The organism is Pectobacterium carotovorum (assembly GCA_016415585.1).
Classification (GTDB): Bacteria; Pseudomonadota; Gammaproteobacteria; order Enterobacterales; family Enterobacteriaceae; genus Pectobacterium; species Pectobacterium carotovorum_K.
In genome coordinates this window covers 1960825-2018495 of sequence record CP066552.1, presented here as the reverse complement: position 1 = coordinate 2018495, position 57671 = coordinate 1960825, and the positions used below count along the sequence as shown (strand labels likewise).

Sequence of the window (57671 nt, the reverse complement as noted above, 5' to 3'; positions counted from 1 at the left end):
TTCCACTTCCGCGCCAACTTTACGCAGTTCAATCGCCATTGCCGCCAGACGATCGGTTTCTTTCACGCGCCAGTTGTAGATATTACGCAGCGTAGTGGTGCCACCTTGAGCGAAAAGCGCCGCCGTCGCGATGGTCATCGCAGCATCAGGAATGTGATTCATATCCATGTCGATCGCGTGCAGTTCACCACGTTCGCATTCAATATAATCCTCACCCCAGCGCACGGTCGCACCCATTTTTTCCAACACATCAGCAAAGCGAATGTCGCCCTGTACGCTATTACGGCCTACGCCGGTCACACGCACCACACCGCCTTTAATCGCCGCCGCGGCCAGGAAGTAAGAAGCCGATGACGCATCACCTTCCACCAGATAATCACCCGGTGAATGATACTGCTGGCGACCCGCAACGAAGAATCGCTGATAATTTTCATGACGCACTTCAATACCAAAGGCTTTCATCATATGCAGCGTGATATCGATATACGGTTTGGAAACCAGATCGCCCTGAATGCTGATTTGCGTATCCTGCTTAGCCAGAGGCGCAGTCATCAACAGCGCGGTCAGGAACTGGCTTGATACGCTGCCATCTACGCTGATTTCACCGCCCTGAAAACCGCCGTGCAGACGAAGCGGTGGGTAATTTTCCTGCTCCAGATAGTCAATTTTCGCCCCGCCCTGACGCAGTGCATCGACCAAGTGCCCGATCGGGCGCTCTTTCATCCGCGGCTCGCCCGTCAGTACAATATCGCCATCTGTCAGACACAACGCGGCAGCCAGTGGACGCATCGCGGTACCTGCATTCCCTAGAAACAGTTCCAGCGGTTGCGATGCCGTAAACGCGCCACCCAGACCCGTAATCTCACACACCGTCCGGTCAGACGACAGATGATATTCCACGCCCAGCGCCGTTAGAGCGGTAAGCATATGGCGAACATCGTCACTGTCTAACAGGTTAGTCAACCGGGTCTTTCCTTCAGCCAAGGCCGCTAGCAAAAGCGCACGGTTAGAGACGCTTTTTGAGCCAGGAAGGTTAAGGGTACCGTTAATCAGTTTGATGGGTTGTAGAGTCAGGGATTCCTGCATGTAAAGCCTATTCTTTCAACGTGGACATAAAAACCCCGGAAAGTCCGGGGCTGATCAAAATGTATCGAGGGGCGGTCTTAATCAACCGTGGCGACGCGCGAAGTCAGCCATAAATTCCGTCAGCGCTTTCACGCCTTCCAGCGGCATCGCATTGTAGATAGAAGCACGCATGCCGCCCACTACGCGATGGCCTTTCAGCGCGTGCAGACCCGCAGCGACTGATTCCTCTAGGAAGACTTTATCCAGCGCAGAGTCCGCCAGCAGGAACGGCACATTCATGCGAGAACGGTTCGCGACCGCGACGTCATTACGATAGAAATCGTTACCGTCAATCGCGCTATACAGCAGGTCGGCTTTCTCTTGGTTACGTTTTTCCATTTCAGCCAGACCACCGTGCTCTTTCAGCCATTTGAAGACCATGCCGGACAGATACCAGGCAAACGTCGGCGGTGTGTTAAACATAGAGTCATTGTCCGCCAGAACCTGATAATCCAGAATCGATGGCAACTCACGGCGCGCTTTGCCCAGTAAATCTTCACGCACGATAACCAGCGTCAGACCAGCCGGGCCGATGTTTTTCTGCGCACCGGCATAGATCACGCCGTAACGGCTAACGTCAATACGGCGAGACAGGATGCAGGAAGAATAGTCGGCGACCACAATTTTATCGCCAAAATCCGGATCTTCTTCGATCGCAATACCGTCAATGGTTTCATTCGGACAGTAATGTACAAACGCGGCGTCATCAGACAATTTCCATTCACGCATCGGCTTAATGCCGCGCAGATCGCCTACACGCGTTTTCACGTCAATCACGTTAGGTGTGCAGTATTTTTCTGCTTCATTGATTGCGCTGTCTGCCCAATATCCGCCGTCGATGTAGTCGGCCGTTGAGCGTTCGCCCAAGAGATTTAACGGTACTGCCGCAAATTGCGCACGCGCACCACCGTGGCAAAAAAGCACTTTGTAGTTGGAGGGGATTTTCAGCAAATCACGCAGATCTTGTTCGGATTCAGCGGCAACCTGCATAAACTCTTTACTGCGGTGGCTGATTTCCATGACCGATGTACCCAAGCCATTCCAATTACACAATTCCTGTTCAGCACGACGCAGTACTTCAACCGGCAGCATTGCTGGACCGGCGCTAAAATTAAAAATCTGAGTCATTTCCCCTCACCACACCTGAAAAATAGCGGCTCTTTTTATCACCGTTGTTACAAATACCATTTTTATAAACCTGACGGTTATAAAAATACCGCTGTTACAAGATAGTAGTTATAACGGAAGGACCGCCATAACCACACTACTTTTACCCTGCTATCGGTTTTATCACTCGTCAATCGCGGCTGCAACGCTTATTGCGCTTTCATTATGCAAAACGGCACGTTACGCAGCCTGTTCTTTTTCACTGTTGCCGATCTGTTATGAATAAATAGAGTCTGAACAGAAAAATCCGTATCATGCCGCTTCCGCTAATCTCGATAAGAGTGAACACCATGACTCAAACGTTTATCCCAGGCAAAGACGCCGCCCTGGAAGATTCCATCGCCCGTTTTCAACAACAGCTCCAGGACCTGGGGTTTAACATCGAAGAAGCGTCATGGCTGAACCCGGTGCCAAACGTCTGGTCTGTCCATATTCGAGACCGCGATTGCCCGCTCTGCTTCACTAACGGTAAAGGTGCCAGTAAGAAAGCGGCACTGGCCTCTGCGTTAGGCGAGTATTTCGAGCGTCTGTCCACCAACTATTTCTTTGCTGACTTCTATCTCGGCAAAAGCATCGCTAACGGCGATTTCGTTCACTACCCGAATGAAAAATGGTTCCCGATTCCAGAAGATGATGCGCTACCGGAAGGTATTCTGGATGCCCGTCTGCATCAGTTTTACGATCCTGAGCAGGAACTGAGCGCCAGCGATCTGATCGATCTGCAATCCGGCAATGCCGACAGAGGCATTTGCGCGCTGCCATTTACTCGTCAGTCCGATCAGCAAACTGTCTATATTCCGATGAACATCATCGGTAACCTGTACGTTTCTAACGGGATGTCCGCCGGTAACACCGCCAACGAAGCCCGTGTTCAGGGGCTGTCTGAAGTGTTTGAGCGCAGCATCAAAAACCGCATCATTGCCGAATCCATCAGCCTGCCAGAAATTCCGCAAGAGGTGCTGAACCGCTACCCAGGCGTGGTCGAAGCGATTGCAACGCTGGAAAAAGAAGGTTTCCCGATTTTCTCTTACGATGCCTCACTGGGCGGGAAATATCCGGTTATCTGCGTAGTGCTGTTTAACCCCGCCAACGGCACCTGCTTTGCCTCCTTCGGCGCGCACCCTGACTTCGGCGTGGCGCTGGAGCGTACCGTTACCGAGCTGCTGCAAGGCCGTGGCCTGAAAGATCTGGACGTGTTCACCCCACCGACCTTCGATGATGAAGAAGTTGCCGAGCACGCTAACCTGGAAACCCACTTTATCGATTCCAGCGGTCTGATCTCTTGGGATATGTTCAAGAAGCAAGCGGATTATGAATTTGCCGATTGGAGCTTTAAAGGATCGACGGAAGAAGAATTCGCTACATTGATGGCGATCTTCAAGCAGGAAGATAAAGAAGTCTACATTGCTGACTATGAACATCTGGCTGTTTATGCCTGCCGCATCATCGTACCGGGAATGTCGGACATCTATCCTGCCGACGATCTGTTGTTAGCCAATAACAGCATGGGCGCTCATCTGCGTGACACGCTGCTGGCGCTGCCTGACAGCAAATGGGAAAAAGAAGACTATCTGACTCTGTTGCAACAGTTGGATGACGAAGGGCTGGATGACTTCACCCGCGTACGCGAGCTGCTTGGTATTGCCACTGGCAAAGATAATGGCTGGCTCACTCTGCGTGTTGGCGAATTGAAAGCCATGCTGGCTCTGGCCGGCGGCGATCTGGATCAGGCTCTGACCTGGACAGAGTGGACGCAGGATTTCAACGATTCCGTCTTTACGGCACAGCGCAGCAACTACTACCGTTGCCTGCAGACCCTGCTGTTACTGGCGCAAGAGCCTGAGCGCGATCCGGCAGAATATTACGATACCTTCACAAAAATGTACGGCAGTGAGACCGTCGATGCCGCTAGCGCTGCGGTTGCTGGCGAAGCGTGCTTCTATGGTCTGTTTGCCGTGGATGACACCTTTACCTCTTTACCTGCGCACCAGTCGCTGCTGGCAGCCTATGAAAAACTGCAACAGGCGAAGCGTCGTTATTGGCAAGCAAAATAATGCCAGAATGATGAAATCAGCACACGTCTTATATCGATGAGTGCGTTTGAGTGCAAATAGCCACAGACCAATAGCCCTTTATCCTAAAGGGCTATTTTATTATCCAGAGGGCAATATTTATTATTCGTAATGCATAATCAGAACATTGTTATTGAATGGTGAAATTTTAATTAAATTACATCGACAAGGTGGTACTGAAATTCTACAAAACATGATTTTTATTAACGCTAAATCGGTAGGTTTAACGTATACCATTCAACTCTTTTTATAAAATTTAAAATATTTTTTTATTATAAAATTCAATAAATTAACCACAAAACCACCGTATCTCACTCTACTTACCAACCTGTTAATTTCTTGCAATATGATCCACGTCAAATTTTACCGTATACTGCTTTGTTAGTATCTCAACGCTGATAATTTTTAAGAGAGAGTTAGTGTGAAAGCTGACAACCCCTTTACTCTATTACTCCCGGCCGCCATGGCAAAAGTTGCTGAAGACGCCGGAGTCTATAAAGCTACAAAACAACCGTATACGACGTTTTATTTAGCGATCACTGCGGGTGTGTTTATTTCGATCGCCTTCGTCTTTTATATTACGGCTACCACAGGGACCGCGACGATACCTTTCGGCATCGCGAAATTGATCGGTGGTATCTGTTTCTCCCTTGGCCTCATGTTGGTTGTCGTCTGCGGTGCAGACTTATTTACCTCAACCGTTCTTATCGTGATTGCCAAAGCCAGTGGACGTATTACCTGGAAGCAACTAGCCTGTAACTGGGCAAATGTCTATGTCGGCAACCTGATTGGCGCGCTTTTCTTCGTTGGCCTTATCTGGTTCTCGGGAGAGCACATGGTCGCAAACGGTGCGTGGGGCCTCAACGTCCTGCAAACAGCTGAACACAAACTTGAACACACGTTTGTTGAAGCGCTGTGTCTGGGGATTCTCGCCAACCTGCTGGTTTGTCTGGCCGTGTGGATGAGCTATTCCGGCCGTACGCTTACCGACAAAATGTTTGCCATGATTCTGCCTGTCGCCATGTTTGTTTCCAGCGGCTTTGAGCACAGTATCGCCAACATGTTCATGATTCCTATGGGCATCGTTATCAAAAATTTTGCGGCCCCGGAATTCTGGAATGCCATTGGCATGGTGCCGTCTCAGTTTGAACATTTAACCGTTAGCCACTTTATTACCGATAATCTGATTCCCGTCACCCTAGGGAACATCATCGGCGGCGGCGTAATGGTCGGTTTGACATATTGGGTAATTTATTTGCGCGGTGGAGACAAGCACCACTAAGGTGCAATCGGCCGCAACGTCGGGTTTTAAGAAATCCATATCAAAGGTAGGTGTAAAATGACCGAGCTGAATGAAAAATTGGCCAATGCATGGCAAGGCTTTAGCAAAGGTGAATGGCAGGATAACGTCAACGTTCGTGACTTTATCCAGAAAAACTACACGCCGTATGAAGGTGATGAGTCTTTCCTGGCTGGCGCAACCAAAGCGACCTCAGCGCTGTGGGACAGCGTCATGGAAGGCATCAAACAGGAAAACCGTACTCACGCGCCTGTTGATTTTGATACCAATGTTGCTGCAACTATCACGTCTCACGACGCGGGATACATCAACAAAGGTCTGGAAAAAATCGTTGGTCTGCAAACTGACGCTCCGCTGAAACGTGCGTTAATTCCGTTCGGCGGCATCAAAATGGTTGAAGGTTCATGCAAAGTTTACGGTCGTGAACTGGATCCTCAACTGAAAAAAATCTTTACCGAATACCGCAAAACGCACAACCAGGGCGTGTTCGATGTTTACACTCCAGACATCCTGCGTTGTCGTAAATCAGGCGTTCTGACTGGTCTGCCAGATGCTTACGGCCGTGGCCGTATCATCGGTGACTACCGTCGCGTTGCGCTGTACGGTATCGACTATCTGATGAAAGACAAGTTTGCTCAGTTCACTTCTCTGCAATCCAAACTGGAAAACGGCGAAGATCTGGAAGCAACAATCCGTCTGCGTGAAGAAATTGCCGATCAGCATCATGCACTGAGCCAAATTAAAGAAATGGCCGCTAAATATGGCTGTGACATTTCTGGCCCAGCAGCGACAGCTCAGGAAGCCGTGCAGTGGACTTACTTCGGTTACCTGGCTGCGGTGAAATCACAGAATGGTGCGGCAATGTCCTTCGGACGTGTCTCTACCTTCCTGGATATCTACCTTGAGCGCGATCTGGCAGCAGGCAAAATCACTGAGGAAGAAGCTCAGGAAATGATTGACCATCTGGTCATGAAACTGCGTATGGTGCGTTTCCTGCGTACTCCTGAGTATGATGAGCTGTTCTCTGGTGACCCAATCTGGGCAACAGAATCTCTGGCCGGTATGGGTCTGGATGGTCGTACTCTGGTGAGCAAAACCAGCTTCCGCTTCCTGAACACCCTGTACACCATGGGGCCGTCTCCAGAGCCAAACATGACCATTCTGTGGTCTGAAAAACTGCCACAAAGCTTTAAAAACTATGCGGCTAAAGTCTCCATCGATACCTCTTCTCTGCAATATGAGAATGACGATCTGATGCGCCCTGACTTTAACAACGATGACTACGCCATTGCTTGTTGCGTAAGTCCGATGATCGTTGGCAAACAAATGCAGTTCTTCGGTGCCCGTGCAAACCTGGCGAAAACCATGCTGTACGCGATTAACGGCGGCGTGGACGAAAAACTGAAAATGCAGGTTGGTCCGAAATCAGAACCGATCAAAGGCGACGTTCTGGACTTCGACGAAGTGATGGATCGTATGGATCACTTCATGGATTGGCTGGCGAAACAATACGTCACCTCTCTGAACATCATTCACTACATGCACGACAAATACAGCTACGAAGCGTCGCTGATGGCACTGCATGACCGTGATGTGTTCCGTACTATGGCGTGTGGTATCGCGGGTCTGTCTGTTGCTGCTGACTCCCTGTCTGCCATCAAATATGCCAAAGTTAAACCAATTCGTGATGAAGATGGCCTGGCTATCGACTTTGATATCGAAGGCGAATATCCACAATTCGGTAACAACGATTCTCGCGTAGATGAACTGGCTTGTGATCTGGTTGAACGTTTCATGAAGAAAATTCAGAAACTGAATACCTACCGTGGCGCAACACCAACTCAGTCTGTTCTGACCATCACCTCTAACGTGGTATATGGTAAGAAAACGGGTAACACGCCAGACGGTCGCCGCGCAGGTGCGCCATTTGGACCAGGTGCTAACCCAATGCATGGTCGTGACCAGAAAGGTGCCGTTGCTTCTCTGACTTCTGTTGCCAAACTGCCGTTTGCTTACGCGAAAGATGGTATTTCTTATACATTCTCCATCGTCCCTAACGCGTTAGGCAAAGACGACAACGTGCGTAAAGCTAACCTTGCCGGCCTGATGGATGGTTATTTCCACCACGAAGCCAGCATCGAAGGTGGTCAGCACCTGAACGTCAACGTCATGAACCGTGAAATGCTGCTTGATGCGATGGAAAACCCGGAGAAATATCCGCAGTTGACTATCCGCGTATCTGGCTACGCAGTGCGTTTCAATTCACTGACGAAAGAACAGCAACAAGACGTCATCACCCGTACTTTCACACAGTCAATGTAATTTCCATGACTGTCTGAAAAGGCGTAAAATAAAGGCTCCACGTCAGTGGGGCCTTTTTCTCACCCCCGCTTGTCGTTCAGATTGTTAGCCTGTTTTGCCAGCCCGCTATGTTGCCCTCATTATGTGGATGGCTCGCAAAACAGATTCGACGCAGCATCTGTCACACGGTGTTCTTCTGTCAGAAACTTTTGTCAGAGCAGCATCTGCCTTCTTATGACTGCGCTCATAAAGACCGCTATTGTTCGGTCAACTTTGGAGAAAACCTCGCAATGTCACTTATCGGTCGCATCCACTCCTTTGAATCCTGTGGCACCGTCGATGGCCCAGGCATCCGTTTCATCATCTTCTTTCAGGGCTGCCTGATGCGCTGCCTGTATTGTCATAACCGTGATACCTGGGATACGCACGGCGGCAAGGAAGTGACGGTTGAAGAACTCATGAAAGAAGTCGTGACCTACCGTCACTTTATGAATGCATCCGGCGGTGGCGTAACGGCATCCGGCGGTGAGGCTATTCTCCAGGCCGAATTTGTGCGCGACTGGTTCCGTGCCTGTAAGGCAGAAGGCATTAACACCTGTCTGGACACCAATGGCTTCGTGCGCCGCTACGATCCCGTCATTGACGAGCTATTGGACGTCAGCGATTTAGTGATGCTCGATCTGAAACAAATGAATGACGACGTACACCAGAATTTAGTGGGCGTATCCAATCACCGTACTCTGGATTTCGCTCGCTATTTGGCAAAGCGCAACCAGCGTACCTGGATACGTTATGTCGTCGTTCCCGGTTGGTCTGACGATGATGCGTCCGCACACAAACTGGGCGAATTCACCAAGGATATGACGAACATCGAGAAAATTGAGCTTCTCCCCTATCATGAACTTGGCAAACACAAGTGGATTGCGATGGGTGAAGAGTACAAATTAGACGGCGTTAAACCGCCAAAAGCCGATACGATGGATCGCGTTAAATCGATTCTTGAAAGCTACGGTCACAAGGTCATGTACTAGCCTCTGACGCTTTCTGGAAAAATAGCGCGCTCAGGGCGCGCTATTTTCATTTTGGCGGGTAGATATCACTACAGTGTTAATGCGCTGTGCTAAGCCAAGTTTCCTGCCGCCTTGATTTTCACCTGTACCGCATTCCCTGGCAGATAAGCCAACGGAATTTCCTGATAGTCGATGATTTCAACGCTGCCCGGCATGGCTCCCATCTCTTCTGCAAGAAAAATGGTGTGTTGTTGCAACTCACTTTTTATCTTCTCACGATCGTTATCCGGCATTTTAACTACGCGCTCGATCTGTGCGCCCACCTTCCCTAACGCCACACCAACCGCATTGGCCGCACCAAAATTCTGCGGGCGCATGACCTGACTGACACCAGATAAAACGTCAGGCAGTAAAATGCTGCCACCGCCCACAAGCACAGCAGGGATTGCTGTGCTTGACGATTTAATCCGATCGATAGCGCTTTCCACTTTCTCAATCATCTGACGATAAGCCTGCTGGCAAAATGCATTATCCAGCTTGGGTAGCGGACGAGGAAGATCCGTAATCCATCTCTCACGATGAAGTTGCAGCATGATATCGCTGAGCGTTAACGTCTCCCCGCCAAAGCTGACGCCCTGTTCAAGCAGGCGATAGCCGACACTGTCAGGTCCAAGGGTAAGCTTTCCATCCTGAGACTGCCGAACGCAGGTTCCGCCACCAATACCGATAGAAATAATGTCTGGCATTCTGAAATTCGTCCGCACATCGCCGACTTCAACGGCGATTGCTGACTCACGCGGGAAGCCATTCACCAACACGCCAATATCCGTTGTCGTGCCGCCAACATCGATAATCAACGCATTATCCAGCCCGGAAAGGTGACACGCTCCGCGAATCGAGTTCGTTGGCCCGCAAGCCATCGTCAAAATGGGATATTGCTTCACCATGCTCTCGGACATCAATGTGCCATCGTTTTGCCCGAAGAATGGCGTAGCCTTGATACCATGCCGGACTAGCGCTTGCGTAAAGCCATGAACAAAGCGGTTCGCGGTGCTTTGCAACGATGCATTCAGGATCGTCGCGTTTTCCCTTTCCAATAATCCCGTGCTGCCTATCCGGTGGGATAACGACACGGAAACCTCTGGCAATGCCGCACTCACCCACTGGGCAACCTGCAGTTCCTGTTCATTATTTACGGGGGAAAATACGCCACAGATAGCCACGCTATCGACATGGCCGCGCATCTTGTCACAAACTGCCAGCACTTCATCCCGCAGTACAGAATGAATCTCTCGGCCATCAAACTCATAGCCGCCGTGAATCTGGTAGAAATGCTCGCCTAATGTCCTTTGCCACTCGTCATCCCAGCCAAACAGCGGCGGGACGCTATCGCTACTTGGCAGGCTCAGGCGCAATAGTCCGACGCGATCCAGCCCTTTCCGCTCAACAATTGCATTGGTACATTGGGTTGTACCCAACATCGCATAGCGAATATGCTGCGGTGCGATACCAGACTGTGCCAATACTTCCGCAATCACCCGTTCGATGCCGCAGTAGATATCCAGACTGGTAGGAAATTTGGCCGTCGCGATGCAGCGTAGGTCAGCATCTAAAATTGCCGCATCCGTGTTGGTGCCGCCGACATCAATCCCGAGTCGGTAATCATTTTTATGTAACATCGGGAAAGCCTCAGCGATTTGCAAGCAGTTCTATCGGCACATACTGCACCGGATAACCGAAATACTCCGGCCCCGCAACGTCAATCCCTTTTGGCGTTCGCCACTTGTCATTGCACGGATAGGCAATCACATCGACTCGCTGCCCATAACGTAAATGCTCCGTGATGATCGGACGTCCGGTTTCACTATCTACTATGGAGATTAAATCAGGCACAACGGCCAGCAGATTATCCTGCGTAGGATCTTTCACCTGTGATGAGCGATAAGCGAGCAATAACTCATTCTGAAAAAGCACCGTAAACGACTCGCCTTTGTCGTTTCCCATGCCATCCAGCACCACTTTGCCCCGAGCAAAACCACCGGTTGTGCGCCGTTCTACATCAACAATCTTTCCTGATGCAACGATATGGCCATTCAGCACAGTAAGCAGAGACTGTACTGGATGACTGCCTGACCGATGAGATTCTCGCAGCGTTTTCCCGATATCCTGCGCCAGCGTCAGCGTTCCTTTGATGGCGCTACGCTTAAGTTGACTACCGAGTAAGGGGTAATCACACATCGCGCAGGCAGCCCCCATTTGTTCCGAAATCATCCTGGCTAAACGTTCAGACCACATACCGTCAATAGGATTTAAGGTAACGGTATTTCCCTTTTCATCGGCTAACGTATTTGGTGCAGAGGATAAACCATCGAGAAAAAAGGTCACCATCTGGGCTTCGGGAAAGGCTCTCCCCATCGCATCACAATCGATAACAGGTAAACCTTTTGCGGCCGCAACGACAAACGGCATTAGCGAATTGATACCACCGACTTCGATGGGAAAAGTCGCCGTAATAGGTCGCTCAAGCGCCTTTTCCATCGCGTCAAATGCTCGAACGAATTGACTCGCTGACATGATCTTTTCTACAACAACAGTCGTTGCACCGATCATGCTACAAGGAACAAATATATCGTCGTCTTTAATTTCATCTAAACCGAATATAGGTACCTCGGCTGCATTTTTTAATGCGTGTTTTGCCATTAAAGAACCTACATACGGATCGCCGCCGCCTCCTGTACCGAGAACAGCGGCCCCTAATGCTATATCATCAATTGTTTGTGCATTAATATAACGAGACATACCCTACCCAAGATCTCGTGTTATCTGCATAACACGTTCAATCTGCCAATTGAGGAAAAATTTTATGTATGCCGATATACATCGCCATACTGACAATTACGCCATCCAGGGCAGAAATCGAACTTATCGTAAATAAATCGAAAAAATCTGGGGAAGTCAACAGGCTCACAATGCTACCGAGTGACCAAGATATAGCCGCCGCCACATTCAAGAATGATGCCTCTGATACATTTTTCTGCAAACGTGAGGACTTAATAAAATAATACTCGACGAGATAAACACCTGCGATAGGAGAAATCAGTACACCGAGGAGTGACAGGAATTGAGTAAAATTATTAATCATACCGTTGTAGGCTAACAGCAAACCGGCAATAGCCATTAGCACAACCAATACTGGCCGAGATAGCGTTCGAATAACAACAGATAGTCCGAGAGATGCAGAAACAAGGTTGGTACTATTTGTTGTCCATTGGGCAAAAATAAGCACTACAATAGCTGACATGCCCAAACCAATACTGAAGAACACTTCAACTAGATCCTCTGTACCGACCAGATGAGTCAGAATGAGTGCAACTAATATCGTTGAACTATTGCCTAAAAAGAATCCTAAGCCAGCACCGAGAAGCGCATCTTTGCGTGTTTTGGCATAGCGGGCAATATCCGGTGACATCACGGCAGATACTATCCAGATAGAAACTACGTAAGAGATAGCGCTTCCCATGCTAATTGGCGCTTTAATTATCGGAATCGGTATTTCGGGATGATTACTCGCGGCTAAAACCAAACCTGTAATGATCAATATCAGCATTAATGGCACGCTGAATATACTCAGTTTGCCCAATGCCCTGACACCCCAAATAGCGGTAGAGATCATCAGCACCATACCGAAAACCAAAATAAGGAAATGTCCAGGTTCTAATTGATAATGTAGCAATGCTTTTTGCAGCATTACGCCAAAAAAATCGAGTTGAAAAGCAAACCAGCCAATCAATGATACAGCAGAGAAAATACCGATGATCTTTCCACCAAGACGTCCAAAAACGGAGATACTCAGTAGCGTTGTTGATAATCCGCATCCATAACCGACGTTAGCACATAATGCTGCCAACACACCTAAAAAGGCGGAACCGATAAGCGTGGCACTAACGGCCTGAGAAAAAGGTAACCCACCGCTTAAGAAAGCGCCAAGAAATAGACCTGAAATGTCAATTCCCATTGCCAGCCATATTAAAGCGATAACATACCAGCTTTTTCTGGCTTCAGCAGGAACAGGTTCGTATTCGTAATCATAGATTTGCCGTCCCTGTTGTTCTTTTTCAGGCACAGCATTCCCTTGAGACATAATTCCTCCATTAAATAATTATTGTATCGTTGTGATATTTTATAGAGGTTGTCTGGTGACGTATAGAACAATGGTGTCGTCAGCAAGCTAACAACACCATTATGCTTTATGAAAGACCCTGATGTGACGCATAAAACCACGTTTTTTGTGGCAACCACATCAGCGATGTGGCGTGGCAACAAGATAAATGGGTTTCATATCGATTAATACAGATATATTTTGATGTTAACATTCAGAGATGTAATGTATGCGAAGGAAATGCTATGCGCTTAGATAAACTGGAGATCCGTTGGTTAAAACTTTTCTGTAAAATTGTTGAGAAACAAGGGATTACCAACGCACAAGCTGCAACAGGCTTAAGTCAACCTGTCCTAAGTCACTACCTGTCTCGACTTGAAGATACGCTTGGGCTGGTTTTGTGTGAACGAGGACGTGGAGGGTTTGCTCTCACAACGGAAGGCGAAGTGGTCTATCAGGAAGCCAAATCGGTTATCGCCACGCTGGACGACTTTGCAAATCGATTAGCAAGGATCAAGCATCAGCTCATTGGTGAAGCCCGTATTGGCTGTTTGGATAACACTGTCACCCACCCTGCCAAAGTTATCTCCAAGGCAATTGGAAAATTGTACGGCCAGAGCCCTGACGTTGCGGTTGAACTAGAGATCGGTGATTACACACCGCTGATGGAACGCCTAAAGAATGGTCATATCGACATTATCCTGAGCGTCTTACCGGATGATGTTCCAACCGACATCTATTTCCAGCCCGTTTTCGTTGAAAAAAGTTATTTTTATTCCGCTTCAGAAAATGCAGCGAGGATAGAAAAAGAGTGGCGCGATGGAACACTTAACCCGAACAGGTTACTCATTGGTGGCCACGCACTGCACGAAATTAGTAAGCAACTAGGCCCAGTAGCAAAGAAAGGTTTACAAAATACAGCCTGGAATTTAGAAAGTAGCTTGCTGCTCTTATTAGCTGGCACACATATTGGCTTTCTTCCCGATCACTATGCAGCGAAATGGGTTGAAACTGGGCAACTTACAGCTATTTCACCGGAAAAACTCGGACTCACCAGCATATTTTATCTGGTGCGAAACGCAAAACAGCGCCTTAGCCCAGTAGCCGAAGCGCTGTGGAATAACATGGTAGAAGCTGGACAAAGTTCGTTGGCCAGCCTTGATGCCGCTGGCTCAAGCAGTAGCTAATGGCGTTGGATGATGATCGGCTTTTCTGAGCAGCAGCATCAGGTAGATCATAGCAACAACGGCGATCAATACAAACAGCAGTCGATCGGAGTAGTTCTGCATCAACACCGCAGCGACGCTTGGCCCGCAAAGACTGCCAAGCGTGTAGCTGAGGAGCAAGGCTTGATTCATCGCGACCAGTTCATCAGGGCGCACTTTTTCACATGCCCAAGACATGGCAACGGGATACAGCGTAAACCCTGCACATCCCAGCAGGAACAGCGATGGTGCCATGGCATAGTGGCTAATGCTTAACATAGCAATACAGCCAATAATCACCACAAAGACCAATACCCGCAGAACCAGCAATCGGCCATAACGATCGGCCATACGTCCAATGGGCCATTGCCCGATAATTCCGGAGCTGATCAGCAGCGCCATCCAGTATCCAACCTGCGCATCATTCATTCCCTGATGGGAGAGATACAGCGGCATCAGACCATACAGCGATCCTAAAATTGCGCCGGAAATAATACAGCCGTGAACGCCTAAACGGGCACTGCGGTACGTCAGCATTTTCCACATGTTGACATGCTTTTCTTGCTGCTCTGGCGGCGTAGGGAGACGAGTAAACAGCAGCGGTAATACCGCCAAAATAACTAACGCGACCATCCACGGCAGCACATTCAGTAATGCGCTCGGCAATATGCCAAGCAGAAGCTGCCCAACTACGCTACCGAGGTAATAGGCAATCATATAGGCAGCCAGTAACTGCCCTCTCTGCGTCGGCGTTCCGCTACATAACAAAGCGCTTTCAACCACGACCCAGATTAATGCACAGCCGATACCGGCAAGGAAGCGCCAGAACAGCCAGCTACCGATATCCCCAGAAATACCGAGGCCAACGATTGCGATACCAAACAATAAAGCCGCAAAATAATAGCTACGGTTAAATCCATAAAGTTTGATTAACTTACCGGCTAATAACGTTCCAACCAGATTACCGCCGAAGTAGGATGAACCAACAAGGCCAACCTGCCAGACAGGAAGAGATTGATAACTCAGCCACAGTGGTACCAAGGTATTTAATACCGCAATACAAACCGTCAGCAGCAAAAGTCCGCAGAGCAATAACAGCACTGGGCGGGAATAAGCAGACATAGCGAAGTGGATAACCAAACAACCGGAGAAGAGTGAGCGCATCATGCCACTGCGTATATAAAAGTCAATCTGGGCAAAAAGTGCTAAAAGTCCTTTCTCAAATTATGGATTGAAAGAATTAATCAACACAAATAGGAAGCCCGCTACGCTTAAAAACAGAAAACCACTACTCCGCTGATTTTAAATCAGTTTTAACTTAAAATTTCAGTAACGCGAGGTGTTTAAGGGAGAGAAATTATTTTTACGATGAAAAAATATTACCGAACCTATAGCGTAAAAAAAGCGCCCTTAGGCGCTTTATTCAGATAACCGCAATTAGCCAATAAATTCCAGCCCGCCCATATATGGACGAAGCACTTCTGGAACCTCAATACGGCCATCAGCCTGCTGGTAGTTTTCCAGAACGGCAACCAGTGTACGACCAACTGCCAGACCAGAACCGTTCAGCGTGTGAACCAGTCGAGTCTTCTTATCGGACTTGCTGCGGCAACGAGCCTGCATACGGCGCGCCTGGAAATCCCCACAGTTTGAGCAGGAAGAGATTTCACGGTACGTGTCCTGCGCCGGCAGCCAGACTTCCAGATCGTAAGTTTTGGTGGAACCAAAGCCCATATCACCCGTACACAGCAAGACCTTACGATAAGGTAATTTCAGCAGTTGCAGCACGGTTTCGGCATGGGTCGTCAATTCTTCCAGCGCCTGCATGGAATCTTCAGGACGGACGATTTGTACCAGTTCAACTTTGTCAAACTGGTGCATACGAATCAACCCACGCGTATCGCGACCATACGAGCCAGCTTCTGAACGGAAGCACGGCGTGTGTGCAGTCATTTTCAACGGTAAGGATTCTTCATCAAGAATCTCGTCACGCACCAGGTTGGTCAGCGGAACTTCAGCAGTCGGAATCAACGCATAGTTGCTACTTTCCGCTTCTTCACTCAGCGGTCTGGTATGGAAGAGATCTTCGCCAAATTTAGGCAACTGACCCGTACCGTATAACGTGGCGTGGTTTACCAGATAAGGGACATACGCTTCCTGATAGCCATGCTGCTGTGTGTGCAAATCCAGCATGAACTGGGCAAGCGCACGGTGCAAACGGGCAATCTGTCCTTTCATCACGACAAAACGCGCACCGGTTAATTTCACCGCAGCGGCAAAATCCAACCCGGCAGCCATCTCTCCGAGTTCAACATGATCGCGCACGGGGAAATCATATTTACGCGGTTCACCCCAGCGAGTCACTTCCTGATTCTGCGTGTCGTCCTTTCCAAGCGGCACAGAGTCGTCCGGCAGGTTCGGGATCGTTAACGCCAGATCGCGAATTTCATTCTGCAACTGATCCAGCTCGGCTTTCGCGGCATCCAGTTTTTCGCCTAATGTGTTAACTTCACGACGCAAAGGCTCGATATCTTCACCGCGTGCTTTCGCTGCACCAATCTCTTTCGATCGGGAGTTACGCTCTGCCTGCAGGTTTTCAGTTTCTACCTGCAATACTTTACGACGTTCTTCCTGCTTACGCAGGGTCTCAACATCCAGCTTAAAGCCTCTGCGAGCCAGTAACTTTTCGGCGACTGCGTCTAGCTCATTGCGCAGTAAATTGGGATCGAGCATGCTAATCCTGTGCTTGTGATTATCAAATGAAATGGTGGCTTACACGGCGCGCTGCGCGGCCGGTTTCAGAAAATACCGCAATAACCTTACCGCAACGCTTAGTTCAACGGTAGCGTTTTGTCGGGCTATTTTGATCCTGAGTGGCAAGCCAGGCGAGCTTTTCACCAATTTTACCCTCAAGACCGCGTGAGGTCGGCGCGTAATAATGCGTATCGGCCATTTCCGGCGGAAAATAGCTTTCGCCAGCGGCATAGGCATTAGGTTCATTGTGTGCGTACCGATACTCTGCCCCAAGCCCCATTTCTTTCATCAATCGGGTAGGCGCATTGCGCAAATGCTCTGGAACATCATAGTCTGGCCTCTCGCGCGCATCCTGCATCGCGGCTTTAAACGCGCTATACACGGCGTTACTTTTCGGCGCACAGGCCAGATAAATAATCGCCTGAGCGATGGCACGCTCCCCTTCTGCGGGGCCAACGCGGGTGAAGCAATCCCAGGCTGAGATAGCCACCTGCATCGCACGCGGATCCGCATTGCCGACATCTTCCGATGCAATCGCCAACAGTCGTCGGGCAACATACAGCGGATCGCCACCGGCGGTGATGATTCTCGCGTACCAATAAAGCGCCGCATCCGGCGCAGAGCCTCTTACTGATTTATGTAACGCTGAAATCAGGTCGTAATAGCGGTCGCCTTTGTTATCAAAGCGGGCACTACGCTCGCCAGCGATTTCGTTGAGGAGTGCCGGTGTCAGAACACGCATGCCCTGCGCGTCGATTTCCGCCATATCCGCCATCATTTCCAGGCTATTCAGCGCACGTCTGGCATCGCCGTTGACCAATTCGGCCAGCATTCGTGCGGTTTCGGCGGGCAGAACAATATTCTGTCCGCCGTATCCTCGTTCGCTGTCGCTCATAGCCTGCAGTAAGACCTGTTCGATATCTTCCGCCGTCAGCGCTTTTAGCAAATAGACACGGGCACGAGATAACAACGCGGAATTGAGTTCGAAAGAAGGGTTTTCGGTTGTCGCACCAATGAAGGTGATTGTTCCGTCTTCAATATGTGGCAGAAACGCATCCTGCTGACTTTTGTTGAAACGATGGACTTCATCGACAAACAAAATAGTGCGGCGCCCCGCATTGCGATTTTGCCGGGCACGCTCAATCGCTTCACGAATTTCCTTAATACCAGACGTCACGGCAGAAATACGTTCAACATCAGCCTGCCCGTAATGCCCAATCAGCTCTGCCAGCGTGGTTTTTCCCGTTCCTGGCGGCCCCCAGAGAATCATTGAGTGCAACTGCCCTGCCTCAATGGCGCGTGGTAGAGGCTTACCAGCACCTAACAGGTGCTGTTGACCGATATACTGTGCCAAAGTCGCAGGCCGCATACGCGCGGCCAGCGGTTGGAATTCATTATGGGAAAAATCAAGGGACAGATTGCTCACTCTGGCCTCACTGACGCTGGTCATCCAGCGTGACGCCTTTCGGCGGTGTGAACGTGAATTGCGCGGCATCAACAGCGCCGTTTTGCTGGTTCTTCAGCACATAAGTGCTCCGCTGCCCGTCTTGTTCCGTCGCGGTAAACTGCTTGATTGTGCCGTTTGTCGTCACATTAATCGCGAACTGCTTTAGATTGCCGCTCGCTGACTTCGGCGTAAGCTCAAAATCATCGCCTTTCTGACGCACATCGTATTTATTCCAGTCGCTGGCATCGTTACGCGTAATCAGAATGAACGGCGTATTCCCTGTCGCATCTTTCAGCCAGGTTGCCGTGACTTGCTCAACAAACGGATTGTAGAACCACAGTGTTTTGCCGTCAGAAATCAACGTACTTTCGTCAGGTGATGTGGTTTTCCAGTTAAATAGGTTCGGACGTTTCAACCACAGTTTGCCTTCCCCTTCCTGCACCGCTGCGCCGTCAGCGCTGGTGACTTTCTGGCTAAAATTGGCGTGGAAACTGTTTACTTTATTGAGGCGACCCTGCAAATCTTTTGCCGCGTCCGCATAGACAGCAGTTGAGGTAACACCTGCAATCAGGCAACTGATAGCTAACCACTTTTTCATACGCATAATCCTTTGAATTTCTTAATATAACGAACCTTCATCTATCGAGGTCAGACGCTTTGCCTAGCGCCTATGTTCTTTACAGATCGGTGTTATTCGTCGAGCTACGTTATCTATAGATCTATGTTATCTGAACCCACTCGGACGGTGATAGGTGAATTATCTGCTTATTGCCGCTTTTACGCTTCTTTGCATAAGGGCTGCTCGCGCAGCCCTTATCGTGGAGTGACGTCAATCAGTACAGCATGCTTATTCCATTGATGGCGGGGCCAATACCTCGCGGTTACCGTTGTGTCCTGGGGAGCTGACGATACCCTGCGCCTCCATTTGCTCAACGATTCGCGCGGCACGGTTATAACCGATTCGGAACTGACGCTGTACGCCAGAGATGGATGCACGCCGCTTATCGACCACAAACTCTACCGCCTGATCGAATAGCGGATCGAGTTCTTCATCGCCATCAAGACCGAGGCTTCCGCCTTCAGCATCGTCGCCACCGCTGACAATATTATCGATATATTGAGGGCGACCGCGCGCTTTCCAGTCCTGAACGACGGCGTGAACTTCCTCATCGCGCACAAAAGCGCCATGAACACGGACAGGTATCGAGGAGTTAGGTGCCATATACAGCATATCCCCCATCCCCAATAGCGACTCCGCGCCACCTTGATCGAGGATAGTTCGTGAGTCGATCTTGCTGGAAACGGTAAACGCGATACGCGTCGGAATATTTGCCTTGATCAACCCGGTGATGACATCAACGGAAGGACGCTGCGTCGCCAGCACCAGATGAATCCCCGCCGCACGCGCTTTTTGCGCCAATCGGGCAATCAGTTCTTCAACTTTCTTACCCACCGCCATCATCAGGTCAGCAAATTCATCGACCATCACAACAATATACGGCAGTTTTTCCAGCACTGGCGGCGTCATATCCATACTGTCACCCGGCTTCCAGAACGGATCGGGGATCGGACGACCCATTGCATTTGCGGTCATTACCCGTTCGTTGTATCCCGCCAGATTACGTACGCCAAGCGCTGACATCAGCTTGTAGCGGCGTTCCATTTCACCGACACACCAGCGTAGGGCATTGGCCGCATCTTTCATGTCGGTCACGACTTCCGTCAACAAATGCGGAATGCCTTCGTACACCGAGAGCTCCAGCATTTTCGGGTCAATCATGATAAAGCGTACGTCTTCCGGCGTGGCTTTATACAACATACTGATGATCATGGCGTTGACGCCGACCGATTTACCCGACCCCGTCGTACCAGCAACCAGCAGGTGTGGCATTTTCGCTAAATCGGCAACGACAGGCTCGCCCGCAATATCTTTACCCAGCACAATCGACAGCGGTGATGGATTATCCCGGAACTGATCGCAATCCAGTACTTCTCGCAGATAAACCGTCTGACGATGCGCGTTCGGCAATTCCAGCCCGACGTAAGGTCGGCCTGGGATAACCTCAACAATACGTACTGCGACAACCGACAGTGAGCGTGCCAAATCGCGCGACAGATTCGAGATACGTGCCGCTTTAACACCCGGTGCCAGATCCAATTCAAACCGTGTGATCACCGGCCCAGGAGAATGATCAACCACATCGGCTTTTACCCGGAAATCAGCCAGACGTGCTTCAATCAGTCGCGCCGTCTGTTCCAATGCGAAATTATCAACAGGCGCTTCGCTAGCCGGCGGTGGAGTCAACAAATCCAGCGTTGGCAGCGGCGTCGTCGGTTTCTGCAACGGCTGTTCGTTACGCATCAGGAACGGGTGAATCAAACCATCCATTGCCGGATGATGCGTTGGTGTAGCCACCGTTTCCTGTTTCACGGACTCAACAGGCGCTGACGTCGGTTGCGCTTGTTGACTAAACGTCAACGGATTGCGCTCATCGTCATCATCCCCATCTTCACCAGCATGCATCGGCGGAAGCTCGGGTTCAGCACGGTAGGACGGCTGCGAATAGGTGGATTCACTGAACGTATGCGGTTCAGGCTCGCGCTCACTCTCCGCACTAAACGGCGAGAATGAAAAAGCGTTATGCGATGTGACAGGATTTGGCTGAACGGGCGCACTGACCACAGGCGGCGCTACCGGAGCAGGGATTTCCTCATCGTGCTGCAATGCGCTGGCGTCATAACGTGACTGCTGCTGTGCAGCGAAGTCTCTGGCTAGCTGAGCTTGCAGAAGCGCGTCTTCATCGTCTTCCTGTAACGGGTACTCATCACCGTAACGCTGACGTTGCTGATCCAGATACGCTTGCTGCAATGCCGCTTCCTGCTGGGCGATGTCATCCGGCGTCTCTTCCTGATACACATCATTCGCCAATTCCGTTTCTGCACTACCGCTCTGCGCCTGCAACCTTGCTTGCTCTTCAGCCAGCCGCTGCGACGGCAGTTTGATTCCGTATGACGCCAGTTCGCGGCGAGTAGGAATACGTACCGGATTAGGACGCGGCAGTTCCGGTCCTACGCCGCGTTTAATCTGCGGGTTATCATCCCCATCGGCACTGAACGCAGGCATAAAGGTGTTATTCGCATTGGAATCCGTATCACGCGCAAGCTGTGGTGGCTCAGCAAACGGTTGAACCACTGGTGCCGTGACAATCGGCGGTACAGCACTCTCTCCGTAACTATTTCCGTAAGGTGCATACGCACTACTATGGAGCTCAGGTGAGGTTGCGATCGCTGGCGTTTCAGGGATTTCAAACGAATACAGCGGTGGATTTAGCGACGGCGTCGAATCAATCGCAGATGGGGTAACGGGCGGCACAACGCCAGACGATGAACCAGAGAATGCGGCTCCTGATAATGTGGAATCAGGCGTTGCCACATCAGGCAATGTTGACGCTGTCACTGGCGTTTCAGCGGAGATCGCCGGTTGTGTCGCTGTCGGCGCGTTCTCAGCTAACGGTGATGACTCCACTATCTCAGTGCCTGACGCCGTGTCGTTTACCGCATCAACCACGGAAGGCGCAGAAAACAGGACGTCATCATCATCACGCTGTTGTGTTCCTACCTCACCCGACGCCTCATCGTGGCGCAGGTTAAGCACATCACGTTCATCTTCTTCACGATCGTGTTCTTCGCGGTAGTCCTCATTGCGGCGTGAACGGTTTGACATAAACGTCAAACACCCCAAGACACCCGCGCCAATTTTTTCAGCGATCGTTAACCATGACCAGCCGGTAAACAGCGTTAACCCTGCGCCCCACACGCACAGCAGAATCAGCGTCGCGCCCATGCTGTTGAAACGTGGGATCATTGAGCTGCTCAACAGGCTTCCCAAAACACCACCGGAAGCAAAGTAGTAGAGATCGTCAATATTCAACGCAGCCAAACCGCAAGAGGTCAGGATCAGCGCCAATGTCCCAATCAGGCGAAGTGAAAAGGTAAAATATTCAATAGATTGTTGGTTATCGCGCTGACGGAAAGCCGCCCAGCACAGGGATAACATAATCGGTGGAATGGCGTAGGCCAGCACACCAAAAATAAAGAACAGCGTATCCGCCAGCCATGCACCTGCTACACCACCAAGGTTGTGAATAGGTTCATGCCATGCAGTCTGTGACCAACTGGGGTCGGAGGGGCTGAAACTGAGTAGTGCGACACTAAGATAAACCGCAAAAAGTGCCACAACGATTAAAATCGCTTCAAGCAAACGACGTGTTCCACTGAGTTTTTTCAGGGTAACGTCTTTATCTTCTGTATATTCCTGGCTCAAGAGTCTCTCCAGGGGCCTGTAAGGTTTATGACAAAGCGCCGAGAAAACCCGGCGCTGGGACTGTATAAATTCACAGGAGTGTAGCTGAATTTATCGGGTTTTGCACCCACACGTTTATCGCGTCTTAATGACCAGACGGTTGCTTTGCTTCACTTCTTCCATCACCACGTAGGTACGGGTGTCGTTTACACCCGGCAAACGCAGCAGCGTTTCACCCAGGAGCTTACGGTAAGCGGACATGTCTGGCACACGCGTTTTCAACAGGTAGTCAAAATCACCGGAAACCAGATGACATTCCTGAATTTCTTCCAACTTCTGCACCGCAGCATTGAACTGTTCAAATACATCAGGCGCACCGCGGTTTAGCGTTATTTCAACAAAAACCAGCAGTGACGCATCCAGATAATGCGGGTTTAGCAGCGCTGTGTAGCCATTAATAAAACCCTGTCTTTCCAGACGACGCACACGTTCCAGACAAGGCGTTGGCGACAGCCCAACACGTTTGGAAAGCTCGACATTGGAAATACGCCCATCTTTTTGCAATTCGTTCAGGATGTTACGATCAATACGATCGAGATCTTTTCCTGGCCGTTTTTTAGTGTCTACCATTATTATTGTCTCTCTTCACTTTTCCCTGCCCCCGCTTTACCCCGATAGACCTCATGTATCAGAGCTACCCTTAAAGAAGACACGCTGCCTATTTTGTATATCAACAGTCATTAACTTCTCGTTCTCGCCCCACGTATTGCTCACCCGCGAAAAGACCATCACGTCATATCCATGGCCCAAAGGCCTACTACCTGCGCAAAAACGAATAAAAAGCCGAGCTTTTAACTGTTCACATACAAAAAATTTCCTCTTACCCAGATGTTTTCGCAAATGCACAGCCGATTGTCAAAGCAAAACAACGAAAATCAGAAGAAACTGCCAGATTGGATAAGCCAGAGCCATTCTCCGAGGTGACTTCAATCATTTTACTTATGAATGTGGCTGATTTTTCAGCGATTTGTCATCCTCATCGTCATTAACGATTAAACAAATAGCCAGCAACTTTTCTGCATACTTTTTTTACTCTTGTAATTTCCTTACAATCGTTCGAATTGTCCGTGGTAGAGACTGTTCGTAGTAAGGAAGCGGGTTTGTTGTAGAGACCGTTCATATGGACATTATCTGCCGTCATGAAATGAGGAAAGCATGGGTACTGTTAAACATCACAAGTTATTGATTCTGGGTTCAGGCCCGGCTGGCTACACTGCCGCTGTTTATGCTGCACGGGCGAATTTACAGCCAGTATTAATCACGGGTATGGAAAAAGGCGGTCAGCTGACGACCACAACCGAAGTAGAAAATTGGCCTGGTGATGCCGATGATTTAACTGGCCCGCTGTTAATGGAGCGTATGCATGCACACGCGACCAAATTCAATACTGAAGTGATCTTCGATCATATTGAACGTGTTGATTTGCAGAACCGTCCCTTCCGTTTATTCGGCGATAGCGCCGAGTACACCTGTGACGCGCTGATCATCGCCACGGGGGCATCGGCTCGTTACCTTGGCCTGCCGTCTGAAGAGGCATTTAAAGGCAAAGGGGTTTCTGCCTGCGCAACCTGTGACGGGTTCTTCTACCGTAATCAGAAAGTCGCTGTCGTTGGCGGCGGGAATACCGCGGTTGAAGAAGCGCTGTATTTGTCTAATATCGCTGCGGAAGTGCATTTGATCCACCGTCGCGAGACGTTCCGTTCAGAGAAAATTCTGATCGACCGCCTGATGGACAAAGTTAAAAACGGTAACATCATCCTGCATACCAACCGTACGCTGGACGACGTGCTAGGCGATGACATGGGTGTAACCGGTGTCCGTATCCGCGATACACAGAGTGATGCTGCAGAAGAACTGGAGCTGGCTGGCGTGTTTATCGCTATCGGCCACAGCCCGAACACGGCCGTATTTGGCGGTCAATTGGAACTGGAAAACGGTTATATCAAAGTACAATCCGGTATTCACGGCAATGCGACACAGACCAGCATTCCTGGCGTTTTTGCCGCAGGCGACGTCATGGATCACATCTACCGTCAGGCCATTACCTCCGCAGGTACCGGCTGTATGGCGGCACTGGATGCTGAACGCTACCTGGACGGGCTGACCGTCAACAAGTAATACACTGCTGATAACGGAGCGGCAATAGTCGTTCCGTTTTCTTCCTTCTGGTTTGCCCTCCGCAACACAAAAATTGATCGCCTCACTCATTTCCCCTCTCCTTTTCGTTTGCAGCGCGTCCTTGTCGCGGTAACATGGCCTCATTCTGCGTGATAGAAGATAATTTTGTTAACTAACAGTTACATGAGAGTTATTTTCTGTTAAGTCCATTTCTGCAATATAACGAACTGGTGCCTGATGAAAAAAACCCGACAGCAAGAACTGACCGCCTGGCTGAAACAGCAGAGTAAGCTGGCGCAACGTTGGCTACGGATTTCACTACTGCTTGGATTCCTGAGCGGTGCGTTAATCGTGGCACAAGCCTGGCTGTTAGCGACGCTGCTTCATGCCTTGATCATCGAGCATGCCACTCGCGAATCCTTGCTCTCCCCTTTCCTTCTGCTGATTACCACATTTATTCTGCGCGCACTCAACAGTGTGCTACGCGAGCGCGTTGGTTTTCTTTGCGGACAAACCGTTCGACAGCAAATTCGTAAGCTGGTACTGGATCGATTGCAACAGCTTGGCCCTGCCTGGGTTCAGGGCAAACCCGCCGGCAGTTGGGCAACGATGATTCTTGAGCAGGTTGATGATATGCAGGATTATTACGCCCGCTATCTGCCACAAATGTATCTTGCCGCGCTGATCCCGCTGCTTATCTTGATCACGATTTTCCCGCTCAACTGGGCTGCGGGTCTGATTCTGTTTCTAACCGCTCCTCTCATCCCGCTTTTTATGGCGCTGGTTGGCATGGGCGCGGCAGATGCCAACCGACGTAACTTTCTGGCGCTGGCACGCCTGAGCGGACACTTCCTCGATCGCCTGCGCGGGATGGAAACGCTACGTCTGTTCCATCGTGGCAAGGCTGAAACCGAACAAATCCGTCATGCTTCCGAGGATTTCCGTAGTCGCACGATGGAAGTATTGCGCATGGCGTTTCTCTCCTCGGGCGTGCTGGAGTTTTTCGCCTCCATTTCAATCGCCGTGGTCGCCGTCTATTTCGGTTTCTCTTATCTCGGGGAACTGGATTTTGGTCATTACGGCATGGGCGTGACGCTCTTCGCCGGCTTTCTCGTATTGATTCTGGCTCCAGAATTCTTTCAGCCTTTACGCGATTTGGGCACCTTCTATCATGCCAAGGCTCAGGCTATCGGCGCAGCAGAATCGCTGGTGACTTTTCTGTCAGAGGAAGGCGAGACGGTCGGCTTTGGCACACAAGAATTCTGCAGCGATAGCGCCATTACTATCCGGGCGGAAAACCTGGTTGTCCTCGCGCCAAATGGCACACCGCTGACCCAACCGTTGACGTTCGATATTCGCGCAGGTGAACGTATCGCACTGGTCGGTCTCAGCGGAGCAGGAAAAAGCTCACTGCTGAATGTCCTGCTGGGATTCCTGCCCTATCGCGGTTCACTCACCGTCAATGGCCAAGCGTTGAACACGCTGACGCCTGAATCATGGCGTAAGCAGTTAAGCTGGGTTGGACAAAATCCCCACTTGCCGGAACAGACGCTACGCAGCAATATTCTACTGGGTAACCCGCAGGCCAGTCCCTTGGAATTGCAGTATGCGATTGAGCGCGCGTATGTACAGGAATTTTTACCGCAGCTCCCGCAAGGACTGGAAACGACAGTCGGTGACGGTGCGGCACGCCTTTCTGTCGGGCAGGCACAGCGCGTCGCCGTTGCTCGTGCGCTCATTCACCCTTGCAACTTACTGCTGCTGGATGAACCGTCAGCCAGCCTGGATGCTCATAGTGAGGAGCTGGTTATGACGGCGCTGAACGACGCGGCACGTTCACAGACCACACTGCTGGTCACGCATCAGCTCACCGAGATCGCCGAGTATGACGCGATCTGGGTAATGGACAGCGGTCAGTTAGTTCAACAGGGTGATTATCAAACACTCCGAGCCGAAGCGGGTCCCTTCGCGACGCTACTGGCACAACGACAGGAGGCGCTGTAATGGCTCAGATGAAAACGATGCAGGTATTAAAACCGTTTCTGGCACTTTATCGTCAGCACTTCTGGTATTTGAGTCTGGGCGTGGTCTTGGCCATTGCTACGTTGCTGGCCAGCATTGGTCTACTCGCCTTATCCGGCTGGTTTCTGGCGGGTGCTGCGCTGGCGGGGATCGTCGGGCTGCTCACCTTTAACTATATGTTGCCCGCCGCTGGCGTGCGGGGTGCGGCTATCGCCCGTACGGCCGGGCGCTACGGGGAAAGAGTTGTCAGTCACGATGCCACCTTCCGCGTTTTGCTGCGCTTACGTGTTTTCACTTTTTCTCGCATTCTGCCGCTCTCTCCGGGTGGACTAGCACAATTTCGTCAGGCTGAACTGCTAAACCGGCTGGTGGCGGACGTCGATACGCTCGACCACCTCTATCTTCGCGTGATTTCCCCCATCGTCAGCGCATTCGCCGTCATTCTTATCGTCTGTTACGGCCTGAGCTTCATTGATGCCTCACTGGCTCTGACGCTGGGTGCCATTATGCTAGTACTGCTACTGTGCCTGCCGATTATCTTTTATCGGGCAGGAAACGGCATCGGGCAGGATTTGACCGCGCTGCGTGCACAATACCGCCTTCAGCTCACGACCTGGCTGCAAGGTCAGGCGGAACTCACCGTCTTCGGCGCACTCAGTCGCGTCCGTCAGCAGTTGGCTCTGGTGGAAATCAACTGGCTGCGTCGCCAGCGTCAGCAGGCCAACCTTACCGGCCTGTCTCAGGCGGTGATGATTTTATGCAGCGGACTGACCGTTACTTTGATTCTGTGGCTGGCAGCCAATGGCGTTGGTGGTAATCCGCAGCCCGGTGCATTGATTGCGCTGTTTGTGTTCGCCTCGCTTGCCGCCTTCGAAGCGCTGGCCCCCGTCACGGTGGCCTTCCAGCATATGGGACAAGTGATTGCCTCCGCGGCTCGGGTCGATCAAATCATTCGCCAGCCCGTTGACGTCACGTTCCCAGAGCATGGGCCAGAAACCTCGCGTGAGGCGTCGCTAGACATCTCACATGTCGGTTTCACGTATCCCGGTCAACCCCAGCCCGTGCTACAGAATATTACTCTTTCCATTCAGCCGGGCGAGCATCTGGCGCTGCTGGGGCGTACCGGATGCGGGAAATCGACGCTATTACAATTGCTGACTCGGGCATGGAATTGTGAATACGGAGACATTACGCTGAATGGTCATCCTCTTGCCGAATGGCGAGAAGAAGATCTCCGCGCCATGATGAGCGTGGTGCCACAACGCGTGCATATTTTCAGCGCCACGCTGCGTGATAACCTACTGCTAGCAGCACCGACTGCACGAGATGAAAAACTGGCCGAGGTATTACAGCAGGTTGGGTTAGAAAAACTGCTGGAAAACGAAGGGCTGAATGCCTGGCTGGGAGAAGGCGGTCGACAGCTGTCCGGTGGCGAACAGCGCCGTATCGCATTAGCACGCGCTTTATTGCACGACGCACCGCTCGTTCTATTGGATGAGCCTACTGAAGGGTTGGATGCAGAAACCGAAAAGCGTATCCTGCAACTGCTCCGCCAGCACTGTGCCGATAAGACGCTGATCGTCATCACTCATCGGCTATACGGCTTAGAATCGATGGATCGCATCTGTATTTTGGACGATGGCAAAGTGATCGAACAGGGCAGCCATCGGGCTTTAATGGCACAGCAAGGTCGTTATTGGCAATTCCGCCAACACGTTTAAGGCAATTTCAGTGAAACACAACGTTTGAAAAATATGCGCCTATACCAGCTATCGTCTCAATCGCTTCAGTTTCCTGATCCGAATCATGCGCTGGATGACCCCAACGGCCTGCTGGCCGTTGGCGGCGATCTCTCCGTTGCCAGACTGAAAGCGGCTTATCGACAGGGCATTTTCCCTTGGTACTCCCCCGGTGAACCTATCTTATGGTGGTCTCCGAATCCGCGTGCGGTTCTCTTTCCCGGTGAATTCCATCTCAGCCGCAGCATGAAAAAATTCCTAAAACGTCATATTTTTCATGCCACGCTCAATCAGGCATTTGATGATGTCATCCACGCCTGCGCGCATGAACACCATGATGGCACCTGGATTACGCCAGACATAATTGCAGCTTATCGCCAGCTTCATCAGGTTGGGAAAGCACATTCCGTCGAAGTGTGGCACAATGGCGCACTGGTTGGTGGGTTATATGGTATTGAACAAGGGCGATTATTTTGCGGTGAATCAATGTTCAGCCGCATGGATAACGCCTCAAAATATGCACTGCTGGCGTTCCAGCAGCATTTTATTCGCCACGGCGGTCATTTGATTGATTGTCAGGTGTTAAATGCCCATACGGCGTCACTGGGCGTGAGTGAAATTCCCCGCGAACGCTTTCTGCAACTGCTTTTCCAGTGGCAGAATATTGCCGTCGATGACGGTTGTTGGCTACCACAACAGCTCGCAGAACCGACAGCGTAATAGAGGAAACCGTGTAAATAACGCCCCAAACGTGAACGCTTCTTTACATAATGTCGGTTTTTCGGCATTATCTTGCGGTTAAAAAATAAAGGTAGTTAGACCTAGAGGATTCGATGGCCAAAGAAGACAATATTGAAATGCAAGGCACCGTGCTTGATACGCTGCCCAACACCATGTTCCGCGTTGAATTGGAAAACGGGCACGTGGTTACCGCTCATATCTCCGGTAAAATGCGTAAAAACTATATCCGCATCCTGACGGGTGACAAAGTCACTGTAGAGTTAACCCCGTACGACCTGAGTAAAGGCCGCATTGTCTTCCGCAGCCGTTAACCGGTTCGCTCATCGCTATTATTAGCGATATATGAGGATGTGACTCCCTCCCCAGCCCTTCCCTTCATGGCAAGGGCTTTTGTTTTTGGGGGGCAGCCGTTTTAAGGTCAACAGCCTGCTTGTCATGGATTCCGCCTATGAAGCCTGACTCTCCCCTATTTTTCCCCCTTTCCTTTCAGGAAGGTACGCCGCTTTACCGGCAGCTTTACGAGCGGGTGCGTCGGGCTATCAGCGTAGGCCTATTGTCTCCAGGTGACCGTCTGCCTTCCGCACGTATGCTTGCGAAAGAGCTCGGCGTCGCACGCGGAACAATAGAACAGGCCTACTCGTTGCTGATTGCCGAAGGTTATCTGCAGGCGCGCGGGCAAGCAGGAACGCTTGTGAATCCCGATTTACCCTTAGCGCCAACGCCTGCTAACGATGCAACGGTATCCCCCTCAGCACCAGACGATGAACAGAACATACTGTGGCGTCCATCGCAGCTGTTGCCGTTTCAAATGGGGGTTCCCGCTTTTGATGCCTTTCCGCGCAAACTCTGGGCTCGACTTGGCGCACGCTATCTTCGCAGCATGCAATTACCGGATTGGGATTACCCTGCACCTTATGGCTTGCCAGCGCTAAGAAACGCTATCGCTTCTTATCTGCAAGTGGCACGTGGCATTGACTGTACTGCAAATCAGGTATTCATCACCTCAGGTTGGCGCGCTAATTTGCAACTCGCAGCGCTAGCCTTGCTGAAATCTGGGCAGCGCGTCTGGGTTGAAGATCCTGGCTATCCCCCCACTCGCCAGTTGCTGTCACAATCTGACTTATGTCCGGTTCCGGTAACCGTCGATCGTGAAGGACTTAACGTGGAGCGCGGCATCGCGCTGGCGAATGACGCCAGTATGGCCGTTGTCACTCCCGCACATCAAAGTCCTCTGTCGATGTCGCTATCGCTCCCTCGGCGACAGGCATTATTGCAGTGGGCAACGGAGCAGCACGCCTGGGTAGTGGAGGATGATTATGATGGGGAATATCGTTACGTCAGTCGCCCGCTCCCAGCGCTCGCCAGCCTGGATCGCAATGGGCGGGTTCTGTATGCGGGCACCTTCAGCAAGGTGTTATTCCCGGGGATTCGGTTGGCTTATTTGGTTGTCCCGCAGGCACAGATTGCCACCTTTGAACACATCAGCCGAATTTTCTTCGCTTCCGCATCGCCAACGATAACGCAATCTATCGTTGCCAGCTTCATCGCTGAAGGCCATTTTGCCCGGCACATTCAGCGCACGCGACGCCTTTATGCAGAACGTCGCACCGCCACCATCGCTGCGCTACAAGGTATTTTGGGGAACCGTGTACACATCGATTCGCAGCCCGGCGGGATGCACTTAGTGTTACGCCTACCGAATAGCATTCGCGATCGGCAGCTTGCCGACCGCCTGCTGGCTCAGGGTATTGCCGTTCAACCGCTATCACGCTGGGCAGTATCAGGAAATGGTGATAACGCGCTACTCGTCAGTTTCACCAACTGCGCCACGATGGCAGAACCGGAACGGCTTGCCACGTTGCTCCTTGCCGAGCTTGAACAACACGGGAGCTAATTAGCTCAGATTGGCTTTTTCCAGCCCGTACAGCTTATCTGCGGAGCCGGGAACGACCTGAAACGCGACGCCCAGACGATTCCAGCCATTAATCGCGATAATCATGAAAGATAAGTCAGCTAGATCTTCTTCTGACAGCTGTTCACGAACGCGCATAAATACCTCGTCAGGCACGCCGTGAGGCGGAAGATGAGTCAGCACTTCTGTCCACTCAAGCGCAGCACGCTCGCGCGGGGAGAAAAGCGGTGATTCACGCCAGACAGCCACATGATGCAGGCGTAGCTCGCGCTCCCCATGAATCTTGGCTTCTTTAACGTGCATATCAACGCAAAATGCACAGCCGTTAAGTTGAGAAGCGCGTAGCGTAACCAGATGGCCTATTTCAGCCAGAAACGGTTTCTTATGCAGAATATTATTAAACTCCAGATACTTTTTAGCGGCATCGGGAGACTTGCTGTAGTAATCAAGACGTTGGCTCATAGAGAACTCCAAAACGAGATAGGATGAAAGAGAAGAGAGACAGCCGCACGCCAGCGACAGCGCACAGGGCCGACGACTCGGTAGTCATGATTGTGCAAAATCTTGGCCTATCCGAAAAGATCCAAGAATCGTACTTTTAACTGGGCCATGATGCGAAATAGCGCACCCAAAGCGGTCGGCGACCCAATAAAAAAGGGATGCCTCAGCATCCCTCTTAGATAACACAGAATATTGATTAATTAACGCTTTCTGCTTTTCGCTTCTGCGCACTCACGAAGCCATACGTCAGCTGTTGCGTTTCTTTATCCAGTTCCACCGTCACAGAACCCCCGTCCACCAGCGAACCAAACAGCAGCTCGTTGGCCAGCGGTTTCTTGAGACTTTCCTGCATCACGCGTGCCATTGGTCGGGCACCCATTGCTTTGTCATAGCCTTTCTCTGCCAGCCAGTCGCGCGCTTCATCGCTCACTTCCAGCGACACGCCTTTCGCATCCAGCTGCGCCTGAAGTTCTACGATAAACTTATCGACAACCTGCTGAATGACATCGGTCGACAGATGGTTGAACCAGATAATGCCGTCCAGACGGTTACGGAACTCCGGCGTAAACACCTTCTTAATTTCTTCCATCGCATCAGTACTGTTGTCCTGATGGATGATGCCGATGGATTTACGCTGTGTTTCCCGCACGCCCGCATTGGTGGTCATGACGACAATGACATTGCGGAAATCCGCTTTACGGCCATTGTTGTCCGTCAACGTACCGTTATCCATCACCTGCAACAGCAGGTTAAAGACGTCAGGATGCGCTTTTTCGATCTCATCCAACAACAGTACCGCATGAGGATGCTTAATCACCGCATCCGTCAGCAGGCCGCCCTGATCGTAGCCCACATAGCCCGGAGGCGCGCCAATCAAGCGGCTAACCGTATGGCGCTCCATATATTCGGACATATCAAAGCGCAGTAGTTCAATATCCAGCGCTTTGGCCAGCTGTAACGTCACTTCCGTCTTACCGACGCCGGTAGGACCCGCGAACAGGAAGGAACCGACCGGTTTACGCTCCTGACCCAGCCCTGCACGACTCATCTTGATAGACTCGGACAGCGCTTCGATTGCATTGTCCTGCCCAAACACCAGCATTTTCAAGCGATCACTGAGATTTTTCAGCACATCGCGATCGCTGGCGGAGACGGTTTTTTCTGGAATACGGGCGATGCGGGCGACAACGGACTCAATATCACTCACATTGACCGTTTTCTTGCGTTTGCTGACCGGCATCAGACGGCTGCGCGCACCCGCTTCATCGATCACATCAATCGCTTTATCCGGCAGGTGGCGGTCATTGATGTATTTCACGGCCAGTTCTACCGCGGCACGAACTGCTTTCGACGTATAGCGAACATCATGGTGAGCCTCATATTTCGGCTTCAGACCATTAATGATTTGTATGGTTTCTTCCACGCTCGGTTCAGTGATATCGATTTTCTGGAAACGACGCGCCAGCGCCCGATCCTTTTCAAAGATATTGCTGAATTCCTGATAGGTGGTCGAGCCGATAACGCGAATCTTGCCGCTGGAAAGCAGTGGTTTAATCAAATTAGCCGCATCGACCTGACCACCGGACGCCGCGCCAGCACCGATAATCGTGTGGATTTCATCAATGAACAGAATACTGTTTTTATCCTGCTCCAACTGTTTCAACAGTGCCTTGAAGCGTTTTTCAAAATCACCACGGTATTTGGTGCCTGCCAGCAGCGCGCCGATGTCCAGCGAGTACAGGGTGCACTCCGCCATCACTTCTGGTACATCGCCCTGCACAATACGCCAGGCCAGCCCTTCAGCAATCGCGGTTTTACCGACGCCAGATTCGCCGACCAGCAGCGGATTATTTTTACGACGGCGGCACAGCACCTGAATCGTGCGCTCCAGTTCTTTATCCCGGCCAATGAGCGGATCGATACCGCCAACGCGAGCCAGTTGATTCAGATTGGTGGTGAAGTTTTCCATACGATCTTCCCCTCCTGCCTGTTCTTCATTGACGGGACTTTCAGCGCTCGGCGCTTGGTCGGATTCTTCTTTACGCGTGCCGTGAGAAATAAAGTTCACGACATCCAGACGGCTAACGTCATGCTTGCGCAGCAGGTAGGCAGCCTGAGATTCCTGTTCGCTAAAAATCGCGACCAGAACGTTGGCACCAGACACTTCGCTGCGGCCGGAGGACTGCACATGGAAGACGGCGCGTTGGAGCACGCGCTGGAAGCTGAGCGTGGGTTGCGTTTCGCGCTCGTCGTCACCCTGCGGTAATGTTGGTGTGGTTTGCTCAATGAACGCTTCCAGCTCTTGACGCAGCGCGGCTAAATCTACCGTGCAGGCTTCTAATGCTTCACGGGCGGCTGGGTTACTGAGCAAAGCCAACAGCAGGTGCTCCACGGTCATAAACTCGTGTCGGTGCTCACGCGCTCTGGCGAAAGCCATGTTGAGACTGAGTTCCAGTTCTTGATTGAGCATAGGCACCTCTCCCAATAAATCGCCTGACTTCAGGCTTTTTCCAGCGTACAGAGCAGCGGGTGCTCGTTTTCTCTGGCATAACGATTGACTTGTACGACCTTGGTCTCAGCCACTTCAGCGCTGAATACGCCACAAATCGCTTTACCCTGATAATGCACAGTTAACATAAGCTGCGTGGCACGTTCAATATCATAAGAAAAGAACTTTTGCAGAACGTCAATAACAAATTCCATCGGGGTGTAATCATCGTTATTCAACACCACGTTATACATGGAAGGCGGCTGCAATTTTTCTTTCTGTTTATCGGCGGTCAGGTTCTCAGATTGTGACCACGTACTGTTGTTTCCCATTATCTACCCACATCATGTAACGAATATCGCGATTCACGACATTGGTCTGTTTATTCCCACTAGATTCGAGAGGCAAGAGTAACCCCGATATCTCGATCCTTAAACGATCGGCATTACGAGCATCTCTGCATTTACAGTAGCACGTCTGCTTTTTATTTTACCACCTGAGGGATTAAATGGTTCCTGGAAAGCAAAATTCAATGTCTGTAACCGATATCTTGATGACGCAACGAGATCGTAGATTCATCAATAGCGTTATCTGCATCAAACTTTGGCAAACTGCCCTCCTCACCGCGCAGTGGATCGCTTGACGCCGGGATCGATTTCACTAAAGTGTACGGGTGAATTGATAGGGTTTTAATCAATTCGTATTCGTAGTAACCAAATAACCACACCTTACTGAAAAGAATACTCTTGCGAAGGATGTCAATGCATGGAGACAGGTACTGTTAAATGGTTCAATAATGCCAAAGGGTTTGGTTTTATCTGCCCAGAAGGGGGCGGTGACGATATTTTCGCGCACTACTCAACCATTCAAATGGATGGCTACCGGACTCTGAAAGCCGGACAGGTTGTCAGGTTTGATGTTCATCAAGGGCCGAAAGGCAATCATGCGTGCCTGATCGTCCCGCAAATCGCCAAGACCGCATCCTGACCCCTTCAACACCCTACACGTCTACTCAGAACGCGCTACGCTAAACTGTAAAACAACTATAATGCGACAAATGCCGTTCGTTAGACTGAACGGCATTTTTATTTATACTCGTTAGAGCATATGTTTACACTAATCCGCCCGTCCGCGAGCCAGCCACAGCACGCGGGAGAACATGCTGCGAATGAGCGGTGGAATGGCCTCACTGCCCATCGCTGCGGCTTCCATCGCCACTTCAATTGCCAGGTCGGGTTTAGATGAACGATGGATAGCTTTGATGATGATTTTGTGCATCGATAGCGGCACTTTCTCCGGCAACTGCGCGGTGCGGTGATAAACGTGACTGAATCCCTCACGATACATGTAGTGTTCCATGTCCGATGCGGGCAAGACGGTCAAATGATCGCGATCGCTCTCATCATGTGCGGTTAACATGCTTTTTGCCGTCGCGGCATATTTTTTCCCCGCATCATCACCATCAACCAGTACATGCCATTCAATCCCCATACGACGTGCGAATCTCAGCAATGGCCGCAGCCCGGACTGGGCAAACTCAATCACTTTCACTCCCTCAGCTTCAAAATGATGCCCACATTGGCGCGCCAGTTCATTCAGCATCCAGACTTCGGTTTCACCTTCCACCAGCAGCCAGCAGCGGGCGAAGAGTGAAGAAGGCCGATTCATACGAATATGAAACGCAATACGTCGACTGTCTTCCGCATTCATCCCCTGACGGCCAATGCGGTACGTCGCAACCCGTGAAGATTCCCGCACCAGACGGCACACCTGTTCCATCGGAACCAGCGACAGCAGCTCTCCCGAGTTCGTTGTGGTGACTTTCTGAAGCGGCAATTGCGTCAGAAGCCCCCACGCTACCGACAGCATAATCGGGTGTAGTCGGGTTTCGGGGTCTTCAATCAACAACAGCGGGCGAGCATGAGGATCCAGCACCACGGATCCTTTCGCTTGCAATAATGTGGAAAACAGCTCCAGCAGGATAATTCGGCGGCTACGGCTATTTGGATCGGCAATCAGACGGTTGATGTTGTCCAGCGATCGCCACGATTTACCGTTATGCGCTCGCGCATGCTGATGATGACGTCGGTCGTTGCCCGTGGCGTTCTGCTCGGAAAAATAGTGCTCCAGCAGTTGCCGCATCGCCACCAACCCCTGACGCAGTTCTTTATCCGTCAGCTTCTGCGGATTTTGCACCAGTTCGCGCATCAGTTGCTCAAACTGCTGCGCCAGCTTTTCATTACTATTATCTAATGTTGCCGCCAGCGTCCCGGAGCGCAGACGTCGCATAAAACGCGCATCGCGCAGCCGTAGCACCGGATGCAGGCGAATAATCTCTCTGGCCAGCTCATCAATATCCTCCAGCGGTATCGGGTGCCCATCTGCGCCTAGAAAACTGCGCCAGGTGAAGACCGACTGGCTTTCATCTACTTCCCCCTCCAGCCGATAAAAAATACGACATAGCGATGCTTCGCCCTCCACCCAGACGGGACTAAGTGAACGATAGCGAGGGGCTAAATGGTGGCCGGGTGCGGTTTCGCAGAACGTAAAAATAATCTGAAGGTGTTTTTCCCGACTATTTTCATCCCCCGGTGTGAAGTGAAAGTCCTGCATATCAAAGTGATAAAGCGGTAACGTCGGTGCCAGCAACAGCGAGAGCGCATCCAACAGGCTTGATTTCCCCCACGCGTTCTCACCAATCAGTACGTTATTCTCGTCCAGCATCAGCGACAGACGATTGATTCCCCTAAATCCCAGGATTTCAATACTTTCCAGATGCATCTTTCTCTCCTGTAGCGGCTGCCTGCGGGTTTCGGCTGTCATCGCGTGTAGTGTAGATCATCTGGCTACCTTGTACGTTATTCATTCCACACAAGGGATTTAAACTCGTCATACTTCAAGTTGCATGTTCGTTGGTTACACGACTCAGCACACTTACGCGTGCCTCGCCCGCTGAATCTGCGGCAAACCGCGTTTAACGCTACCTCTGAGCTGTCAGTTACCCGAATACTTACCTGTATAATCTCATCGGGATGATTAGAGTATATTTTACTTAATGGTCGCCTTTTACCTCACATATCCCCCGTGATTGAGAGTGATTTTCATTGCCCATCACCAAACTTGCGCTAAATCAAATTTACCTAAAGTTGCAGTAAAAAAGCCTTTTTACCTGCCTCGGCTAACACTATGCTTTAAACAAGCATTTAAAATGCAACTTAAAAAGGAAGTCATTATGTTTTGTGTGCAATGTGAACAAACGATTCGTACCCCTGTTGGAAACGGCTGCTCTTACGCGCAGGGCATGTGCGGCAAAACCGCAGAAACCTCCGATCTGCAAGACCTGCTGGTTGCGGTGCTGCAAGGGCTTTCTGCCTGGGCGCTGAAAGCGCGCGAGCTGGACATCATCGATCACGATGTCGACAACTTTGCGCCACGCGCCTTCTTCTCGACGTTGACCAACGTTAACTTCGATTCCCAACGCATTATTGGCTACGCACAGGAAGCCATTACACTGCGTGAGTCTCTGGCTGTTCGCTGCCGTCTGCACGATGCCACCGCGACCGTGGATCACCCAATGGCAGCCCTGCAACTGGCTGGCAACGATATTCCGACCTTGCTGCAACAGGCAGCGGATTTTGCGCTGGACAGCGATAAAGCCAGCGTGGGTGACGACGTTCACGGCTTGCGCATGCTAAACCTTTACGGCCTTAAAGGCGCGGCGGCCTACATGGAACACGCCCACGTTCTCGGTCAGTATGACAACGCGATTTATGCCGAATATCATGCCTTCATGGCATGGCTGGGCACGCAGCCATCCGATGTTGACACCCTGCTGAACAACGCAATGGGTATCGGTAAAATGAACTTCAACGTTATGGCGATCCTCGACCATGGCGAAACCAATGCTTACGGTCATCCACAGCCGACCTCCGTTAACGTCCGCCCGATTGCGGGTAAAGCGATTCTGATTTCCGGCCATGACCTGAAAGACCTGCGCATGCTGCTGGAGCAAACCGAAGGCACTGGCGTGAATATTTATACCCACGGCGAAATGCTGCCTGCACACGGTTATCCAGAGCTGAAAAAATTCACGCATCTGGCAGGTAACTACGGCAGCGGCTGGCAAAACCAGCAGACTGAGTTTGCCAAATTCCCTGGCGCGATCGTCATGACCTCCAACTGCATTATCGATCCAAACGTGGGCAACTATGGCGACCGCATCTGGACGCGCAGCATCGTTGGCTGGCCGGGCGTGAACCACCTCGAAGGCGACGATTTCAGCCCGGTTATCGAACAGGCGCAGGGTCTGGCTGGTTTCCCATACAGCGAAATCGAACACATGATCACCGTCGGCTTTGGTCGTGAAACGCTGCTGAGCGCCGCTGATACTGTCATCGATCTGGTAGCTCAGAAAAAACTGCGCCACGTCTTCCTCGTTGGTGGATGTGACGGTAGCCGTGAAGAACGTAGCTACTTCACTGACTTTACGCTGAACGTTCCGCAAGACTGCCTGATTATGACGCTGGCCTGCGGTAAATACCGTTTCAACAAACTGGACTTCGGTACGTTGGAAGGCCTGCCACGTCTGCTGGATGTCGGCCAATGTAATGACGCCTATGCGGCAATTATTCTGGCCGTGAAACTGGCGGAAAAATTGGGCTGTGGCGTGAACGACCTGCCGCTGAGTCTGGTGCTGTCCTGGTTTGAACAGAAAGCGATTGTCATCCTGCTCACCCTGCTGTCCCTCGGCGTGAAGAATATCTACACCGGGCCGACGGCTCCAGGCTTCCTGACGGACAACCTGCTTGCCATTCTGAACGACAAATTCGGTATGCGGGCAATTACCACCGTTGAACAGGACATGAACACCATTCTGGCCGCTTGATGAATCAATGCGGACGGAGGAGCGCGTTCCTCGTCACGCAGCGTGAGGTGTCGGCATTGATGCCTCACGCTAAGCCCACTGTCTTATGGGCTGCCATTTTTACACGCTTCACCGTACCCGTTTGTTATGGAGATTGATTATGACCATGCCCGCACTACAGATTGGGCCGACACCGCTGTGCTCTAACCGCATGCAGGTACACTCGATTACTCAGGAAACGCCTGATGTCTGGACGATTTCACTGGTTAATCATGATTTTTATCCGTATCAGCCGGGTCAGTATGCGTTAGTCAGCATTGCCAACAGCGCGGAGACGCTACGGGCTTATACGATTTCGTCTTCACCGGGCCTCAGCCGTTTTATCACGTTGACGGTAAGAAGACTGGACGATGGTGTCGGTTCACGCTGGCTGACCCAAGCGCTGAAAGTCGGTGACTATCTGTGGCTGTCCGATGCACAGGGCGAGTTTACCTGCGCCAACGCCGTCAGCGATCGCTACCTGATGGCGGCGGCAGGCTGCGGTGTCACGCCGATTATGTCGATGTGCCGCTGGCTGCTGGCAAACAAATCACAAACCGATATCCACGTTATTTTCAACGTGCGCAATCCGCTACAGGTGATCTTCGCCAAAGAATGGCAGGATCTGGTGCAGCGTTATCCGCAGCAACTGCATCTGACGCTAATGGCAGAGTTTGACGCTGCGCCCGGTTTTCTCTCTGGACGCATCAGCGGCGACCTGCTGATCGAACACGTGCCGGATATCGCCAGCCGCACCGTGATGACCTGCGGCCCAGCCCCGTACATGAACCAGATTGAAACCCTGAGTCAGCAGCTTGGCGTTGCTTCAAACCGCATCTTCAAAGAACAGTTCCGCCCGGCAGATGAAATACTGGATGAAGATGCCGATCAGCTCACGCTGACCATCAGCCGTCCGCTGAAAAACCTGCGCGTTCCGGTAGGCATCAGTCTGCTGGCCGCACTTGAAGCCAATAAGGTGCCGGTTGTCGCCGCCTGCCGCGCCGGTGTTTGCGGGAGCTGTAAAACCCGCGTGCTATCCGGTAATTACACCACCAGCAGTACCATGACGCTAACACCAGCCGAGATCGAACAGGGCTATGTTTTGGCCTGTAGTTGCCAGCTGCAAGGCGACACCGTTCTGGCCTGATACGCCCGCGTTTTACCCCCTTCTGCCCGGTAGCCTCGGCTATCGGGCAGGTAGGCCATGTTAAATTACGCGTGGTTTCAGGCGAGTATTAATCCCCTATTTTTCATCGCTTTTTACCCTTTCCCTATTCATCTTTTACCGATTTGTCTTTTCCAGATTTGCCTTTTCCCGATTATAGTAAGCCATGGTTATATTTTGCTGTGGAGCCACTGGCACATGACATCCCCCTCAGCCCCGATCCTGATTCTGGGCGCAACTGGCTACATTGGTCGCCATTTAACCGAACGATTGAGCAAACAAGGCAACCGAGTCATCGCTGCCGGTCGGAATACCGAATCCCTCGCGTCACGGAATTGGCCGGACGTCGATTGCCAACAGGTTGATCTCGCTAAGCCAGAAAGCCTGCCTGATGGTCTGTGGGGAGCGGAAACACTCTATTATCTGGTGCACAGCATGGGCGATGGCGCGGACTTCGTGGCGAGGGAGCGGATGACCGCCATGAATCTGCTGTTGGCACTAGCCTCCAGCCGCGTAAAGCAGATTATCTATCTGGGGTCGCTTCAGGCGAAAGACGATACCTCGCCGCATATGCAGGCACGCCAGATCACGGGAGATGTTTTACGCAGCAGCGGCATTCCCGTCACAGAGCTGCGTGCGGGTATTATTATCGGTACCGGTTCGGCGGCGTTCGAGATCATGCGCGATATGGTCTATAACCTGCCGATACTGACGCCGCCGCGCTGGGTGCGATCTAAATCATCCCCCATTGCGCTGGAAAACCTGCTGGTGTATCTGATCAATATCGCGCAGCATCCCGCGACAGAAAACCGCATCATGGATGCCGCAGGCCCCGAATACATCAGCTACCAGACCATGTTCGAGCGTTTCATTCAGATCAGCGGCAAGCGCAGATTACTGATACCCGTCCCCATGCCGACGCATCTGGTGTCCGTCTGGTTCTTGCATCTGGTGACCTCGGTTCCCCCCTCCATCGCCCGCGCGCTGATTCAGGGGTTAAAACACGATTTACAGGCCGATGGCCGCGAACTCCAGGCATTGATCCCACAAACGCTGATTAGCTTTGATGACGCCGTGCGCTTCACGTTGCAAAGCGAAATGGAGAGCGTACAGCAGGCAGACTGGGGCGATGACACCGAGGTCCGCGCACGCTGGAAGCCCAATTACGGCTTTTACCCCAAACAGGCGGGCCATACAATGGAGACGCCCGCGTCCTGTCAGGCGCTCTGGCGGGTCATCCAGCAGGTCGGCGGGAAAGAAGGCTATTTTTACGCGAATACGCTGTGGAATATCCGTGCCCGGCTGGACGATCTCTGCGGCAACGGCGTCACGTATGGACGCCCCGAGCGTCCGACACTGGAAGTGGGCGACAAGATTGACGGCTGGAAGGTTATCTCGATCAAGCCACAGCGTCAGCTGGTGCTGCTCTTCGGCATGAAAGCGCCGGGGCTGGGCAAACTCAACTTTACCATCACCGATAAGGGCACCCACCGAACGGTGGACGTCCGCGCCCGCTGGCACCCTTCCGGGTTCAACGGGCTGGTCTACTGGTTTCTGATGATGCCCGCTCACCTGTTTATCTTCCGTGGTATGGCGGCGCGTATTGCGAAACTGGCAGAGAAGGAAACGGTTTAGCGGCTACCGTATTTCTCCAGCAGTGCGTCGACAATCGCTTCACTCTGCGCATCGGGCTGTCCTTGATAGTTCTCAGGACGGAAATGCATCTGGAAAGCGGCAATCACCTGCCGCTTCTCACGCGCCGTCATCGTGTCCTGCACCGAGTAACCATAACGCCCCAGTTTCTCCAGCAGAACCGTTTCATCCACCGGCTGCATCGGCAGTCGACCATTTAAATAGAACGCGACCCGCTGCGCATCCGGCCAGGCACCAATGCCTGCTTGCGCCAGCGCCTGCCAGGGGAACAACGGCCCGGGGTCTTGTTTGCGCTGCGGAGCAATATCGCTGTGCGCCACCACGTTCTGCGGGGCAATCTGATAGCGGTCGACAATATCGCGGGCGATCGCGGTTACAAGCTGAATCTGCGAAGCGGTAAACGGCTCCCACGTATAGCCTGCTAACGTGCGCTGGTAGCCCGCGTTTTCGATCTCAATACCAATCGAAGAATTATTCAGTCGACTAAATCCGCGCCAGCTACTGGCTCCCGCATGCCAGGCAGATTGAGATTCCGGCACCAATTGCCAGGCAAGCGGCTTGCCGCGCTGCAAAGGTGGACGTGCTGGAATCAGGTAATGGGCGCTGACATGCTCATCCGTCAGAATATTCAGCGAGGTGGCAAAGTCTTCCGCCGTATAGTGAATCACCAGAAAGCGGATACGGGACTCCTGCGCCCGCGACTGCACTGCGGTCTCCAGCACATAATTATTCTGTTCTTTCAACGAGGAAGCCGATTGGCAACCCGCCAACAGCCCCAGCGCTATGTAGACCATCCATTTCAACATCGTATTCCTCCACAGACCCTTGTCACCCCACAGTTTGTTTATATCATTCATGTATCTGTCCCCATTGCTGGATTGAACATATCAAAAACAGGCAATTACACAATTTAATTTACTCTCTACCAAGCAACTCTCTTGATACTTACCGTTTATGCAGTCCTCAGCGTTGCTTGCTATAGGATTGAAATAGATCTCTTCCGCCCCTCGTAAAGCAGGGAAATTTATCATTTCGCCGAACAAAAAATGGAATAAGAACACTCATTCACAGTTAAAAATATTTAGAAAATAATATTATTCGCACTATTTATTTGGTGGGTAAACTATAAAATAAAAACATTAAACACACATGAAATAAAAAACACACTTTCAAAAACAAACTAATATAAATAAGAATAAAGCTGCCGTATTGGCGAACATTAATTATTTTAAATCAGGAGATCGATATGGATAACATTGCCTTTCCTAAAAGAAATCTGAAGTATACAAACGACCACAGTCTAAAACTTCTACGACTACAATCATCATTAAGTGAAAATATTCTTCTCGGTGTCGAAGCGATTGGCCTGGGATATAATCCATTTATCCCGAATGCTGGATATGCAACCGTAAGCAGTGGGACTGTCCAACTGTTTGATTGGGCTCATGCAAACATGAAGAAGGTTTCCTTCATGCCAGAATTTGAGGTGCCAGACGTTGTAGATGTGCAACAGGAGGATCGCTCAAGCTATAGAAATATCACAGGTAAAACGATTACAGAGTACCAAAGTAAGCTGGCAACAAGCGTTACCATGAAAGGGAGCTACCATTTCTTTAGCGGATCATTGTCAATCGATTATGAAGAAAATTCATTGCGTAATGCCGAAAATGAATTCACCCGCATTCAGCAAACGATCAACCTCTGGTCTCTTCGATTGCCCTTTCTTAAATCCTTGCGGAGCCTTATGAAAGCAGAGATAAGAGAACAGTTAGATGAGCTGGATACCAATAACCCTGATGCGATTAGTGTGTTTTTCAATAGGTTCGGCAGCCATTTTTTAACAGGTATAGTGATGGGCGCGCGCGCCACACTCGCCTCATCAACAGATAAACTCAGTGTCAAGCGAGATTACTCTATTTCCACGGTCGCCCAAGCCAGCTACGAAGGGTTAACCGGCCAATTAAGTGCAGAAAATCGCACAAAATACGGTGAATCCATCTCCAGTTTTTCGCAGTATTCAACATCGCATCAGGAGGTACTTGGCGGTAATGGTAGTTTAGCAAGCGGGGTTTTTACTGGCAAAGAAGGCTATCAGAAATGGGTGGACAGTGTGGGTTCATCACCAGACTTTGTGGATTTCGTCCCTACAATGCCAATGGAAGAAATTTGGCTACTGTGTGAGAATGAACAACAAGCCAATGCAATGGCATCACACTACAATACCGTTTGGGCACCAGAACAATCCGCTAAATATAAAATAAATCCAAACTATATTGATGAACTAATAGTCATTACCGGTGGCAGTTCAACAATTACCCCACCGTCTGGCTATACTAAAATCCCCTATGATTTAAACAAAGGCTCTGACGGAGATTTTATTTATCTTTGCTATCATGAACAAGAATGGATTTCTGACAACCCTAAACAAGCCATCACGAATATTCAGATCATTTACAATGATGAAAAAACCCCCACAGGTTATATAAAGTTACCGCAAGATCTTAATAAAGGCGCAGATGGCGCTTATATTTACCTTTGCTATAAAAAAGAGGATTATCACCTTGATACAGCAATCAAAAAAACCACCGTCATAGGCGGAAATAATGCCGACATCAATGCACCCTACGGATATAAAAAAATACCTGGCGATTTAAACAAGGGGGCAGACGGTCAATACATCTATGTTTGCACATTTGTAGAAGTCTAAAACAGACTCGCTACATTTTTGATTTCTCACGATAGCGGTTTCAATCTATGAATAGTGCATTCATGTTCACCGTATCACACTCTCCCGAAAGGGCAGGGTGGGATCCCACTTTACTTATTGAAATAGAGAACTTATTTCGATTTCATTGATCTGAGTTTTATCTCCCCCCAACACTCAGTGAAAGACAATGACCATCTTTAATTATATCAATGAAATACCCGACCCTCGCTGCGAGACGAATAAAAAGCATGAATTGATGGACGTCATTTTCCTCACCTTTGCTGCCGTGCTCAGCGGCGCATCGGGTTGGAAAGCCATACAGCAATTCGGTGAGTGCCAACTCCCGTGGCTGAGACAGCATTCTCCTTTTGCTAATGGTATTCCAAAACGTCATTGTATCGCCAATATTATCAAGGCATTAGATAGCCAGTCCCTGATGTCGGCACTGTTAAGCTGGATTAATGAACGTCGCAGTGGTAATGGCAGAAAACAGATAGCAATTGACGGTAAAACACTTCGCGGAACGGGCAACGGCTTTTTAGCGCAAGCCCTGCATGTCGTCAGCGCTTACGACATTGGCAATGGTATTGCGTTGTATCAACAACTTACTGAAAGAAAAGGTAAAGAAGGACCAGTGGCCCGCCAGCTTATTGAATGTCTGTCGCTGGAAAATGCCACCGTCACGCTGGATGCTCTTCATTGTCAGGTGGAGACATTGCAGCTTATCTGTCAGCGTAAAGGCGAGTTTATCGTCGGCATTAAAGGGAACCAAAAAAAGCTGTATGAATTTGTTAAACAGCGTTTTTCTTCATGTTATGACGATGAAGGGCTGGCGACGCACAGTGAAAATAATCAGGCGCATGGGCGGACGGAATATCGTCAGGTGATGCAGATAGATGCGGACCTTCCCGAGGAGTTAAAACAACGCTGGCCGACAATTCGTACGTTAATAGAAGTGGTGAGTGAACGTGGTGAGCGGGGAAAGGTGGTACACAGAGAGTCGCGTTGGTATGTCAGTTCGTTGGCGGTAGACGCACGGGTAGCGTCACAAATGATACGCGAGCATTGGTGTATAGAAAATCAACTGCATTGGGTATTGGATGTGGTTTTCAGAGAGGATGAGATGAACCTGAAAGACCCGGAAGGAGCGGCGCATATGGCGCTGTTCAATCGAGTCGCGTTGAGTGTTCTGAAACAGCATGAAGGTAAAAAAGATAGCATAGCGGGCAAACGACAATGTGCCGGATGGTCAGGAGATTTTCGTAGCGAGGTTATCTTTGGTTAATTCATCGACAAAGTGGAATCCCGCCCTGCCCGAAAGGGAGAGTGTTCAATGAATTCACATGCCATCATCAACGTTCCTGTGCTTAAGCTTTCAGCAACATGCCATTTAACGGCAGAACGAACCATTTTCACCTTCACCTATTGAGATTCATCACATCTTAGCGTACATCAATAGAAAACGGCATTGAAAGACCCGATTAGCACCCTGCTAACAGCCCCAATACTCTGCAGAGCATCCATTTCAACATTTAGTTATTCCACTATTAGTTTTCTACTGCGCGTCTTCGCCGTCTCGCTCTCTCTTATAGGGCATCTCATCACTAGCGGCACACTTTTACCGCCGTGCCGCTAACGGTCACCATCAGCATGCTGCCATCCTTCCCGACGGTTTCATAGTCAAGATCGATGCCCACAATGGCGTTCGCCCCTAAATCTTCGGCTTGCTCCTGTAACTCTTTGAACGCAATTTGCCGGGCCTTACGTAGCTCCTTCTCATAGGCACCAGACCGGCCGCCGACGACATCGCGGATGCTGGCAAAAAAGTCCCGAAAGATGTTTGCTCCAAGAATAGCCTCGCCGGTTACGACGCCACAATATTCAGTAATGGTGAAGCCTTCCAGATTCGGCGTAGTGGATAATTGCATGTCGTCTCCTTTCACTGCATTTCTAATGGATGTTAAGTACACGTAAATATAAGTCGGCGGTACTGTTAGCACCCGCGATGAAAAAGCGAGCGCCCAGATTGTAAGCCGCTATTTTGTGCTATTATTTAATCAACAAATCGCTTATTGGCAAATTTTAACCCACGGTGATTGCATAACTATTCTGCCGACGTTAACATTCGCCGCATCAATGTCTATTCAATTCTTACGCATGAGTATTCAACTAAACGGCATTAACTGTTTCTACGGCACATACCAGGCGCTATTTGATATCACCCTCGATTGTCCTGCGGGTGAAACGCTGGTTCTTCTTGGTCCCAGCGGTGCGGGAAAGAGCTCGCTGATACGCGTTCTTAATCTGTTGGAAATGCCACGTTCTGGCAAGCTTTCCATCGCCGGTAATCAGTTTGATTTTCAGCGCACGCCATCCGACAGCGCGATCCGCGAATTGCGTCAGAACGTCGGAATGGTGTTCCAGCAATATAATTTGTGGCCGCATTTGACCGTGGTGCAGAATCTTATTGAAGCGCCCTGCCGCGTGCTGGGGCTGAGTAAAGAAGAAGCGAAAGCGCGGGCGGACAAGCTGCTCACGCGCCTGCGCCTCAATGACTTTGCCGATCGCTTCCCTCTCCATCTCTCTGGCGGACAGCAACAGCGTGTCGCGATTGCCCGTGCGTTGATGATGGAACCTCAGGTTCTGTTATTTGATGAACCGACTGCCGCGCTGGATCCAGAAATTACCGCTCAAGTCGTCAACATCATCCGTGAATTGGCAGGAACTGGCATTACGCAGGTGATTGTGACCCACGAAGTTGAATTTGCCCGTAAAACGGCTAGCCGTGTGGTGTATATGGAAAACGGTCACATCGTTGAACAAGGGGATGCGACGCACTTTGCCCAGCCGCAGACGCCTGAATTCGCTGGTTATTTGTCACATTGATTACTATCAGGAAAATGATAATGAAAAAATTGATTGTTGCAGCCTTATTCGCCGTTGGTGCCGCCTCTGCTAATGCTGCGGACACCATCCGTTTCGCGACCGAAGCGTCCTACCCTCCGTTCGAATTTGTCGATGCCAATAACCAGATCCAAGGTTTTGATATCGATCTGGCCAATGCGCTGTGCAAAGAAATGCAGGCGACCTGTACGTTCAGCAATCAGGCTTTCGACAGCCTGATCCCCGGTCTGAAATTCCGTCGTTTTGAAGCGGTCATCGCGGGGATGGATATAACGCCAGAACGTCAACAGCAGGTGTCGTTCACGCAGCCTTATTATGATAACTCTGCCCTGTTTATCGCCCAGAAGGGGAAAGTCGCCGATGTTGCTGCGTTGGCTGGCAAACGCGTTGGCGTACAAAATGGCACCACCCACCAGAAATACCTGATGGAAAAGCATAGCGACATCAAAACGGTACCTTACGATAGCTACCAGAATGCCGTGTTGGATCTGAAGAATGGTCGTCTGGATGCCGTGTTCGGTGATACCGCTGTGGTTAACGAATGGCTGAAGCAGAACGATACGCTGGTGACCGTTGGTCAAAGCGTGACGGATAAAGGCTACTTCGGTATCGGTCTGGGCATTGCCGTGCGTCAGAACAACGATGAGTTGCTGAAAAAATTCAATGATGCGCTCAACAAAATCAAGCAGGATGGCACTTACGAGACCATCTACAAAAAATGGTTCCAGCAGTAATCTGACGCTCAATGATTGAATTTCAACCTCTTGCAAGCGCCGCCGGGATGACCGTCGGCCTTGCCGTTTGTGCACTGGTGCTCGGCCTCGTGCTAGCGATGCTGTTTGCCGTTTGGGAAACTGTCCGCTGGAAAGCCGTCAGCTGGGCGGGAACCGCCGTCGTAACGCTGTTGCGCGGCCTGCCAGAAATTCTGGTTGTGCTGTTCATCTATTTCGGCTCTTCTCAACTGCTGATGATGCTGGCAGACGGTTTTACTCTGAATCTCTTCATCGTGCAGATTCCGGTAAAACTGGATATCGGCATGTTTGAAATCAGCCCATTCCTCTGCGGCGTGATTGCGCTGGCGCTGCTGTATGCGGCCTACGCTTCCCAAACGCTGCGCGGCGCGCTGAAAGCCGTCCCGCAAGGGCAATGGGAATCGGGTCAGGCACTGGGACTCAGTAAATCCGCGATCTTTTCCCGTCTGATCATGCCGCAAATGTGGCGTCACGCCCTGCCGGGGTTAGGTAATCAGTGGCTGGTATTGCTAAAAGATACCGCGCTGGTGTCGCTGATCAGCGTGAACGATTTGATGCTGCAAACCAAAAGTATTGCGACACGGACGCAAGAGCCCTTCACCTGGTACGTTGTCGCGGCGGCGATCTATTTGATTATTACGCTGTTAAGTCAATATGTGCTGAAACGCATTGAACTGCGCACCACGCGTTTTGAGCGGAGGCCTTCCTGATGCTCGCTTATTTACCTGAGCTAGTAAAAGGCCTGCATACCAGCCTGACCTTAACTGCCGTTTCCATCGTCGTAGCGCTGGTGTTATCACTGCTGCTGACTGTGGTGCTGACGCTCAAAACGCCGATCATATCGCTGTTGGCAAAAGGCTACATTACGCTGTTTACCGGTACGCCGCTGCTGGTGCAAATCTTCCTGATTTACTATGGACCCGGACAGTTTACCTCTATCCAGCAAATCCCCTGGCTGTGGAACCTGCTTTCGCAGCCGTGGCTATGTGCGATGGTGGCGCTAGCGCTCAATAGTGCAGCGTATACTACGCAGCTGTTCTATGGTGCGGTAAAAGCGATCCCTGCCGGACAGTGGCAATCCTGTGCCGCGTTGGGCATGGATCAGAAGCAAACATTACGTATTTTGCTGCCGTTTGCGTTTAAACGCGCGCTGTCTTCTTATTCAAATGAAGTGGTGTTGGTATTTAAGAGTACCTCACTGGCTTACACCATCACGCTGATGGAAGTCATGGGCTACAGCCAACTGATGTACGGTCGGACGTATGATGTGATGGTGTTTGGTGCCGCTGGGATTATCTACCTGTGCGTCAACGGGTTACTGACGCTGCTGATGCGCTGGGTCGAGCGGCGCTCACTGGCATTCGAGCGCCGTAATTAATCCTTATCACCCTTATCCGCGCATTACTCGCTTAGAAAGCAGGCTTTGATAGCCTGCTTTTTTTATGGCGTGCCATCCCTAGCCGCCACCCTTACGGGCCGTTGCTGACGCAACGTTAAAAATTTCTCCCGGAAATTTTTTATGGCCTGCTGATGTAAAAACATGCAATGAATCGACTTATTAATCATTTTAATTGCATATAAATTCAATCAATGGCATGGTAATCGCCATGATATCGGAACCCTTCCGCACAACTATATTTATCAATATAAGAGAAACAGGAGTAGGTAATGAAAAAATTAGTGCTCGCCACGTTACTGGCAGGAATCGCCTTCAGCGCCACCGCCGCAGACACCATCCGTTTTGCGTCATCAGCCACCTACCCGCCATTTGAGTCACTGGATGCCAGTAACGAAATCGTCGGTTTCGATATGGATCTGGCGAAAGCGCTGTGTAAGCAAATGCAGGCGACTTGTACGTTCACCAATCAGGCGTTTGACAGCCTGATCCCTGCGCTGAAATTCCGCCGCTATGACGCAGTGATTTCCGGTATGGACATCACGCCAGAGCGCAGCAAGCAGGTCGCGTTTACGCAGCCTTACTATGCCAACTCCGCCGTGGTTATCGCGCAGAAAGGCAAATTCAGCGACTTTGCCGCGATGAAAGGCAAACGTATCGGGATGGAAAACGGCACGACGCACCAGAAATACATGCACGACAAGCACCCGGAAGTGCAAACCGTTTCTTATGACAGCTATCAGAACGCGGTGCTGGATCTGAAGAATGGCCGTATTGATGGCGTATTCGGTGATACCGCTGTCGTCAACGAATGGATCAAGACGAACCCTGAACTGGCAACGGTTGGCGAACATGTGACTGACGCAGAATACTTCGGCACCGGACTGGGCATCGCCGTTCGCCCCGATGACAAATCACTGCTGGAGAAGTTAAATAAAGCGCTGGATGCCATCAAAGCTGACGGCACTTACAAAACCATTAACGACAAGTGGTTCCCGCAATAAGATCCACTTAGCTTAACGCGGTGTGATACACCGCGTTATTAAACGCTTCCACTATTCCATGTCAGATAGTCCAAAGGTTTCGTGCGTGTTAATTACAGTATTCTTTTGTCATTTCATCACACGCCCGACAAGGAGCGCTCAACCGCCGCAGCTCCTTGACCTCTGGCTTTGAAGGCGTGAATTATGCCGCTGCGCGGTCCCATCGGCGTTCATGACCGCTAATCGAGCCGCCAGTGACGCGTTCCCGACGCGGCACTGACTTTCGCGGCATCCATGCCGCTCACTCGGCGGTCAAGCCCACCGATGCATAATTTTTTACGCCTTTTATAGCAAATCCCACAAAGCATTCAGATGTCCTGACTTTGCCTTAGCCATCCTCACGCTTCAGTAACGTCAGTACTTCGTAGTGCGCCGTATGCGGGAACATATCGAACAGCTGTACGCGCAGCGCACGGTAATTCGCTAGTTCCGTCATATCTTTCGCCATGCTTTCAGCGTTACAGCTGGAGTAGAGAATATAGTCGGGTGCCATGCGGCTCAGGTAGGCGCACAGTTCGCTGCCGATACCGCGGCGCGGCGGATTGACCAACACCAGATCAGGGATTTCCGCTTTAGCCGTCGCGAACTGCGTTGAATCCAGCGCCTGAAACTCCACCTGCTTCAATCCTAACTGTTCCGCAGAGCGACGCGCACAGGCTATCGCCTCAGCGCTGATTTCAATGCCCGTCAGACGCATCTCAGGCGACGCACAGTGCAGGCCAAAACCCCCTACCCCGCAAAACAGATCCCACATGCTAGTAATATCCAACTCTGCAACCCAATCGCGTGCCGTCGCATACAGCGCGGCTGCCACCTGCGGGTTCGTCTGGAAAAAGCTTTGCGGGCGAATATACAGCGGTACCTGATTGAATTGTTCTGCCAGCGCGGCAGCATCACTCAGGATAATCTCCGTTTTCCCTTCCATAATCGCCTGATGCACAGGCTGAATATTGGCGGATATCACCTCAAGCTGAGGTAATTGCTGCTGTAGCCACGGCAATGCGGCACGCAACTGCGCCAGCTTGGTTTCTGAGCGCAAGACAAAACGCAGCATGAACGTACCGTGCTGCGTACTTTCCGTCAGCAGCAGGTATTTCAGTTCCCCGCGACGTCGAGCCACGTTATAAGGCGTCAGCCCTGCCCTTGCGATGAAGACTTTAAGCACGTCGAAAACCGGCGCAAAGCTGGACGGATAAAGCGGGCAATCGCAGAGATCCACCGCCGTTCCATCGCGATGCAGCATCCCCAGCAGCGGGCGTTCCACGCTGCCGCTTACCACCATTTTGGCTTTATTACGAAATGCAGACTGCGCAGAAGGTTGCACGGGCAACCAGCGCTGCACGGCGTGAGGGTGCAGCAAACCTTCAAGATGCTGCTGCTTATCAGACAATTGCTGCGGGTAGGCTTTTTCCAACCATTGGCAGGAACGACAGGTTCCCGTGCTGTAGCGGGCACAATGCATAAAAATCTAACTATTAAAATAATACGGAATGCGAGGATTATATCACTCTGGCGGCGTCACCCTGCGACCTTTTACTGATTCATGGTGACGCCAGCAGCCAGATTAGCTCATAAGAGAGAAATGCCTACTTCTGCCGCGTAAAAAAACGCTTACTGCGTCGTGGCAAAAATAGTAAAACAATCACCAGAAGATCCGGGATCTTTTGCAACAGGAGCTGATGCAGCACGGCAGCATTGTTCTCTCCTGAGATATGAAATATCGCTGGCATAAGTTCACTGAATGACGCTAGCAGCAGGTAACACACCACGACGGCCTGACAGGCCACATAACCCCATCGCCCCCAGTTCACTCCGGCCAAAACGGCAAAGCCACAGCGAATTTCAACGCCGACGATAATCAGCGATAGCAGTAACACCAGCGTTGAATCCCAGGCTTCCGCGTTGCTGCCAATCCAGCCGCTCAAATCGCTGAGCCCTAGCTCCCACACCAGCAGCAAAATCCCCAAAAAACGGGTAGCAATAATCGCAATCCCCGCCACCATCACTGGCACCGGGGCATAAACTTTGCGTTGTGTCATTTCCTTCTTCGTGTACAGAATTTCAACGCTCTCCCTTCATGCGGCATTTACCCGCCAAAAATACAGCACCAATATAGAATCCGATGCCAATATAAAACGTGATACTGATATAAAACAGCAACGCCCCCATACTCTGGCGGCGTTGCTGGAAATCTTCGCTAGGCTAACAAATTACGATGAGAAATCGAATCAGCCGCGTCTCGCTTTTTGCATATCACGATAGCGCTGCTTCTCTGCTCTCGCCATAAACCACCAGGCGATAAACCCAATAATACCAACGACTAACAATATCAGGGAAGCCAAGGCGTTAATTTGTGGATTAACGCCCATTCTGACGCTGGAGAACACCAGCATTGGTAACGTTGTCGAGCCGGGCCCTGCCACGAAGCTGGCGATAACCAGATCGTCCAGCGACAGCGTAAACGCCAGCAGCCAGCCGGAAAGCAGCGCGGGTGCAATCATCGGCACAGTGATGATGAAGAACACCTTGAGCGGATTCGCCCCCAGATCCATCGCAGCTTCTTCAATCGAACGATCAAGCTCACGCATGCGAGCGCTGATCACCACGGTGACATACGCGGTACAGAACGTGACGTGCGCCAGCCAGATAGTGAACATCCCTCGCTCTGCTGGCCACCCAATGGCATGCCCTAATGCAACAAAGAGCAACAACAGCGACAGGCCGGTAATCACATCCGGCATGACCAGCGGTGCCGTCAGCATAAAAGCAAACCCATTGGAGCCACGGAAACGGCCAAAACGCACCATGACCACGGCGGCAATCGTCCCAAGAATCACGGCCATCGTGGCCGAGGCGGCAGCAATCGTCAGGCTCAGGAGCACCGCGCTGATCATCGCCGTATTGTGGAACAGTTCGACGTACCAACGTGCTGACCAGCCAGCCCATACGGTCACCAGCTTGGAACTGTTGAACGAGTAGATCACCAGCATCAGCATCGGCGCATAGAGGAACGTAAAGCACAGCACCAAAATCACAATACGCCACGGTGAGCGAACGACAGGTAAATTATTCACGCTTCACCCTCCGCAGTTTTACTCTGATGTTTGTGGAACCAGATAATCGGCATAATCAACAGCAACAGCATGACGACGGCAACGGCAGATGCCACCGGCCAATCGCGGTTATTGAAGAATTCCTGCCACAGAATACGGCCAATCATGATGCTGTCCGGCCCGCCGAGCAGTTCTGGAATCACGTACTCCCCCACCGCAGGGATGAAGACCAGCATAGAGCCCGCAATAATTCCGCCTTTCGTTAAGGGGACGATCACGCTGAAGAAGGTTCTTAGCGGTCGCGCGCCCAGATCCAACGACGCTTCCACTAACGAATAGTCCAGACGCATCAACGCGGTATAGATCGGCAACACCATAAACGGCAGATAGGAATACACAACGCCGATATAAACCGCCAAATTGGTGTGCAGAATGACCAGCGGTTCATCGATCACACCCAGCCACAGCAGAAAGTTATTCAGGATTCCGTTATTTTTCAGAATCCCCATCCAGGCGTAGACGCGAATCAGGAATGATGTCCACGATGGAAGAATCACCAGCAACAACAGGATATTACGCGTTGACGGTTTACTGTGCGCCACCGCCCAAGCTAGCGGATAGCCGATAAGCAAGCAGCACAGCGTCGACACGGCAGCAACCTGAAGCGATTGCATATAGGCATCGAAATACAGCGGATCGTCCAATAAATGCAGGTAGTTCCCAAGGTTCAGGGAAATATCCAGTTTGCCGTCCAGCCACGAAACCAGATCGGTATAAGGCGGGATCGCCCGCGCCATCTCTGCAAAACTGATTTTGAACACGATCAGGAACGGCAGCATGAACAGCAGTAGCAGCCACAGATACGGCAGCGCGATGACCAGCTTGCGCCCGTGTTTTTGACGCCAACGCGCCATCAGTACACGAAGCCAGAGTCTGGCCTTGCCCGGTGGTTCCGCCGTGTTATGTTCGGGAAATGAAGTCATGGTATTCTTCCTCGCTACACCGTCAGAACGACACAGCTATCCGCATCCCAGCACAACCGAACCTCATCTCCCCAGGTCGGCATGCCTTTGCGATAGCGGTAGGCATTTTGTAACTGCGCGCTGATAGTTTGCCCGCTGTTGAGCCTGACGTGGTAAATCGACAAGTCGCCCAGATAGGCGATGTGGACCACTTCCCCTACCGCGAAGTTACAACCGTCGGCCGGAACCTCTTCGCACAACATGATTTTCTCAGGACGCAACGCGATGTAGACCGGAACACCATCGACCACCGAGACATCAGAATCCACCTTCAGCGGATGCATCAGTCCGGGGCTTTTGATGATCAGCGCATCGTCCTGACGTTCCTGCAAGATCCCTTCAAACATATTGACTGAGCCGATGAACTCCGCGCTGAAACGCGTGTTCGGGTGCTCATAAATCTCTTCCGGTTCGCCAATCTGTACGAATTTACCGCGATTCATAATGGCAATACGACCCGCCATGGTCATGGCTTCTTCCTGATCGTGCGTCACCATCACGCAGGTCACGCCCACGCGTTCCAGAATATCGACGACTTCAAGCTGCATACGGTCGCGTAATTTTTTGTCCAGTGCCCCCATTGGTTCGTCCAGCAATAGCAGTTTGGGACGCTTCGCCAGGCTACGAGCCAACGCAACACGCTGACGCTGGCCGCCGGAAAGTTGATGAGGTTTACGATTGGCAAACTCCTGCATGTGCACCAGCGACAGCATCTCTTCCACACGATCTTTAATTTCTGCGCGTGGTAGCTTGTCCTGCTTCAGACCAAACGCGATATTCTTTTCCACCGTCATGTGTGGGAACAACGCATAAGACTGGAACATCATATTGATGGGACGCTGGTAAGGCGGCACCAATGACAAATCCTGACCATCCAGAACAATCTGCCCCTGTGTGGGAAGCTCAAAACCTGCCAGCATGCGCAGCAGCGTGGATTTCCCACAGCCAGAGGCACCCAGCAGAGCAAAAATTTCACCTTTATAAATCGTCAGGCTGACATCATCAACGGCGGCCTGACCATCGAACGACTTCGTCAGGTTGCGCACTTCCAGCAGCGGCGTAGCCGCTTTTTGAGGTTTTGATTGAGGGCGGGGGATCGCGTCATTCACTTCGCATTGCTCTCCGGCAAAAGCAGAACAAGTCACACCGTGGATGCCGCCATTCAGGGCTTTTGCATTCAGCGGTGTGACACAATATAGAGCGCGAACAGGCGGATTATCCGCCTGTTCTTTGCCACATTTTATACCCATCCATTTTCTGGTTGCTGAAACCAGCAACCGTCAAGCGCGTGGGTAACGATTCAGATCCAAGAGGCTATTTGCCGCTTTTAACCTTAGTCCATGCGCGAGTACGCGTACGGTCAATCTGAGGAGATTGCACTTTAAGCGTAAACAGTTTGGCACGCACATCCGCTGGCGGATAAACGCCTGGGTTATTACGAATTTCTTCGTTCACCAACGGTAAGGAAGCCAGATTACCGCTCGCGTAATACACGTGGTTACTGATTTCAGCCATCACTTCTGGCTTCATCAGGTAATCCAGAAACGCATAGGTTTCATCCAGATTTTTAGCATCTTTCGGAATGGCGAGAACGTCAAAGAATGCCAGCGCGCCTTCTTTCGGAATGCTGTACTGAATATTCACCCCGTTTTTCGCTTCTTTCGCACGGTTTCCTGCTTGCAAAATATCACCCGCCCAGCCTACCGCGACACAGATATCGCCGTTCGCCAGATCGTTAATGTATTGCGAGGAATGGAAGTAGCGAATGCTCGGACGCAGTTTCAGCAGCAGATCGGTCGCAGAGGTGGTGTAATCACCCGGCTTGGTGCTGTTCGGATCTTTACCCTGATAGTTCAGCACGGTTGCAAAGATCTCTTCTGGCGCATCCAGGAAGGAGACACCACAACTTTTCAGCTTTTCCAGATTTTCTGGCTTCAGCACCAAATCCCAGCTGTTAACCGGTGCATCAGCACCTAGTGCAGCTTTCACTTTCTCAACGTTATAGCCGATTCCCGTGGTCGCCCACAGGTAAGGCAGGGCATATTTATTGTCTGGATCGTGCTGTGCGATCAACTTCATCAGCTCAGGATCCAGATTTTTGTAATTCGGCAGTTTGCTCTTGTCTAATGGCTGAAACACTCCCGCAGAGAGCTGACGCTCCAGGAAGCTAGCAGAAGGCACGACCAGATCAAAACCCGTGCTGCCCGCCATGAGCTTGCCTTCCAACACTTCGTTGGAGTCAAATACGTCATAGACGACCTTAATGCCGGTTTCTTTCTGGAAATTGGCTAACGTGTTCGGTGCGATATAGTCGGACCAGTTATAAACATGCAGCGTTTTCTCTTCCGCAGATGCGGTGACGGACGCGGCCATCAGCAAGCCGGTAACAACACCCGATAGCCATTTTTTACGTTGGGTGAACATCCGTTCCTTCCTCCATACAAGGGGGTGATTCATGGGAGTTAATCTGTATCGTTCCGATACAAAATATGTCCTGCCACGCTATCCAACCGGTGAATGAGTATGCACCGATTTTTATTCGCTCAGACACAGACATAGCCCTGATTTCGCTGTCTGTGTCTTACAGGAATAAAGCATAACCCCACAACATCGTGCGCACCATACTTGAACGTAAAAAATGGGTTTTAA

45 protein-coding genes (1 of these 45 running past the window's edge) are annotated in these 57671 nt (G+C 51.0%); 22 read left to right on the top strand and 23 right to left on the bottom strand.

What is annotated here, in order from left to right:
* Positions 1-1086 carry the 5' portion of a 3-phosphoshikimate 1-carboxyvinyltransferase gene (aroA, locus tag JFY74_08985; GenBank protein QQG30134.1) on the bottom strand. The gene continues 204 nt to the left of window position 1, outside the view, so the window shows 1086 of its 1290 coding nt (coding positions 1-1086); it begins with the start codon at positions 1084-1086; its stop codon lies off the left edge, out of view.
* A gap of 81 nt (positions 1087-1167) precedes the next feature.
* Positions 1168-2253 carry a 3-phosphoserine/phosphohydroxythreonine transaminase gene (gene serC, locus JFY74_08980; GenBank protein QQG30133.1) on the bottom strand — a complete coding sequence of 362 codons (1086 nt, stop codon included), beginning with the start codon at positions 2251-2253 and terminating at the stop codon, positions 1168-1170.
* A 329-nt stretch (positions 2254-2582) separates the two neighbouring features.
* Here serC and JFY74_08975 point away from each other — a divergent pair, with 329 nt between their 5' ends.
* The 4 genes from JFY74_08975 to pflA all read left to right on the top strand — a co-directional run bounded on the left by JFY74_08975 (position 2583) and on the right by pflA (position 8996).
* A complete protein-coding gene (locus JFY74_08975) occupies positions 2583-4346 on the top strand; it encodes a YcaO-like family protein (GenBank protein QQG30132.1) in 1764 nt (587 codons plus the stop codon).
* Between the two features lie 439 nt (positions 4347-4785).
* Positions 4786-5646 carry a formate transporter FocA gene (focA, locus tag JFY74_08970; GenBank protein ID QQG30131.1) on the top strand — a complete coding sequence of 287 codons (861 nt, stop codon included), beginning with the start codon at positions 4786-4788 and terminating at the stop codon, positions 5644-5646.
* A gap of 57 nt (positions 5647-5703) precedes the next feature.
* The gene (gene pflB, locus JFY74_08965) at positions 5704-7986 is read left to right on the top strand and encodes a formate C-acetyltransferase (protein QQG30130.1); all 2283 of its coding nucleotides are present in this window, start codon (positions 5704-5706) and stop codon (positions 7984-7986) included.
* Positions 7987-8255: 269 nt separating this feature from the next.
* Positions 8256-8996: a pyruvate formate lyase 1-activating protein gene (pflA, locus tag JFY74_08960; protein ID QQG30129.1), complete on the top strand. Its 741-nt coding sequence runs from the start codon at positions 8256-8258 to the stop codon at positions 8994-8996.
* Positions 8997-9085: 89 nt separating this feature from the next.
* Here the strand turns inward: pflA and JFY74_08955 are convergent, their stop codons facing one another.
* Genes JFY74_08955 through JFY74_08945 form a run of 3 tightly spaced genes read right to left on the bottom strand, consistent with a single transcriptional unit; the run spans position 9086 to position 13116 of the window.
* Positions 9086-10654, bottom strand: a complete 1569-nt coding sequence (locus JFY74_08955; protein QQG30128.1) for a hydantoinase/oxoprolinase family protein — start codon at positions 10652-10654, stop codon at positions 9086-9088.
* 10 nt (positions 10655-10664) lie between these two features.
* On the bottom strand, positions 10665-11774 hold the full coding sequence (locus JFY74_08950; protein QQG30127.1) for a DUF917 domain-containing protein: 1110 nt from the start codon (positions 11772-11774) through the stop codon (positions 10665-10667).
* Positions 11775-11811: 37 nt separating this feature from the next.
* On the bottom strand, positions 11812-13116 hold the full coding sequence (locus JFY74_08945) for a cytosine permease (protein ID QQG30126.1): 1305 nt from the start codon (positions 13114-13116) through the stop codon (positions 11812-11814).
* A 263-nt stretch (positions 13117-13379) separates the two neighbouring features.
* Between JFY74_08945 and JFY74_08940 the strand changes: the two genes are divergently transcribed.
* Complete coding sequence (locus JFY74_08940) at positions 13380-14321, top strand: LysR family transcriptional regulator (GenBank protein QQG30125.1); 942 nt, start codon at positions 13380-13382, stop codon at positions 14319-14321.
* On the opposite strand, the gene JFY74_08935 is transcribed toward JFY74_08940, so the two are convergent.
* The 6 genes from JFY74_08935 to lrp all read right to left on the bottom strand — a co-directional run bounded on the left by JFY74_08935 (position 14307) and on the right by lrp (position 23473).
* Positions 14307-15461 (bottom strand): MFS transporter, encoded by a 1155-nt coding sequence (locus JFY74_08935; GenBank protein QQG30496.1) that lies wholly within the window; start codon positions 15459-15461, stop codon positions 14307-14309. The genes JFY74_08940 and JFY74_08935 overlap by 15 nt on opposite strands.
* 315 nt (positions 15462-15776) lie before the next feature.
* Positions 15777-17072, bottom strand: coding sequence for a serine--tRNA ligase (gene serS / locus JFY74_08930; protein ID QQG30124.1), 1296 nt, complete (start codon positions 17070-17072; stop codon positions 15777-15779).
* Between the two features lie 103 nt (positions 17073-17175).
* Positions 17176-18519, bottom strand: a complete 1344-nt coding sequence (locus JFY74_08925; GenBank protein ID QQG30495.1) for a replication-associated recombination protein A — start codon at positions 18517-18519, stop codon at positions 17176-17178.
* Positions 18520-18526: 7 nt separating this feature from the next.
* Positions 18527-19138, bottom strand: a complete 612-nt coding sequence (lolA, locus tag JFY74_08920) for an outer membrane lipoprotein chaperone LolA (GenBank protein QQG30123.1) — start codon at positions 19136-19138, stop codon at positions 18527-18529.
* Positions 19139-19387: 249 nt separating this feature from the next.
* The gene (locus tag JFY74_08915) at positions 19388-22864 is read right to left on the bottom strand and encodes a DNA translocase FtsK 4TM domain-containing protein (GenBank protein ID QQG30122.1); all 3477 of its coding nucleotides are present in this window, start codon (positions 22862-22864) and stop codon (positions 19388-19390) included.
* Positions 22865-22978: 114 nt separating this feature from the next.
* Complete coding sequence (gene lrp / locus JFY74_08910; GenBank protein ID QQG30121.1) at positions 22979-23473, bottom strand: leucine-responsive transcriptional regulator Lrp; 495 nt, start codon at positions 23471-23473, stop codon at positions 22979-22981.
* 585 nt (positions 23474-24058) lie between these two features.
* Between lrp and trxB the strand changes: the two genes are divergently transcribed.
* The 6 genes from trxB (at position 24059) to JFY74_08880 (ending at position 31417) form a co-directional block, all read left to right on the top strand.
* Complete coding sequence (gene trxB / locus JFY74_08905; GenBank protein ID QQG30120.1) at positions 24059-25021, top strand: thioredoxin-disulfide reductase; 963 nt, start codon at positions 24059-24061, stop codon at positions 25019-25021.
* A 237-nt stretch (positions 25022-25258) separates the two neighbouring features.
* Positions 25259-27025, top strand: a complete 1767-nt coding sequence (gene cydD, locus JFY74_08900) for a cysteine/glutathione ABC transporter permease/ATP-binding protein CydD (GenBank protein QQG30119.1) — start codon at positions 25259-25261, stop codon at positions 27023-27025.
* 17 nt (positions 27026-27042) lie between these two features.
* Positions 27043-28764, top strand: coding sequence for a cysteine/glutathione ABC transporter ATP-binding protein/permease CydC (gene cydC / locus JFY74_08895; protein QQG30494.1), 1722 nt, complete (start codon positions 27043-27045; stop codon positions 28762-28764).
* A 33-nt stretch (positions 28765-28797) separates the two neighbouring features.
* Positions 28798-29502 (top strand): leucyl/phenylalanyl-tRNA--protein transferase, encoded by a 705-nt coding sequence (gene aat / locus JFY74_08890; GenBank protein QQG30493.1) that lies wholly within the window; start codon positions 28798-28800, stop codon positions 29500-29502.
* Positions 29503-29615: 113 nt separating this feature from the next.
* Positions 29616-29834 carry a translation initiation factor IF-1 gene (gene infA, locus JFY74_08885; protein ID QQG30118.1) on the top strand — a complete coding sequence of 73 codons (219 nt, stop codon included), beginning with the start codon at positions 29616-29618 and terminating at the stop codon, positions 29832-29834.
* 137 nt (positions 29835-29971) lie between these two features.
* A complete protein-coding gene (locus tag JFY74_08880) occupies positions 29972-31417 on the top strand; it encodes a PLP-dependent aminotransferase family protein (GenBank protein QQG30117.1) in 1446 nt (481 codons plus the stop codon).
* Here JFY74_08880 and JFY74_08875 read toward each other — a convergent pair whose 3' ends face one another.
* From JFY74_08875 to clpS, 3 genes are all read right to left on the bottom strand, one after another.
* Positions 31418-31897 carry a carboxymuconolactone decarboxylase family protein gene (locus tag JFY74_08875; protein QQG30116.1) on the bottom strand — a complete coding sequence of 160 codons (480 nt, stop codon included), beginning with the start codon at positions 31895-31897 and terminating at the stop codon, positions 31418-31420.
* Between the two features lie 235 nt (positions 31898-32132).
* The gene (clpA, locus tag JFY74_08870; protein ID QQG30115.1) at positions 32133-34406 is read right to left on the bottom strand and encodes an ATP-dependent Clp protease ATP-binding subunit ClpA; all 2274 of its coding nucleotides are present in this window, start codon (positions 34404-34406) and stop codon (positions 32133-32135) included.
* Between the two features lie 29 nt (positions 34407-34435).
* Positions 34436-34756, bottom strand: coding sequence for an ATP-dependent Clp protease adapter ClpS (gene clpS / locus JFY74_08865; protein QQG30114.1), 321 nt, complete (start codon positions 34754-34756; stop codon positions 34436-34438).
* A gap of 433 nt (positions 34757-35189) precedes the next feature.
* Here clpS and cspD point away from each other — a divergent pair, with 433 nt between their 5' ends.
* Positions 35190-35411, top strand: a complete 222-nt coding sequence (cspD, locus tag JFY74_08860) for a cold shock-like protein CspD (GenBank protein QQG30113.1) — start codon at positions 35190-35192, stop codon at positions 35409-35411.
* Between the two features lie 129 nt (positions 35412-35540).
* On the opposite strand, the gene JFY74_08855 is transcribed toward cspD, so the two are convergent.
* Complete coding sequence (locus JFY74_08855; GenBank protein QQG30112.1) at positions 35541-37205, bottom strand: ATP-dependent endonuclease; 1665 nt, start codon at positions 37203-37205, stop codon at positions 35541-35543.
* A 451-nt stretch (positions 37206-37656) separates the two neighbouring features.
* Between JFY74_08855 and hcp the strand changes: the two genes are divergently transcribed.
* The 3 genes from hcp (at position 37657) to JFY74_08840 (ending at position 42127) form a co-directional block, all read left to right on the top strand.
* Positions 37657-39309, top strand: coding sequence for a hydroxylamine reductase (hcp, locus tag JFY74_08850; GenBank protein QQG30111.1), 1653 nt, complete (start codon positions 37657-37659; stop codon positions 39307-39309).
* A 139-nt stretch (positions 39310-39448) separates the two neighbouring features.
* On the top strand, positions 39449-40474 hold the full coding sequence (gene hcr, locus JFY74_08845) for an NADH oxidoreductase (protein QQG30110.1): 1026 nt from the start codon (positions 39449-39451) through the stop codon (positions 40472-40474).
* Between the two features lie 216 nt (positions 40475-40690).
* On the top strand, positions 40691-42127 hold the full coding sequence (locus JFY74_08840; protein QQG30109.1) for a DUF2867 domain-containing protein: 1437 nt from the start codon (positions 40691-40693) through the stop codon (positions 42125-42127).
* Here the strand turns inward: JFY74_08840 and JFY74_08835 are convergent.
* The gene (locus JFY74_08835) at positions 42124-42951 is read right to left on the bottom strand and encodes an N-acetylmuramoyl-L-alanine amidase (protein ID QQG30492.1); all 828 of its coding nucleotides are present in this window, start codon (positions 42949-42951) and stop codon (positions 42124-42126) included. The genes JFY74_08840 and JFY74_08835 overlap by 4 nt on opposite strands.
* 440 nt (positions 42952-43391) lie before the next feature.
* On the opposite strand from JFY74_08835, the gene JFY74_08830 reads away from it, so the two are divergent.
* Entirely contained in the window at positions 43392-44852 is a 1461-nt protein-coding gene (locus JFY74_08830) for a hypothetical protein (protein QQG30108.1), read from the top strand.
* A 187-nt stretch (positions 44853-45039) separates the two neighbouring features.
* Entirely contained in the window at positions 45040-46137 is a 1098-nt protein-coding gene (locus tag JFY74_08825) for an ISAs1 family transposase (protein QQG30107.1), read from the top strand.
* Between the two features lie 319 nt (positions 46138-46456).
* Here JFY74_08825 and JFY74_08820 read toward each other — a convergent pair whose 3' ends face one another.
* A complete protein-coding gene (locus JFY74_08820; protein ID QQG30106.1) occupies positions 46457-46780 on the bottom strand; it encodes a heavy metal-binding domain-containing protein in 324 nt (107 codons plus the stop codon).
* 208 nt (positions 46781-46988) lie between these two features.
* On the opposite strand from JFY74_08820, the gene artP reads away from it, so the two are divergent.
* From artP to artJ (JFY74_08795), 5 genes are all read left to right on the top strand, one after another.
* Positions 46989-47738, top strand: a complete 750-nt coding sequence (gene artP / locus JFY74_08815) for an arginine ABC transporter ATP-binding protein ArtP (GenBank protein QQG30105.1) — start codon at positions 46989-46991, stop codon at positions 47736-47738.
* Positions 47739-47758: 20 nt separating this feature from the next.
* Entirely contained in the window at positions 47759-48490 is a 732-nt protein-coding gene (gene artJ / locus JFY74_08810) for an arginine ABC transporter substrate-binding protein (GenBank protein ID QQG30104.1), read from the top strand.
* Positions 48491-48501: 11 nt separating this feature from the next.
* Positions 48502-49218, top strand: a complete 717-nt coding sequence (gene artQ / locus JFY74_08805; GenBank protein ID QQG30103.1) for an arginine ABC transporter permease ArtQ — start codon at positions 48502-48504, stop codon at positions 49216-49218.
* Positions 49218-49886 carry an arginine ABC transporter permease ArtM gene (artM, locus tag JFY74_08800; protein ID QQG30102.1) on the top strand — a complete coding sequence of 223 codons (669 nt, stop codon included), beginning with the start codon at positions 49218-49220 and terminating at the stop codon, positions 49884-49886. Before artQ ends, artM begins: the two co-directional genes overlap by 1 nt.
* Positions 49887-50176: 290 nt before the next feature.
* Positions 50177-50908: an arginine ABC transporter substrate-binding protein gene (gene artJ / locus JFY74_08795; protein ID QQG30101.1), complete on the top strand. Its 732-nt coding sequence runs from the start codon at positions 50177-50179 to the stop codon at positions 50906-50908.
* Positions 50909-51275: 367 nt separating this feature from the next.
* Here the strand turns inward: artJ (JFY74_08795) and rlmC are convergent, their stop codons facing one another.
* From rlmC to potF, 6 genes are all read right to left on the bottom strand, one after another.
* Positions 51276-52409, bottom strand: coding sequence for a 23S rRNA (uracil(747)-C(5))-methyltransferase RlmC (gene rlmC / locus JFY74_08790; protein QQG30100.1), 1134 nt, complete (start codon positions 52407-52409; stop codon positions 51276-51278).
* Between the two features lie 124 nt (positions 52410-52533).
* Positions 52534-52986 (bottom strand): YbjO family protein, encoded by a 453-nt coding sequence (locus tag JFY74_08785; protein ID QQG30099.1) that lies wholly within the window; start codon positions 52984-52986, stop codon positions 52534-52536.
* 189 nt (positions 52987-53175) lie between these two features.
* Positions 53176-54021 (bottom strand): putrescine ABC transporter permease PotI, encoded by an 846-nt coding sequence (potI, locus tag JFY74_08780; GenBank protein QQG30098.1) that lies wholly within the window; start codon positions 54019-54021, stop codon positions 53176-53178.
* Positions 54018-54983 carry a putrescine ABC transporter permease PotH gene (gene potH / locus JFY74_08775; protein QQG30097.1) on the bottom strand — a complete coding sequence of 322 codons (966 nt, stop codon included), beginning with the start codon at positions 54981-54983 and terminating at the stop codon, positions 54018-54020. The genes potI and potH overlap by 4 nt, the downstream gene beginning before the upstream one ends.
* Positions 54984-54997: 14 nt before the next feature.
* A complete protein-coding gene (gene potG / locus JFY74_08770; protein QQG30491.1) occupies positions 54998-56131 on the bottom strand; it encodes a putrescine ABC transporter ATP-binding subunit PotG in 1134 nt (377 codons plus the stop codon).
* 205 nt (positions 56132-56336) lie between these two features.
* Positions 56337-57446, bottom strand: a complete 1110-nt coding sequence (gene potF, locus JFY74_08765; protein QQG30096.1) for a spermidine/putrescine ABC transporter substrate-binding protein PotF — start codon at positions 57444-57446, stop codon at positions 56337-56339.
* Positions 57447-57671 lie beyond the last annotated feature (225 nt).

Excerpts from the sequence above, each read along its gene's own strand:
- JFY74_08955 (QQG30128.1), bottom strand. The coding sequence starts at position 10,654 with ATGTTACATAAAAATGATTACCGACTCGGGATTGATGTCGGCGGCACC.
- hcr (QQG30110.1), top strand. The coding sequence starts at position 39,449 with ATGACCATGCCCGCACTACAGATTGGGCCGACACCGCTGTGCTCTAAC.
- cydC (QQG30494.1), top strand. The coding sequence starts at position 27,043 with ATGCAGGTATTAAAACCGTTTCTGGCACTTTATCGTCAGCACTTCTGG.
- JFY74_08825 (QQG30107.1), top strand. The coding sequence starts at position 45,040 with ATGACCATCTTTAATTATATCAATGAAATACCCGACCCTCGCTGCGAG.
- rlmC (QQG30100.1), bottom strand. The coding sequence starts at position 52,409 with ATGCATTGTGCCCGCTACAGCACGGGAACCTGTCGTTCCTGCCAATGG.
- artQ (QQG30103.1), top strand. The coding sequence starts at position 48,502 with ATGATTGAATTTCAACCTCTTGCAAGCGCCGCCGGGATGACCGTCGGC.
- infA (QQG30118.1), top strand. The coding sequence starts at position 29,616 with ATGGCCAAAGAAGACAATATTGAAATGCAAGGCACCGTGCTTGATACG.
- clpA (QQG30115.1), bottom strand. The coding sequence starts at position 34,406 with ATGCTCAATCAAGAACTGGAACTCAGTCTCAACATGGCTTTCGCCAGA.
- JFY74_08975 (QQG30132.1), top strand. The coding sequence starts at position 2,583 with ATGACTCAAACGTTTATCCCAGGCAAAGACGCCGCCCTGGAAGATTCC.
- JFY74_08875 (QQG30116.1), bottom strand. The coding sequence starts at position 31,897 with ATGAGCCAACGTCTTGATTACTACAGCAAGTCTCCCGATGCCGCTAAA.
- JFY74_08820 (QQG30106.1), bottom strand. The coding sequence starts at position 46,780 with ATGCAATTATCCACTACGCCGAATCTGGAAGGCTTCACCATTACTGAA.
- aat (QQG30493.1), top strand. The coding sequence starts at position 28,798 with ATGCGCCTATACCAGCTATCGTCTCAATCGCTTCAGTTTCCTGATCCG.
- potH (QQG30097.1), bottom strand. The coding sequence starts at position 54,983 with ATGACTTCATTTCCCGAACATAACACGGCGGAACCACCGGGCAAGGCC.
- JFY74_08835 (QQG30492.1), bottom strand. The coding sequence starts at position 42,951 with ATGTTGAAATGGATGGTCTACATAGCGCTGGGGCTGTTGGCGGGTTGC.
- artJ (QQG30101.1), top strand. The coding sequence starts at position 50,177 with ATGAAAAAATTAGTGCTCGCCACGTTACTGGCAGGAATCGCCTTCAGC.
- JFY74_08940 (QQG30125.1), top strand. The coding sequence starts at position 13,380 with ATGCGCTTAGATAAACTGGAGATCCGTTGGTTAAAACTTTTCTGTAAA.
- artP (QQG30105.1), top strand. The coding sequence starts at position 46,989 with ATGTCTATTCAATTCTTACGCATGAGTATTCAACTAAACGGCATTAAC.
- cspD (QQG30113.1), top strand. The coding sequence starts at position 35,190 with ATGGAGACAGGTACTGTTAAATGGTTCAATAATGCCAAAGGGTTTGGT.
- lrp (QQG30121.1), bottom strand. The coding sequence starts at position 23,473 with ATGGTAGACACTAAAAAACGGCCAGGAAAAGATCTCGATCGTATTGAT.
- JFY74_08855 (QQG30112.1), bottom strand. The coding sequence starts at position 37,205 with ATGCATCTGGAAAGTATTGAAATCCTGGGATTTAGGGGAATCAATCGT.
- JFY74_08785 (QQG30099.1), bottom strand. The coding sequence starts at position 52,986 with ATGACACAACGCAAAGTTTATGCCCCGGTGCCAGTGATGGTGGCGGGG.
- lolA (QQG30123.1), bottom strand. The coding sequence starts at position 19,138 with ATGAAAAAGTGGTTAGCTATCAGTTGCCTGATTGCAGGTGTTACCTCA.
- serC (QQG30133.1), bottom strand. The coding sequence starts at position 2,253 with ATGACTCAGATTTTTAATTTTAGCGCCGGTCCAGCAATGCTGCCGGTT.
- JFY74_08840 (QQG30109.1), top strand. The coding sequence starts at position 40,691 with ATGACATCCCCCTCAGCCCCGATCCTGATTCTGGGCGCAACTGGCTAC.
- clpS (QQG30114.1), bottom strand. The coding sequence starts at position 34,756 with ATGGGAAACAACAGTACGTGGTCACAATCTGAGAACCTGACCGCCGAT.
- JFY74_08880 (QQG30117.1), top strand. The coding sequence starts at position 29,972 with ATGAAGCCTGACTCTCCCCTATTTTTCCCCCTTTCCTTTCAGGAAGGT.
- trxB (QQG30120.1), top strand. The coding sequence starts at position 24,059 with ATGGGTACTGTTAAACATCACAAGTTATTGATTCTGGGTTCAGGCCCG.
- JFY74_08935 (QQG30496.1), bottom strand. The coding sequence starts at position 15,461 with ATGTCTGCTTATTCCCGCCCAGTGCTGTTATTGCTCTGCGGACTTTTG.
- JFY74_08830 (QQG30108.1), top strand. The coding sequence starts at position 43,392 with ATGGATAACATTGCCTTTCCTAAAAGAAATCTGAAGTATACAAACGAC.
- artM (QQG30102.1), top strand. The coding sequence starts at position 49,218 with ATGCTCGCTTATTTACCTGAGCTAGTAAAAGGCCTGCATACCAGCCTG.
- JFY74_08945 (QQG30126.1), bottom strand. The coding sequence starts at position 13,116 with ATGTCTCAAGGGAATGCTGTGCCTGAAAAAGAACAACAGGGACGGCAA.
- pflB (QQG30130.1), top strand. The coding sequence starts at position 5,704 with ATGACCGAGCTGAATGAAAAATTGGCCAATGCATGGCAAGGCTTTAGC.
- serS (QQG30124.1), bottom strand. The coding sequence starts at position 17,072 with ATGCTCGATCCCAATTTACTGCGCAATGAGCTAGACGCAGTCGCCGAA.
- artJ (QQG30104.1), top strand. The coding sequence starts at position 47,759 with ATGAAAAAATTGATTGTTGCAGCCTTATTCGCCGTTGGTGCCGCCTCT.
- JFY74_08950 (QQG30127.1), bottom strand. The coding sequence starts at position 11,774 with ATGTCTCGTTATATTAATGCACAAACAATTGATGATATAGCATTAGGG.
- potF (QQG30096.1), bottom strand. The coding sequence starts at position 57,446 with ATGTTCACCCAACGTAAAAAATGGCTATCGGGTGTTGTTACCGGCTTG.
- pflA (QQG30129.1), top strand. The coding sequence starts at position 8,256 with ATGTCACTTATCGGTCGCATCCACTCCTTTGAATCCTGTGGCACCGTC.
- cydD (QQG30119.1), top strand. The coding sequence starts at position 25,259 with ATGAAAAAAACCCGACAGCAAGAACTGACCGCCTGGCTGAAACAGCAG.
- hcp (QQG30111.1), top strand. The coding sequence starts at position 37,657 with ATGTTTTGTGTGCAATGTGAACAAACGATTCGTACCCCTGTTGGAAAC.